Source organism: Gemmatimonadaceae bacterium, from assembly GCA_019752115.1.
Taxonomy (GTDB): Bacteria; Gemmatimonadota; Gemmatimonadetes; order Gemmatimonadales; family Gemmatimonadaceae; genus Gemmatimonas.
This window is the reverse complement of record JAIEMN010000073.1, coordinates 1-50,014: the sequence shown is the minus strand read 5'-3', so window position 1 is coordinate 50,014 and position 50,014 is coordinate 1. Positions and strand designations below refer to the sequence as shown.

Sequence of the window (50,014 nt, the reverse complement as noted above, 5' to 3'; positions counted from 1 at the left end):
CTCCGCACCCGCGAGACGGCGGTCCCGGGCACCTCGGGCGCCGTCTCGCTGGCGGGCACTGCCGGCATGCTGGCCGCTGCGGCGGCGCTCGCGACGCTGGCGGCGGCCGTGCGGCTCATTCCGTGGGCGGCGGTGCCCGTCGTGGCCTACGCCGGCGCCTGCGGCGCCCTGGCGGACACGGTGGTGGGCGCCTGGCTGCAGGCACGCCGCTGGTGTCCGACCTGCGCCCGCGCCACGGAACAGCCTGTGCATCGCTGCGGCACCAGCACGCACGCCGACGGCGGGCTCGCGTGGCTTACGAATGATCGGGTGAACCTCATCTGCACCCTCGTCGGCGCAGCGGTCGCCCTGGCCCTGCAGTAATCCCGCGCGCACCACGTGCTGGACCTTTCGCACGCCGCGGTGTGTTTTTGAGACAGACCGTGAGTGCCCTCTGGCTGGAGTGCCGTGCATGCCCCGACAACACACGCAGGTGCTGGTGGTGGGCGGCGGGCCGGCGGGGAGCAGCGCGGCATGGCACTGTGCGCAGCGGGGGCTCGAGGTCTGTGTCCTCGACAAGGCGCACTTTCCCCGCGCGAAGCCCTGCGCCGAGTACGTGAGCCCGGAGGGCTCGCGCATTCTGGCCGCCATGGGCGCGCTGGACGCCCTCGAACAGGGCGACGCCGCGCAGCTGACCGGCATGGTCGTGCACGCGCCGAACGGCGCCCAGATCCACGGCGAGTTCGTGGCCCGTCACGGCTTTCGCGGCTTCCGCGATCGCGGGTTGGGAGTGCGACGCGAGGTGCTCGATGCGCTGCTCCTCGAGCGCGCCCGCGCGGCGGGCGTGGCGGTGCGGGAAGGCGCGTCGGTGGCGCAGATCAACCAAGCGCCAGACGGCCGGGTGGAGGGCGTGACGCTGCGGGATGGCACCACGCTCTCGGCCGCGGTGGTCATCGGCGCCGATGGCTTGCGCTCGGTCGTGGCGCGTCGCCTGAATCTGGCCCACGTCGCGCGTTGGCCGCGGCGCGTGGCGCTGGTGGCGCACTACGACGGCGTGCGCGACATGGGCACGCTTGGCGAGATGCACGTGACCCGCACCGGCTACGTCGGGCTCGCGCAGGTGAGCGGTGGCCTGACCAACGTGGCGCTCGTGGTACCGGCGCACCGCGCCCGGCACTTCGCCGGCGATGCCGCCGGGGCCCTCGACGCGTGGCTCGCCGCGCAGCCGTCGCTGGCCGCACGCTTCGCGCACGCCACACGCGTCACGCCGGTGCGCGCCACCGGCCCCTTTGCCTCGCGGGCGCGACGCGCGTGGGCCCCCGGCGCCCTGTTGGTGGGCGACGCGGCCGATTTCTTCGACCCGTTCACCGGCGAGGGGATCTATGCCGCGTTGCGTGGAGGGGAGCTGGTGGCCGAGGCCGCGCAGGCAATGGTGGAGGCCCCGTCGCGCGAGGCGCTCGACGCCGCCGGCGCCGCCTATACCCGCGCCCGGCACGCCGCCTTTGCCGGTAAATGGCGCGTGGAGCGACTGATCGGCACTGCCGTGGCCATTCCGGCGTTGCTCAATCATGCGGCGCGCGTGCTCTCGCGCGACCGTGATCTCGCCGATCTGCTGATCGGGGTGACGGGCGACTTCGTGCCACCCAGTGCGGTGCTGCGCCCGCGTACGCTGCTGCGCCTGCTCTGGCCGCTGCGGCGCCCGGATTCTGCCATGCCTGCCTAACCTGATGATCGATCACGACCTCTTTCGCGCGGTCCTTGGCCGCTTTGCCAGCGGCATCACCGTCATCACCGCGGCCGCGCCCGATGGCACGCCGCACGGGATGACCGTGAGCGCCTTTTCGTCGCTCAGCCTCGAGCCACCGCTCATTCTCGCCTGCATCGCGAACGACGCGACGATGGCGCCACTGCTCAACCAGTGCGCGTCGTTCACCGTGAACATCCTGAGCAGCCAGCAGGAGGCGCTCTCGCGGCGCTTTGCCGGTCCGCTCGATGACCGCTTTGCCGGAGTGGGCTACACCACCGGTGAGCTGGGGAATCCGGTGCTCGAGGACGTGCTGGCGTGGCTCGAGTGCCGGCTCGTCGCGCGTCATCCGGCAGGCGACCACACGATCATGGTGGGTCAGGTGGAGCACGCCGGCGTCCGGGACGGCCGTCCGCTGCTCTACTACCGAGGCGGCTACGCGCAACTCGAGCGCTGAGCGCCGCGCGCACGGCGCCGATGCGGTGGCGCGGCAGCGGCCATGAGCCTGCTCACGCCCGCGCGTCGGCGTGACGCGGAGATTCTCGACGATCCGGATGCCGATCCGGCGCTCGCGCTGCGCTCGCTGCGGGATGTGGCGCTGGCCAATGCCTTCTTTGGCGGGCGGCGGGCCGTCGTGCACGAGGTGCGCACGGTCCTCGCGCCGCTGGCCCGCGGCACGACGTGCACGTTGCTTGATGTCGGCACCGGCCTGGGTGACATCCCCCGCGCGGCACAGCGGGTCGGGAACGCGCGTGGCGTGACGGTCCGCACGATTGGCGTCGAGCTTGCCGTGCCGATCGCGCGCGCGGCCGCCGCGCGCTGTAGCCATGCCGTCGCCGCCGACGCGCAGGCGCTCCCCTTCGCGACAGCGAGTATCGATGTCGTGACCTGCTCGCAGGTGCTGCATCACTTCGATGGCGACGCCGCCGAGCAGTTGCTGCGCGAGTGCACTCGCGTGGCCCGCCACGCGGTGATCATTGGCGACCTCCGCCGCAGCTGGCTCGCGATTGCCGGGCTCTGGGCCGGGTCGTACCTGCTGGGGTTTCATCCCGTGAGCCGACACGATGGTATCGTGTCGATCCGCCGCGGGTACACGGTGCAGGAACTGCGCGCGCTGGTGCAGTCTGCTACCGGCTGCACGCCGCATACGCGCGGCGGTCTGGGCTTTCGCGTGGTGGCACGCTGGACCCCACCGGCGCAGGCACCGCTTTCGTCTTCTTCGGGGACCGCTGGATGATTGAGCCATTCTCGCTTGGGCCGCCACCACCGGGCCGTCTGGTGACGACCGTCGACGAACAGATCGTGCGCGCACCGGTGGCGCGCATCTTCGAAATCGCCGCCGCGGTGGAACACTGGCCGGCGTACCTGCCGCACTATCGCTACGTGCAGTTCCGCGACCGCGCGCCCGATGGCGGGGGCGTCGTGGAGATGGCGGCGAATCGCCCGTTCGGCCTCTTCAACTGGCCGACGTGGTGGCTCTCGGAGATGGCGGTGAATACCGAGGTGCCGTGGGTGCGCTTCCGCCACATCGGCGGCGTGACCACCCGGATGGACGTGGAGTGGAGCTTCACCCCGGTCGAGGGCGGCACGCTCACACGCATCGTGCACGTGTGGGACGGCCCCTCGTGGCCACTGATCCGCGAGTTCGCGGCGACACAGGTCATCGCCCCGGTGTTCGTGCATGGCATTGCCTCGCGTACGCTGGCAGGACTCGCGCGCGTCGCGGAACAGCCGGCCCGGGGGGCCGCATGAGCCACGCCCCGAACGGCAAGCGCCGTGTCGCCATCACGGGCATCGGCTGCATCACGCCCATCGGCGTGGGGGTGGAGGGGCTGTGGCAGGGGCTCCGCGCCGAGCGGTCGGCAGTGGGGCCGGCCACGCGCTTCGACGCGTCGATCTTTCGCTCGCAGTGTGCAGCGCAGATCGAGGACTTCGACCCGACCACCTACATCGACGCGAAGCGCGTCAAACGCCTCGATCGGTTCAGTCAGTTCGCCGTTTCGAGCGCCTACCTCGCGCTGGCCGATGGTCAGCTGGATCTCGCGACGACCGATCGCGAACGCGTGGGGGCGATGATGGGCACGGCGTTGGGCGGGGTGGGCTACGCTGAAGAGCAGGCCGCCCGCTTTCTGCATGGCGGCCTGCGTGCGGTGGACGCCACGCTCGCGCTCGCGGTCTTCGGCGGATCGGCGAGCTGCAACATGGCGATCGAGTTCGGCGTCTCGGGGCCCAACTCCACGAATGCGATGAGCTGCGCGAGCGGCTCGATGGCCATTGGTGAAGCGTTCCGGCAGATCCGCGATGGCTACGCCGATGTGATGCTCGCCGGCGGCTCGGAAGCGCCACTCGCCACGCTCTGCTTTGGCGCCTTTGCGCTCATTCGCGCGATGAGCACGCGCAACGACGATCCGACGCACGCCTCCCGCCCCTTCGACAAGGACCGCGACGGGTTCGTGATGGGCGAAGGCGCGGCGGTCCTGCTGCTCGAATCCTGGGAGCATGCCACCGCCCGCGGGGCGCGCATCTACGCCGAACTCGCCGGCTACGGCACGACCAACGACGCGCACCACATGACCGCGCCGCTCCCCGACGGGGCACAGGCCGCGCGATGCATGAAGAACGCGCTGCGCGATGCGGGGGTCACCGTCGGCGATGTGGCGTACATCAACGCGCACGGGAGCAGTACGCCGCTCAACGATCCCACCGAAACGCACGCCATCAAGCAGGTGTTCGGCGATCAGGCCTACCAGGTGCCCATCTCGAGCACCAAGGGCTACTACGGCCACGCGCTGGGCGCGAGCGGCGCCTTCGAAGCCGCGATCAGCGCGCTGACGATCGCGCGCGGCTGGATCCCGCCGACGCTCGGGCTCGAGACGCCGGATCCGCTCTGCGATCTGGACTACGTACCGGGCACGGGGCGCGCCCTGCAGCCGTCGGTGGTGCTGTCGAACTCCTTCGGCTTTGGCGGCATCAACGCGGCGCTGGTGCTACGGCAGGCTCGCGAGTAGGGGCTCCAGCCAGCCGCCGAGCCAACGCTTCAGGTCTCGAACGTCTCCCGATAGCGTTCCATCGACCGGCGAATGATGTCGTAGGCTTCGACCGACGACTTCCAGCCGGTGATTTCCATGCGCTTGCCTTCGAGGTCCTTGTAGATCAGGAAGAAGTGCTCGACTTCCTTGAGGTAGTGCCCCGAGAGGTCGGCGATATCGAAGACATCGTGGTAGTACGGGTCGTCGGCCGGGACGGCGAGGATCTTGTCGTCGGGCTCGCCCTTGTCGAGCATCATGAGCACGCCGATCGGACGGGCCGTGATCTGGCAGCCCGGGAAGGTCGGCTCGTTGATCTTCACGAGGACGTCGAGCGGGTCGTTGTCCTCATGCAGCGTGCGGGGGATGAACCCGTAGTCGCCCGGGTAGTGCACCGCCGAGTAGAGCACGCGATCGAGCTTGAAGTGCCCGGTTTCCTTGTCGAGTTCGTACTTGTTGCGCGAACCGGCCGGGATCTCGATGATCGCGGTGACCTGCTCCGGCGGATTCTTGCCGGCGGGGATATCGTGCCACGGGTTGTGCAGCATGCCTCGAGGGGTATGGGTCTCAGCGGCTGCGCAGGGCAGCCGCGGCGTCGATTGCGAAGTAGGTGATGATGAGATCCGCGCCGGCGCGAGCGATGGCGATGAGCGATTCCATCATCGCTCGGTCGCCGTCGATCCACCCCTTCTCGGCGGCGGCCTTGATCATCGAGTACTCACCGCTCACCTGATACGCCGCGAGGGGCAATCCGGTGTCCTGCTTCACGGCGGCAATGATGTCGAGGTACGCCCCGGCGGGCTTCACCATCAGGATGTCCGCGCCTTCCTGGACGTCCAGCCTCACTTCCCGTAACGCTTCCCGGGCGTTCGCCGGATCCATCTGATAGCTGCGGCGATCGCCAAAGGCCGGCGTGCTCTCGGCGGCTTCGCGGAACGGCCCGTAGAACGCCGAGGCGTACTTGGCCGCGTAGCTCATGATCGGGATGTGCGAGAACCCGGCCTCGTCGAGCGCTTCGCGGATGTGCCCGACGCGATGGTCCATCATGTCGCTCGGCGCGATGATGTCGGCACCGGCGACGGCGTGCGCCAACGCTTCCTTGGCCAGCAGCCCAAGCGTCGCGTCGTTGTCCACGTCGCCGTCGGGGGTGAGCAGCCCGCAGTGGCCGTGGTCGGTGTACTCGCACATGCAGACGTCGGTGATCACCACCAGCTGCGGAAACGCGGCCTTCACCGCGCGCACCGCCTCCGCCACCGGGCCGTGCGGATCCCACGCCGAGGAGCCTTCGGCATCCTTGGTGTCGGGGATGCCGAACAGCAGGATGCCACCGAGGCCATGCGCCACGGCCTTCTCGGCATCCTTGAGCAGTTCATCGACGCTCGTCTGGTAGACGCCCGGCATCGAGCCGATCGGCTGGCGGATGCCCTGCCCCGAGCGCACGAACAGCGGCCAGATGAACTGCGCCGGATCGAGACGCGTTTCGCGCACCATGCGGCGAATGCCGTCGGTGCGACGCAGGCGACGCGGCCGGATCGGGTTGGCGGAGATCCAGCCGCCGAAGTCGCTCTGGTCGTCGGCGAGGATGTCGTCGAGTCGGGTGCCCATCAGTGTGCTCCAGGTGCGGGCGTGTCGGTGGTCGGGGCGCGCAGGTCGGCGAGAATGCCGGCGCCGCCCGCGGCATGCAGCTGCTGCGCGAGCGTCCGACCGCTTTCAGCGGGATCGTTCACATTGATCGGCAATCCGCCGCGCACGACGGTTTCGCCGTCGATGCTGGCAATGATGCCGTGCAGCATGAGTCCGTACTCCGGCTCGTCGAGCGTCGCCGCGCCGATCGGCACCTGGCAGCCGCCCTCAAGGGTCGCGAGCAACGCGCGCTCGGCGGTGATCGCCACGCGCGTCGGCGCGTGATCGAGCTGCCGCAGAATGGCGAGCATCGCCTCGTCGTTCGCGCGCGCCTGCACGGCAATGGCCCCCTGCCCCGGCGCCCCCAGCCAATCGGGTGCGTCGAGGAGCGACACGATGCGATGACCGAGCCCGAGGCGACGGAGACCGGCAGCGGCGAGCAGCGCCGCATCCACCTGCCCCTCGTCGATCTTGCGCAGGCGCGTCCCCACATTGCCGCGCAGCTCCCGCACGTCGAGATCCGGGCGCATCGCGCGCAGCTGCGCCCGACGGCGCAACGACGACGTGCCGACCTTGGCGCCTTCCGGCAGTTCGGCGAGGCTCTTGGCCGTGGTGCTCGGCCCCGTCACGAAGGCATCACGCGGATCCTCGCGCTCGAGCAGCGCCACGATGGTGAGCCCCGCGGGGTCAGCGGTGGGCAGATCCTTGAGCGAGTGCACCGCACAGTCGGTGCGACCGGCCAGCAGATCGGCCTCAAGTTCGGCGGTGAACAACCCCTTCTCACCGATCGCCGACAGCGGCTTGTCGAGAATGCGATCGCCGATCGTGGTATACGTGACGAGCTCCGACTCCACGCCAAGGGCGGCCAGCAGCGAGGCGACCTGACGGGCCTGGAACAGCGCGAGCTCCGAGCTGCGCGTGCCGATTTTCAGGGGGGCAGACATGGGGGCGAATCTAGTGGAATCGGGGCGGGTTCGGATCGGGGGGAGGCGGAGACTGGAGGTCGGAGGTCGGAGGTCGGAGGTCCGAGGTCGGACATGAGACGTGAGTAACCCCCGAGAGCTCAGGGGGCAGGACGTCAGGGGGCAGAGCTCAGGACTGCGGCGGTCCTGAGCTCTGCCCCCTGACGTTCTGCCCCCTGAGCTCTAAGGGGTTCCGCTTGTTCCCGGACTATACGCCCTGACGATCTCTCTGACCCACCCTTCCATCACCGCCGCCGTCGACTCGACCTTCACCGGAAACCCCGCCGTCCGTGCCGCCTTGGCCGTCACCGGGCCGATGCACGCCACCGGGACGCGAGCCGCGTGCTCGGGGGGAAGCGCGTCAAGGAGCGAGTCCACCGCGCTCGGGGCGGCGACGGTCACGAGGTCGAGGACCCCCGACCGTGCGAGGGCGCGGATCTGGGCCTGGCCGTCGGGATCGGGGGCGCTGCGGTACGTGGGGATGACCTCGACGTCGGCCCCGAGGGCGCGCAGCCCCTGGGGGAGGACATCGCGGGCACCGGCCGCGCACGGATAGAGCATGCGTGCGCCTTCCACGTCGCTGCGCGCGGCCATCTCGTCCAACATCCCCTCGGCCTGCGATTTCTCCGGCTGCACCGATGGCACACGCCAGCCGAGCTTCTCCACCGCCGCGGCGGTGGCCCCGCCGACCACGGCGAGGCGGCGCGTTTCCATGATCTCGTTCATCCGCGCCTCCTGCACGACACGCGCGAGATGCTCCACCGCATTGACGCTCGTCAGCAGCACCCAGTCGAACTGGCGGAGTTCGCGCACGGCCACGCGCAGCGGCGCCGGGTCGAGCGCTTCGATGCGGGTGAGAGGAATCTCGTGCACCGTGGCGCCGTGACGACGCAGGGCATCGGCCAACGGCGTGCCGCGGTCACCGGCGCGCGTGACGGCAATAACGAGTCCCGCCAACGGCTGCGGCCGCCCCGCGCTGCTGGGTCCACGAACGTTCGACATGGTCGTACATTAGCAGCAGCCCCGGGTCACAGGCGACCCGGTGTGGGTTGGCCCACACGGCTGAGCCCTGTCTCGCCTTCCTCTTCGCCACGCCGGCGCGCCGGCGACTCCCCGCCATGAGCGATATCGACGTCCTGCTGCAGGAGAACCGTTCGTTCCCGCCTCCGGCCGCATTTCAGGCCAAGGCGCACGTGCACACCACGCGACTTCAGGAAGATGCGGCGGCCGATCCCGAGGGCTTCTGGGCCCGGGAAGCCGCGTCGCTCGACTGGATCAAGAAGTGGGATCGTGTGCTCGAGTGGTCGCCGCCGCACGCGAAGTGGTTCACGGGCGGGCAGCTCAACGCGTCGGTGAACTGCGTCGATCGGCACATCACCACCGCGCGCCGCAACAAGGCCGCGATCATCTGGGAAGGCGAACCCGGCGACCGCCGCATCTTCACCTACTGGGATCTGTACCGCGAAGTGAATCTCGCGGCCAACATGCTCAAGAAGCTCGGCGTGAAGAAGGGCGATCGCGTGGCGATCTACCTGCCGATGATTCCCGAAGCCGTCATCGCCATGCTCGCCTGCGCGCGCATCGGCGCCATTCACACGGTGGTCTTCGGCGGCTTCTCGCCGGAGTCGCTGCGCGATCGCATCAACGACTGCGGCTGCAAGGTGCTCATCACCGCCGACGGCGGCTACCGCCGCGGCTCGACGGTGCCGCTCAAGCGCAATGCGGACGAAGCGCTCAAGGAGTGCCCCACCATCGAGCACGTGCTCGTCGTGATGCGGCGCCGCAGCGGCGTCGGCGACGAAACGTTCGCCGAAATGCAGGAAGGGCGCGACCACTGGTGGCACCGCATGAAGCGCGAAGTGCCCAAGTTCTGCGAGCCGGAGCCGATGGATGCCGAGGACATGCTGTTCATCCTCTACACGTCCGGCACCACCGGCAAGCCGAAGGGGATCGTGCACACCACCGGCGGCTATCTCACCGGCGCCGCCACCACGACCAAGTACGTCTTCGATCTCAAGGATGAAGACGTCTACTGGTGCACCGCCGATATCGGCTGGATCACCGGGCACTCGTATCTCGTGTACGGCCCGCTCGCGGTGGGCGCGACGTGCGTGGTGTACGAGGGCGCGCCCGATTGGCCCGACAAGGACCGCTTCTGGAGCATCTGCGAGCGCTACGGCGTCACGGTGTTCTACACGGCGCCCACGGCCATTCGCGCGTTCATGAAGTGGGGCAAGCAGTACGTCGAGAAGCATGACCTCTCGCAGCTGCGTCTGCTCGGCTCGGTCGGTGAACCGATCAACCCCGAAGCGTGGATGTGGTACCACGAGCACATCGGCAAGGAACGCTGTCCGATCGTGGACACCTGGTGGCAGACGGAGACCGGCGCGATCATGATCACGCCACTGCCGGGAGTCACCGCCACCAAGCCGGGATCCGCGACCACGCCGTTCCCCGGCATCAAGGCCACGCTGCTCGACGCCGATGCCAGCGAAGTCGGCGTGGGCGGTGGCCTGCTGGCCATCACGCACCCCTGGCCGAGCATGCTGCGCACGATCTGGGGCGACGATCAGCGCTACGTGGATACCTACTTCTCCAAGTGGCCCGGCCGCCCCGACCTCTACTTCCCGGGTGACGGCGCCAAGCGCGACGACGACGGCTACCTGTGGATCCTCGGGCGCGTGGACGACGTGCTCAACGTGGCCGGCCATCGCATCGGCACGATGGAAGTCGAAAGCGCGCTCGTGGATCACCCCGCCGTGGCCGAGGCCGCGGTGGTGGGCAAGCAGCACGACCTCAAGGGGCAAGCGATCGCCGCGTTCGTCACGCTGCGCTCCGGGTTCCATGCCAGCGGCAGCCTCCGGGACGAACTGCGCGAGCACGTGGCGCTCAAGATCGGCGCCCTCGCCCGGCCGGATGACATCCTCTTCAGCGCGGATCTTCCCAAGACGCGCTCGGGTAAAATCATGCGCCGGCTGTTGCGGGACATCGCCGAAGGGCGCGCCCTCGGGGACACGACGACACTGGCGGACCCCAGTGTCGTGGCGAGCCTCAAGGATCAGTACGAAAACCAGGAGTAGCACGCGCCCATGACACGACGTGCGCCACCCATGTGACGCACGTCGCAGTCCCGCGACCGCCGGCTTCGTACCGTTCTCGGCACGAAACCGGCGGTTGTGCTTTTTCGTCTATACTTCTGTCATGTCGATTCTCAACAAGCTCTTCCCCGAAACGCTCTTTCCGCGCAAGCTCTCGGCCGACGCCGAGCAGCGGCTGCGTCTCGCGCAGGCGCGCGCCGAGGAGTCGCTCATCCGGGCGCATGTCGAGAACGCCCTGCACTTCGTGGACACGCTTGCCACCGACGTGGGCTACGAGCGGGCGCTCGACATTTACATTCGCGAACTGAGCGTCCCGGAGCCGCTGGCGTCGGTGGTGGCGACGCGCGCACTGGTCGCGCTTGGCGAAGCGCTGCAGCCGGTGGCGGAGGCGGCCGAGATGCCAATGCCCGCGCTCCGCATTGAAGAGGCCGCTGCCCGCCGGCGCGCCTAGGCGCGCCGGCCGCTCCTCACTTACCGGCCCAGACGCGCTCCAGAAACAGGTACCGCGCGCGCGGCTCCGGCTCGGCCTTGGACGTGACGTCGATGCGCATCCGCATCGCCCGTCCGTCCGCCGGCACACCACTGGGCCACTCCGGCAGGTCCGCGCCGTTCGGGTTCCCCGTCTTGATGAAGTTCACGAAGTAGCGCTGCATGACGCGCGACACGGTGAAGTCGTCGGGTGTCCACGCGTATACGACATTCGTGCGGAGATTGCCCATCGCATACTCAATTTCCGCGGAGTGCACCGCTCCCGGCTCGGGGAGATTTGGGCGCCCCGTAGGCGGCTTTGAGAGCGCTGGGCGCGCGCGCGTGAAGAAGTAGCGATAGACTGGCTGTCCGCTGGTGCGCGCGTGCAGATCGATCCAGCGCCACGTTGAAAAGCCGATGAACTGATCGCCCGCCACGGCATTGGCGGCAGCGATCACGCCTTCAATCGCGGGATAGTGAGCCGCGGCTTCGGCGGCGTTGGCCCCAAAGACCTGCGTCAGTGCAGCGCTGAGCCCCGCGGCGGTCGTATCGCCGCGCAGCAGGCCGCGCCCGGATGCTTCCAACTCATTCCAACCGGCCAGCAGCGGTACTTTGGCCTGGGCCCCGCGTTCAAGTCGTGCCGAGGGCGATTCGGGGAAGAATCGACCGTCCACGACGGGCCCGAAGCGGGGCAGATCCGCGCGCGCAGACCAGTCGAGCAGTTGCGTCGCACCGAGCGCGCGGAGCGCCGCGAGATCGGGAGCGCCCACACCGGCCGCGAAGCGCTCGCCGTTCGTGGCCGCAACCTCAAGCGTCATCATCGCGCCGCGGCCGATCAGCGAGCCGCTTTCGCCAATCGCGCGCGCAAAGAGCCCGGTCGAGCCCGGTGCGGTCATCTGCGCGCTCACCGAGAAGGAGCCGGCGGATTCACCGGCAATCGTCACCCGCGCCGGATCCCCACCGAAGGCGGCAATGTTCGCCTGCACCCAGCGCAGCGCCGCTTGCTGATCGAGAAAGCCGTAGTTCCCCGCCGCCTTCGCCGACGACTCGGCGATCAGCCCCGGATGCACGAACGAGCCGAAGATGCCCAACCGGTAGTTCACGGTGACCGCGACGATGTCCTGCGTCGCCATGCTCTCGCCGTCGTACCGCAATTCGGATCCATCGCCTGCCGACAGGCCGCCGCCGTAGAAGTACACCAGCACCGGCAACGCACCGCGCGCAGACTTGGCGGGAGCCCACACGTTGAGGTAGAGGCAATCTTCACTGGTGCCGTCGCTCCGGAACACCATGTCGCTGAAGAGCCGTGCCTGCATGCACATCGGCGAGAAGCGATCCGCCTCGCGCACGCCGGTCCACGGCGCGGGCGGGGCGGGCGGCTGCCACCGACGCTCGCGCACAGGGGGCTTCGCGAAGGGAATCCCGCGAAACGCGCGGACGCCGCTCGGCAGCGTGACGCCGCGAAGCACGCCCTGCCGCGTCGTCACCTGCGGAGCGGACTGCCTCGTCGTCTGGCCGGAAACGACAAACGGCGACCCAAGGGTCGCCGCCGTCGCCATCAGCAGGATGGAGCGTCGCATCGCTTACTTCTTCGCGCTGTCGCCAGCCGGCGCCGCCGCCGCCGGCGCATTGACCGCCCCGGCCGTCTTGAGCGAGTCGAGGATCTTGATCATCTCGTCGACATTCGGCGTCGGCGAGTAGGCCCGATTGCCGATCACGATGGTGGGCGTGCCGTTGATGCCGAGCTTCGTGCCTTCGGCCTGGTTGGCCATGATCTGCGCCATCGGCCGCTGCTTCTCGAAGCAGTCGTTGTACTTGGCCATGTCGAGGCCGAGGCCCTTGGCGTACTCGTCGATGATCTTGCGGGGATTGCTCGTGGCCTGGCCGTTCCAGTCGAACTGGCCTTCGTAGAGCTTGTCGTGCATTTCCCAGAACTTCCCCTGCTCGTCGGCGCAGCCGGCGGCGAGGTGGGCCGTGAGCGTGTTCTGATGCGCCTGCACGAGCGGGAAGTCCATGAACTTGAAGTTCGCGAGCCCCGCCTCGATCACGCGTTTGCGGAGATCCGGCTCCTGCACCGTGGCGAACTGGCCGCACCCTGGGCACTCGAAGTCGCCGAACTCCACGATCGTGATGGGCGCGTTCGGATCGCCACGCAGATAGCCGCGGGCCGCCGGCAGCGGTGCGTCGGTCTTGAGCTCGAGCGCCTTGGTCTTGTTGCCCTGCACGGCCGAGAAGATCGCCGTGCCGCCCGCCAGAACGACGGCCAGAATGATCACGATGAAGCCGGTGTTCGACTTCTTCTTGGGGGTCACCTTTGCCACACGCACTCCTCGAAGGCGACCGGGCGGGCCGGTCGGGTTCGTGTTCGGGTCGGACCACCGGCCGCGTCCGCGACGGCGAGTCCATGCGGCGCGAAAGGTATCCGGCGGTGCGTTCCCGGCGCTATCCTGCTCGCGTGTACACCGAGCACCTGATGATTCCCGTGGGCCCCGGGCGGCTGCACGTCGCCCGCACCGGGCGCGGCGGGCCGGCGGTGGTGCTGCTCCACGACTTTGGCGCGAGCAGCTTTCAATGGCGCGCCGTCGCGCCCGCCCTCGCCAATCGCGGCGTCACCGTCGTGGCCGTGGATCTGCTGGGCTTCGGCGAATCCGACCGCCCGATTGGGACCGCGACGGGCCCGGGTGCCCAGGCGGAGTATCTGGAGCGCGCGCTGACCGCGCTCCGCCTGAGCGCCGTGCAGGTAATCGGCCACGGTCTGGGCGCGCTCGTGGCGCTGCTGCTGGCGGCGGAACACCCGCATCGGGTGCTTCGCACGGGGCTCCTCGACCCGCTGCCCCCCGATGATCTGCCTGGACCGGCCATCCGGGCCATGCAGCGGGCCAGCGGTCGGGCTGCCCTGACGGCGAACAGCCTCTTCGGCGCGCGCCCTCTGCTGGAGGTGCTGCTCGCCGACGGACTCCCCGAAAACCACCCCGAGGCCGACCGCCTGCTGGCCCGCACACTCGCTCCGTTCGTGGGGCGCAACGGCATGGCCGACCTGCTGCAATTGGCCGCGGCGGTGACGCTCAGCCCGGGAGAGCGGGAGCGCCTAGGCCAGATCACGGGCCCGGTCCACTGCTGGCTGGGGCACGGGGATGGCGCCAGGCCGGGCGCGGCTCCCGAGGCGTGGGCCGGGATTCTCCCGAGCGCCACGGTGACCGCTGGTGAGACCGGTCAGCCCGTGGGCGCGTGGGTCGGCGAGTCCGCGCCCGCCGCAGTCACGGCAGCGATTCTGGCCTGGCTGACGTATCCCGAGTGAACTGGCGCGATTCTGGGCGATCTGGCACGATCCAGCACTAGGAAGCCGGTTTCTCATCGGTTAGATTTTTCATGCTGGCCCGGAGTCGCCGGGTCATGCGGTTCGACGCACTACCCAGAGGAAATGGCCAAGCCCAAGCTTCGTCCGCGTCGTGACGCCATGGTGCCCTCGCCGTATCAAGAGGCCCGTGACGAGCTGTTCCAGCAGATCATGCAGTGCGGTGTGATCGGGTGTCATCCCGAAGACCAGAAGGAGTGGTTCGACGCCACGATGGTCTACCTGGCAGATCGCTATCCGGAGATCAAAGCTCCCGAGATGGCCGAACTGCGGACGCTCGGCGAGCGCTTTGCGCAGCCCGCGAAAAAGCAGGAACCCGCTGCCGTCTGACCCTCGCGGTTCGATATACGCAGACCCGAACGCCTCCCTGTGGAGGCGTTCGTCGTTTGCGGCTCAGCCGGTCGGCGCTTGCCCCGGATCCTGCACCCGTTCGCGCCAGAGCATCAGCGTGTAGTCCACGGTCGCGCCGACGCCCAGCACGCCCACGAGCAGGACGAGCGGCATCACCCACCCGGGCGCCAGCAGCACCGCGAGAAAGGTGAGCAGCTGCGCGCCGGTGACCAGCTTGCCAATGAGGCGGGCTTTGAAGGTGATGGGGCGCAGCCAGCTCACGCTGCGAGCCACGAACCAGCCGATCACCGACATCACGTCGCGAAAGAGAATCAGCGCCGCCTGCCACCAGCGCAGCTCGCCGCCGATGAGATAGCTGATCACGACGCCCAGCACGAAGAAGCGATCGGCGACCGGATCTACGAGCGCCCCGAGACGCGTCATCGTGCGCGTCTTGCGCGCGAGCCAGCCGTCGAGAAAGTCCGTGATCGAGGCGGCGGCGATGAGCGCCAGCCGCACCGGGACCGCATCCGACGCCACGAAGCCGATCGCGAGCGCCACGCGGGACGTGGACACGAGATTCGGGACCGTGAAGACGGTGGCGCTATCGGGAACGCGGGCCATGCGTGGAAGCTATGCGGCTCCCGAAGCGAATGCAGGTCCGTTACCGTACCCGCATGCTCCCGGGCCTCCTCACCGATCCGCTGCCGCTGGTGGTGATTGGCATCGCCGTGGCGGTGCTCGCCTGGGACGTGTCGATGGCCGGCTGGATTGCCGCCCGGCGCGAAGCGCCGCGGCTCTTCACCCAGCTCACGGTGGTGTGCGGGCTGCTGGTGGTGCCCGTGCTCGTCATCAACGTCGCGTCCGGCACCGAATCGGGGGCGCGGACGATCTCGGGGATCACCTGGCTGGTGCCGGCCGTCACCATCGCCTTTGCGCTGCAGGTGCTTTATGCGGTGCTGGGCCGACTGATCTCGCTGGTCGTTGGACTCCCCATTCTGCTTTACGACCTGCTGCTCGCCGCCACCGCGGTGGGCGACTATCTCGTGACGCAGCGCGGCGGCGCCCCGACGTATCTGCAGGCGTTGCTCGCGGCGCGCGATGCGATCGTGGGCATGGGCGTGGGGCGCGCCGCGCTCGTGTCCCCGCTCACCGCCCTCGTGCCGATGATCGCGCCCGCCTATCCCGCGCGCTGGCGACTGTCCGGCGCCGTGCGCGCCGTGCTCGTGCTCGCGGCGACCGCGCTCACCACGCTGCTCATCATCGAATGGCCGCGCGGCATCGGCGCGGTGCGCAGCTACGAGCGCGCGTACACCGAACCCATGCAGGCCCGCCCCTCCGGGGATTTTGTCCTCGGCGTGCGCCTGTATCCCACGCTCGACGGCATGCCCCCGGCGCGTGCCGTCCGCAACGACGCCGCCATCGTGGAGGCGTTCACGCCCGATGTCGTGCTGCTCGTGCTCGATGACGACGGCACGCGGAGCGCCGCGCTCGACTCCCTCGCGCGCGTACTCGGGCCGCTGCGCGATGATTCGGTGCAGATTGCCGTCGCGCTGCGCCTCGATCGCACGCCCCCGGCCGCCGACGATGCCGACCGCCAGCTCTCGATCGAGCGGGTGCTGCAGCGCCTCGAACCGGATGTGCTCTTCCCCGCACTCCCCGACCCGGTCCCCACCTGGATCGGCAGCACGGCACCGTCGGCCGCCTGGTGGCAGCGCCTCCTCCGGCGTAGCAGCTCCACCGTGCAGCGGGTGCGCCCGCGCACGGTCCTCGGATGGGCCGCGGCCCGGCTCGATGCCACCGACAGTGCGACCTATGCGTGGGCGCGGCAGCCCTCGAACGGCGTGGAGCTGGTGGGTGCGATGAGTTTTCCGTCGTTCTCGGGACTGCCGGCCGTGGATGCGCGTCTCCGCGCGTTCGAGCGATGGCACGATGCCGCCGCGCAACGCGGACTCCCCACGATGCCACACTGGCTCGTGAACGTGGGCGGTCTTCCGCGCGCCCATGGCGACGCCGCGCAGGTGGCGGCCATTCGCCACGCGCTGGCGTGGGGGTCACGCCGCCCGTGGATTGGCGCGGCGATCGTGGGGGAGCCCGCCGATTACGACGGCTGGCTCGGTCTCCGCGCCTCCAATGGACGACCGCGCGCCGCGCTGGCCGCGATCGGGGCCGCGGCGCGGCGCATGAAGGAAGTGCGCGCCGGTAACTGACGGCGCGCGGCGTTCAGCCGGTGCCGCGCACCACGCCTTCGGCCACCCGCGCCGGATCGAAGTACCGCTGCGCCACGGCGTGCACATCAGCCGGCGTCACGGCCGCGAGCTGTGACGGCACCTCGGCGATCTCGTGCAGCCCCTCGCCAAACAGCCACGCATCCACCAGCTCGCCGAGCACGGTGCCTCCCGACTGCTGGGCGATGGCATGTGATCCGATCAGATAACGCTGGGCGCGCTCGACCTCGTCGGCCGTGGGCGCGGCGTCGCGGAAGCGGGCGAACTCCCCCAGCAGTCCCGCGCGCGCTTCGTCCTCGCGCGCCGGCGAGGTGGCGATATACGCCCCGAAGGCGCCACCAGCTCGACGTTCCACGGGAAACGCGCTCACGGTGTACGCCAGCGACTGCTTGTCGCGCAGCTGCTCGAAGAACCGGCCGCCCAATCCGCTCGCGATCGCCGACAAGACCCGCGTCGCGTAACGGGCACGATCCCCGCGCGCGGGCCCCGGGAAGAGCATCGCCAGCGCGGTCTGCTGCTTCGCACGCGACTCGTGCAGCTGGCGAGACTCCTGCGGCCAGCTGGCGTCGGGGAGCGCATACCCCTCATGCCACGCCAGCCCGCCGAACAGCTGATCGATCAGCACCGCCACTTCGTCGGGGGGCACATCGCCCACCACCGCAATGACCGACGCACTGCGCCGGATGTGCCGCTCGTGGAAGTGCCGCACCGCCGCCGCGTCGAGCATCGGCAAGGAGGTCTCGTTGCCGATCGTGGAGCGCGCGTACGGGTGGTCACCATACGCCGCGATGCTCGCGAGGCGCATCGGCCAGCGATGCATGTCGTCGCGGGCGCGCTTGAGCTCCGCCAGCGCCAGCGTGCGTTCGGTGCTCACCGCGTCGTCCTGCAAGACGGGCTCCTGCACCACGTCGGCCAGCAGGGCCGAGGCGGCGGTGAGATGCCGAACCGGCACGGACAGCGACCAGCCCAGCGATTCGAGTCCGACACTCACGCCAATGGAGCCGCCGAGTTCCTCGCTCGCTTCGGCCAGCTGCGCACCAGTGCGCGTACGCGTCCCCTTGAGCATTGCCTGCGCGGTGAGGCGCGCGAGCCCTTCGTGATGGGCTTCGTCCACCGCCGCGCCGCCGCGCTGAATGACGCCGATGTTCACGAGCGGCGAACCGGGGCGCGGCATCACCAGCACCGGCACACCGTGCGCGGTGCGATAGACATGAACGCCGTGATCCACCGTGCCGGCAGCCCGCAGGTGGAGCGCCGCCGAGGCGCGCTCCGGCACGGCGGCCGTGTTGATGGGCGTCAGGAGCTGCGGCGACGCCATCACCGCGCTCCCCGCGGGCACCCCGGCCAGCATGGCCTGCAGCGCGTCCACGCTGTCGGCGAGCGGCTCGGCGCCCGTCGGGCGGTAGGACACCACGGTGACGTTGGCCGGATCGAGATGCGCCTGCATCGCCGCCTGCACGCGATCGGCGGTGAGTGTCACCACGGCATCGTAGTACTGCGCGCCGGCATCGAGCCCGCCTTCGGCTTCCCAGCTGGCGAGGTATTGCGCCTGCCCATCCATACTTTCGAGGCGGCGCAGCCAGCGCGCCTCGAGAATGCGCTGCGCGCGGGTCACTTCACTGACCCGCAGGCCATCCACGCGCGCCGCCTGCAATTCGCGCCAGGTGGCCGTGGCCGCGGTGCGCGCCGTGGCGGCGGCGGCTTCGACATGCGCCACGAAGACACCCACATCGCCCGCGGTGTAATTCCACGCCGTGACCGCCGAGGCAAGCTGCTGCTCGCGCACCGCGCGATAGAGGCGAGACGCACGTCCGCTGCCAAGCGCGACCCCGGCCAGATCGAGCGCCGGGGTGTCCGGGTGCCCGAGGGGCGGCACCCGCCACCCAAAGGCCAGATGCTGTTGCGCGATATCGCCGCTCCAGTCACGAAAGCGCACGCCCGGAGCGGCGATCTCCTGCGGGCCGCGATCACGCGCCGGGCGCCCGGCCTCGAGCGCGCCGTAGCGCGCCATCACTTCGCGGCGCACGTCGTCCACCTGCACATCGCCCACGATGGCGAGCACCGTATTGTCGGGGCGGTACCAGTGGCGATAGAAGCGCAGCAGATGCTCGCGCGTGAACGTGCGAAGTCCGTCTTCCTCACCGATGCGCCAGCGACGGATGCGGTGCCGATCGTGCAGCACGGCGTACAACGTTTCGATGGCGACCGCGTAGGCCGTGTCCTTCTTGCGCTTGGCCTCCTGAATGATGACCTCGAGCTCGCGCGCGAGCTCCTCGCCATCGATGACCGAGCGGGCGTAGGCATCGAACTGGATCTCCAATCCGGCCACGAACGACGCGCTCGGCAACACCGTGTAATAGCTGGTGTGGTCGTAGATGGTATGCGCGTTGAGGTAGCCACCGTTGGCCTTCGTCTCGCGCGCGATCTGGCCGACACCGCGCGTGGGCGTCCCCTTGAAGAACATGTGCTCGAGCACGTGCGCGATGCCGATGATGTCGTCGGTCTCGTCGAAGTACCCGGCCTTCACATGGGTGACGATCGCCACGACGGGCGCCGAGGTATCGCGACGCACGAGCAACGTGAGGCCATTGGGGAGCACCTCACGCACGGTATCATGATGCAGCGCGAGCGCATCGCTCGGTCGCGTAGACAATCCGGTCATCGGAGGGGAGCAGGAGGGAACGCGGCGGGCGCGGTCGGCACGGGCCCGATGCAGCGCTGCCAGTCACCCGCCCCGGCGCGCGTCGCCCACCGCTGTGCTTCATCATAGCGCTGCAGGCGATAGAGCGCGCACCCGAGAAAACCCTGTGCCACGCGATCGGACGGGTCGAGTTCGAGGGCGTGCACGTAGAACCGCCGGGCGATCTCCGGCTGCCCATCGGCCAGCATGGTGGACGCGAGTTCGCGCTGCGCCACGGCGCTCGTGGGCGCCACGCGCACGGCGGCGGTGAGGAAGCGGCGCGCGCGCGCCAGATCGCCCTCTTCGCGCGACATGCGCCCCAGGTAGATGAGCGGACGAGCGTCGGTCGGCTGCTTCTGCGCCAGCTCCACGAACGCATCGCGGGCTACCTCGCGCGCGCCGCGGGTGTAGGCGGCGACGCCGTCCTGATACAGACGGTCCATGCGCCCCACCGTGAACCACCAGATCGCGCCCGCCGCAGCGGCCACGACGAGCACGGCACCCGCGAGAAGGGGCAGCAGGTTGCGCCGCGCCCGCGGCGGCGGGACGAGCTCGACGACCGGGTCGGCCGATGTCGGCGGTGCGTTCGGCGATACGGAGGGCGGCGCGATCGACGGCACACCTCTCGGTGGCGGGACGGCGCCCGGCGTGCCGGCCGGTGCGGATGGCGGCGCATACGACGCCGAGGCATGCGCCGAGGCCGTTGGCGGCGCGTACGAGGCCACGCCCGGGACCACCGGTTCGAAGACGGCCGCGGGCAGCGCATGCTGCAGCGCCATCCACGCCTCGCGCACCTGAATGCGCTCGGCCTCGGTGCTGGCCGGGCCGGTGTGACGATCGGCGAGCGCCGTGAGCGCCACGAGCGCATGGGCATCGGGGAGCGACAGCTGCTGCAGGCGACGCGCTTCGCCCACCAGCGCCTGGCCCGTGAGCTCCGGGCGCTGCAGGACCAGCTGCAGGAGCGTCTGTGCGGCACGCCAGCACTCGGGCACCGGCGTGCGATCGTAGGCCCCAAAGACGGCACGCGCCGCATCGAGCGCGGCGCGAAGGGCATTCAGGTCAGGGTGAGGCGTGGCGGTCATGTCCTGGACATACCCGTGAAGGGGTCCAAGGATGCACGGCCGAGGCTGGTGTTGGACGCCGACACGATCGCCTCAGACGGACCACGGTAGCGTCAGCGCACGATGCGCAGCACACCGGCGTCCGCACTGCCGCGCAGAAACGCCTCGGGCGCGTGCGACGCGACGCGCACGCCCGTCGCGCCGTACGTGCGACGGGCTTCGAGCGCCATGTATTCATCGAGCGGGCGGCCCGCATCCCGCTGGTCCCGGAGCGCACGCACAATGTCTTCCCAGCTGCCTTCAATGGACGTCCCGTCCCGCAGCACCACCCGATGCGTACCGGCGTGCGGTTCGGGCGTGGGGAGCAGCACCTCGGTGGGCGATTCCGCCGACACCGCCTCGGCCTGCTGCCCGGCGATGCCGGACAGCAGGGTGCCAAGGGTGTCGGGCTGACCGGCGGCCTGCGCCTGCGCCGCCTGCTCGTTCTCGATGGCCGTCTGTTCGATGTCGGCGAGCAGATCGTCGATGGCGTCGGGCTCACCGGCCAGTTCGGTGAGGCGCGCTTCCCACGCGCGGAACTCCCCGTCGTCTTCCGCCAGCTTGTACACCTGCTTCTTGAGCTCCATCAGCCGCCAGATTCCGAGTTCGTCCCAGTGATCCTCCGGCGTGGTGCGCTCGAACTCCTTGAGCGCCTCGTCGAGCTCGCCCGCGTCGTAGAGCAGATTGGCGAGATAGACGCGCGCTTCGGCAAAGCTGTCGTCGAGTGCGAGCGCCTGCCGCAGCGACGTCATCGCGTCGCGATCGAGCCCGAGCCGGTGCTGCGCGTAGCCAATGCAGGCGACCGCTTCGGCGGAATCGGCCGCATGATCACGCGCCTTTTCGAAGTAGGTCAGCGCGGTCTCCACGAAGCCTTCGCGGAAGAGCGCGCGGCCGATCTGCAGCATGAGCTCGACGTCGTCGTCATAGCCGAGCTCGATCGTACGCTCAAAGGCGCGGAATCCGGCATCGACCTGCCCGAACTTGAGCAGGACTTCGCCGACGCCGGCCAGCGCGTCTTCGTGCTCCGGATCGAGCACGAGCGCCTCCTCGAAGCTCCGCCGGGCCCAGACGTACTCCTCGCGCGCCAGCCGGGCATAGCCCGCGCCGACGTGCAACTCGACCGCGCCCGGATAGAGGGCGAGCCCTTCACGCAGCAGATCGAGCGCCTCATCGTACTGCCCCTCGTTGTAGAGGGCATGAGCGCGCTCGTCGTACTCCTCAGAGCTCAGGAACGGATTCGACATGGCGACGCAGACCTCCGGATGCAGCGGGTTACCGGATAGTACCGTGCACAACGGCGTTGGTTCAACGGCTCTGCGACTACGGCCCTACGACGGAAGATCAGCCGGTGGCGTCCGGACCAGCGCAACGGCGATCTCGCCCGCCAGACGGGCGTTCGCTTCGAGCAGGGCCAGATTGGCAGTCACCGACTGTCCGTTGGTGCGCTGCTGGATGTCCGCCAGCAGGAAGGGGGTGACGGCGGCACCGCGGACGCCCGCGGCGGCAGCGGCCGCAACCGCGGCCTGGGTGGCGCGTTCCACGATCTCCACCGGGACGGCGTGCGCCGCCGGCGGCGGCTGCACGACGAGCATCGCGCTGGTGCGCCCGAGCGCCCGATGGGCGCGCCAGGCGGCAGCGATCTCCGCCGGGGTGTCGAGTCGTGCCGTGAGGCGCAGCCCGGTGGTGGTGCTGAAGAACCCGGGCAGTTCATCGGTACCGTAGCCCACGACTGGCACCCCCAGCGTTTCCAGGCGTTCGAGAGTCGCGGGCAAATCGAGGATGGACTTGGCCCCAGCGCACACCACGATGGCCGGCGTACGAGCCAGTTCCACCAGATCCGCGCTTTCGTCGAAGGGCGCATCGCGGTGCACGCCGCCGATCCCGCCGGTGGCGAATACCTCGAGCCCACCGAGTGCACACAAGGCGAGCGTACCGGCCACGGTGGTGGCCCCATCGGCGCCCTGCGCGATGGCGATCCCGAGATCACGCGCAGACACTTTGCGGACGCCGTCACGCCGGAGGAACCGCTCGAGGGCATCGGTGTCGAGGCCGAAACTCGCGACACCGCGCACGATGGCGGTGATGACGGGTGTCGCGCCGGCCTGCGCCGCGGCGCGCATCATGCGCTCGGCCGCCTCGCGATTGAACGGCGGCAACAGCCCTTGGGCGAGTACGGAACTTTCAAGGGCGACGACAGCGCCGCCGCGGTGCAACGCGGCAGAAACCTCTTCAGTGCTGCGTGGACGCAGGAGACGCTGAGTCACAATCCGATTGTAGTGCGCGGTGCACACGGGGGCAATACGATGGCGCCCCCGAAACGCACAACGGCCGCGAAGAACACGGAGGTTCTTCGCGGCCGTCGGCACCGCGCGACGCCGTCGCGCGGTGCGGTCTGCAGGCGTTACGCGTCGTCGAACGCGTCGGCCTTGCGGTTCTCGAGGAGTTCCCACTCGCTCGACGTGGGGTCGTTCACGGCCAGCAGCTTGATGGTCTCACCCGAGTAGCAGTCAAACTCCTTGCCCTCGTTCTGGTAGACCTTGATCTGATGGCCATTCTCGAACTTGAGGACAACCAGCGGATGGGAAGGGTTGCTGTACTTCTTGCGCAGCTTCTTCGGCGGATGGAGGGTCATCAGTCTCGGGGTCGGAAGGGGCCAAGGGAACGAGCGGAAGTTGCGCGATCGGACGCCGGGGCGCCAGCGGCGCGCGGTCAGCGCGGCCTGCGGCGGCTCGATGTCCCCAAGGCATGAACGTTGCCCCATGGGAAAGCGTTCACCCCGCCGCCGCCGGCGGCGACCCGTCCACGCGCCATCCGGCGCCGTTGCTGGAGAGTCCCATGTTGCGTTCTCCCGTCCTTGTTCTGGGCCTGCTCCTGGGCTCCCTCGCACTCCCGGTTGCCGGTCAGGCGCAGTTTGCCGCGCCGAACAGCCCTGTGGCCGCCGACACCGTGGCCGCCCCGGCGGCCCCGACCACCGTCGCGCCCGCCGCCGCCCTGCCTCGCCCCGCTGGCCTCACGCGCCAGACCGACGCCGCCACCCTGCCGGCGCCCAAGGTCCCACGCGCCAGTTCCCGCACCAACACCGCCATGATGGTCACCGGCCTTGCCGCCGTCCTGGTGGGCGCGCTCGTGAACGACAACGACGCCGGGACCGTGCTCATCGTGGGCGGCGCGGTCGTGGGGCTTATTGGCTTGTATCGGTTCCTGCAGTAACGCGCACGCTCGTCACACCGTCGCATTGAGAGCACGAAGGGCTGGACGGACACGACGTGCTGCGTCGTGACCATCCAGCCCTTCGTGCCGTTGATTCAGCGGTGGTGGACCCGCCACGGGCTCACGCCGGCACGGGCACCGGAGTCGCCGCCGGCGCGTGCGCCTTGTGCGGCCGGCGCGCCTCAAGCCAGGCGTAGAGCACGGGCAGCAGGAACAGCGTCAGCACGGTAGAGGTGATCAGCCCGCCGATCACCACACTCGCCAGCGGGCGTTGCACCTCGCTGCCGGGGCTGGTGGACAGCGCCATCGGCACAAACCCGAGGCTCGCCACCAGCGCCGTCATGAGGACCGGGCGCAGCCGGTCGGCGGCGCCACGGCGCACACGCCCCAGCACCGTGGCATCATCGAGATGGTCGCTGTGCCGCAGATGATTGAGATGCTCCACCATCACGACGCCGTTGAGCACGGCAATGCCGAAGAGCGCAATGAAGCCGATGCTCGCCGACAGGTTGAGATTGAGCCCGCGCAGCCAGAGCGCGGCGATGCCCCCCACCAGGGCGAACGGCACGTTCGACAGGACCAGCACCGCCTGGGGAATGGAGCGGAACGACAGGTAGAGCAACCCGAAGATCAGCAGCAGCGCTGCGGGCACGACGATCGCGAGCCGGGACATCGCCCGCTGCTGGTTCTCATACTGCCCACCCCACTCGAGAAAGACGCCCGGCGGTAGTGTGACGTCCGCTGCGACCCGCGTTCGCACTTCCTGCACGAAGCTGCCGAGGTCCCGCCCACGCACGTTGCTGAGCACCAGCGAACGGCGCTGCGCATCCTCATGCCCGATCAGCTCCGGGCCCGTCGTGCTCTGGATCTCCGCGACCGCCGACAGCGGCACAAGCTCGCCACCCGGTGCGCGCAGCGTCAGGCGGCCGATCGCCGCCGCGTCCACGCGAAACGGCTCGGGGAGCGTCACCACGATGCTTACGCGGCGGAAGCCATCGATCAGCTCGGCGGCCGTCTGCGATCCCATCGCGAGATCGATCGCATCGCGTACATCGGCCACCGACACGCCGTACTGTGCCAGCGCCTCGCGTCGGATCTGCATCCGCACCTGACCGGTGCCGTCCGCGATCTCCACGCCCACGTCAGCCGAGCCACTCACGCCCGCAATGATCCGCCGAATGCGCTCGGCGATCGCCTGGTTCTGCTCGATGCTCGGGCCGACCACCTTCACCCCGAGATCGGTCTTGATGCCGCTCTCGGCTTCATCCAATCGCATCGCGAGTGGCTGCGTGAACGACACCTCGAGCCCCGGCACCACGGCCAGCGCCGAATCGAAGGCGGCCACGAGCCCCTCGCGGTCGTGCGCGGTCTTCCACTCGCTGCGGTCCTTGAGGATCACGTACATGTCGCCTTCGAAGAGCCCCATCGCCTCGGTCGCGAGATCCGGGCGCCCTTCCTTGGTGACCACCGTGACGACTTCCGGGAACGTGCGCAGAATGCGCTCGGCCGCCGTGGAGAGGCGCGTGGCGTCGGCCAGATCGATGCTCGGCATGCGCCGCGTCGTGATCAGAATCGATCCTTCATCGAGCTTGGGCATGAACTCGGTACCGATGCGCGTCAGCGAGAACACGGAGACCACCACGACCACGGCCGCCGTGACGACAATGGGCAGCGGCCGCGCCAGCACGCGATCGAGCAGCCGCCGATAGCGAGCCGTGAGCCGCTCCAGCCACGGCGCTGGCTCCGCTTCCCCATCGCGCAGGGCCCATGCCGACACCGCCGGCACATACGTCAGCGCGAGCAGCAGCGACCCGAGCACGGCGCAGACGACCGTGAAGGCCATCGGCTTGAACATGCGCCCTTCCATCCCGTCGAGTGTGAAAATCGGGATGTACACCGCCACGATGATCGCAATGCCGAAAAGGATCGGGCGCCCCACCTCCACCGCGGCTCGCTCAAAGAGCCCCAGTCGGTGCATGTCCCGATGCGCCTCGATGCGGCGGATGAAGCTTTCAATCATGACGACCGACGCGTCCACAATGAGGCCGAAGTCCAGCGCGCCCAGACTCATGAGGTTGGCGGAGTAGCCAAAGAGCGCCATGCCGATGAAGGCAATGAGCATTGAGATCGGGATCACCGACGCCACGATCAGCGCCGCCCGCACGTTGCGCAGGAAGAGGAAGAGCACCGCGATCACGAGCAGGCCGCCCTCGATCAGGTTCTTCACGATCGTCCGCGAGGTTCGCGCCACCAGCTCGGTCTGATCGTAGAACGGGGTCACCGTCACATGCTTCGGGAGGCTCTTCTTGATCTCCTCCATGCGCGCGCGGACATCGGCAATGACCTGGCGGGAGTCGGCGCCCTTCAGCTTGAGCACCATGCCGCTGACCACTTCGCCGGCACCATCCTTCGTCACCGCCCCGTTGCGCGGCAGGGCTCCCAGCTTCACGCGTGCCACATCGCCCACCCGAACCGGCGCGCCGAGATACGAGCCGACCACCACGCGCTCCACCTCGGCCACATTCTCCACGCGCCCCAGGCCGCGCAGCGTGTAGCGTTCGCCCCCCTGCTCCAGATAGCTGCCCCCGAAGGCGAGCGTATTGTTGGCCAGCGCACGCTGGACATCGGTGAGGCTCAGCCGGCGCGCGGCAAGCCGGACCGGATCGACCTCGACATCCACGCGCTCGGTGAGGCCGCCCCACGAGTTCACCTCGGAGACGCCGGGCACGGTGCGCAGGCGGGGCCGCACGACATAGTCATGCAGGGTCTTGAGCTCGGTGAGCGACAGCGAGTCGCTCGTCAGCACATACTGATACAACTCACCCATCGGCGTCGAGACCGGCCCGAGCGCCGGTTCCACGCCGGCTGGAAGCGCGCCCTTGGCGTCGTTCAGGCGTTGCTGGACCAGTTGCCGGGCGAAGTACACGTCCATCTTGTCGGGGAACGGCACCGTGACGAGCGACAGTCCGAACTTGGACACCGAGCGCACCCCTTCGGCGCCGGGGACGCCCATCAGTGTGCTTTCGATGGGATACGTGACCAGCCGCTCGACTTCCTCGGGGGCCATCCCGGGAGCGACGGTGATGACTTCAACCCGGGTGCCGGTGAGATCCGGAAAGGCGTCGAACGGCACGTGCTGCAGCGCATAGAGGCCGGCCGCCATCAGGCCGAGCGTCAGCCCAACGATGACGCCTTTGCGCTTGAGCGCAAAGTGGATGAGCGTGCGCATCGCTTACTCTCCGCCGCCGGCGGCGCGCCGCTTGAGTAACTCCGCCTTCGCGATGGCGGCGCCCTTCACGACGACCGCCGTGCCTTCAGCGACGCCCGCCGCCAGTTCCACCCGCTGCGTGCTGCGCCGGCCGACCCGCACCGGCATCGCCTTCACGAACAAGCCGGCACCGCGCGGCTCGGCGGCAAAGACCACCGTGTCCCCGTCGAGCGCCTGCACCGCGGCCGCCGGCACCACCAGCGACGGCGTACCATGCTGCCCCAGAATCTCGGCCTGCACGAACGACTCGGCGCGCCCTTTGCTCTTGCCCTTCGGCTGGGCGATCACCTCGATCGTGCGGGTGAGCGTATCCACCGTGGGCGCCACACGGGTCACCACCGCCTCGCCCACCTCCGTGGGGTCCTCGGTCAACGTGAATCGCACCGTGCTTCCCGCCGCCACGCCCACCGCCGCGGATTCCGCCAGGTGCATCTGCAACTGCAAGCGGTCGGTGCTGCCCACCGTGACCAGCGGCGTACCCGGCAGCACCACGGTACCCGGCTGCGCCTCACGAGCGGTGACGATGCCGGCGATCGGGGTGCGAATGAGCACGTCATGCTCATCGGCTTCGGCCGGCATCGGCCCGCTGCCCACGAGATGCTCGATGAGCGATTCATACCGCTGCCGTTCGGCGGTGGCCTGATCGTAGCCCGACAGCGCGACGCGTCGGGCGACATCGGCGCGCTCCACCTCCGCGCGCGACATGGCCTTCGCGTCAAACAGGCGATGGGCACGATCAGCTGCCGAGATGGCGAGATCGCGCTCCGCTTCCGCAGCCGCGACGGCGGCCTTGGCACGCGCGAGGCCGCTTCGGGCGTCCATGATCTCGTGGCTGTGAATGAGCACGAGGACCTGGCCGGGCTTCACCACATCACCCACGCGCACCAGCGTATGCGTGATGCGCCCCTCCACAATGGAGCCGATCGTTTCGAGCGACTGCGGGTCGAGCATCAGGCGGCCCGGCACGGTGACGGTGGTCTGCCACGGGAGTGTACGCGCCGTGTCGACCGTCAATCCGGCGATACGCACGGCTTCAGCGGAGAAGGTGGTGGTGTCGGTCAGCGCAGGGGCAGCTCCGGTAGCGGCACCCGCTGCGACCGCGGGTTGATCAGCACTCTTGCCGCAGGCGGTGCCCAGCGTGAGGAGCACCGCGGCGCGCGCCAGGGGGGCGAAGGAAGACGTGAATCGCATGATCAGAAGCCCGGCGCGGTCGCGGTGGAGAGCAAAGGAAGGTCCAACGGGGCATCGGCGTCGAGCCGTGCGCCGATGGCGCGTTCAAGTTCAAGGCGCGCGAGCCAGGCGTCGGCCGCCCAGCGCAGATGCGCCTGCATCGCGTCGAAGGCCGCGCGTTCGGCGTCGAGCAGTTCCGTGAGTGTCACATGGCCTTCGCGATAGGCCACGCGCGCAATGCGCGAGACCTCGCGACCGCGGGCATCGAACGTCGCCGCATCGCGGGCCACCGCGCGCACGTCCATGTAGGTGCGCCAGGCGGCACTCACCGCACCGCTCACGGCGCGCTCGACATCGGCGCGTAGAATGCGCGCTTCCATCGCTTCGCCACCGGCGCGCTGGCGGGCGCCGCCGTTGCGATTGAAGAACGGCATCGGCATGCCGAATCCGATCTGCCCGGTCTGAAAGCCGCCGGTCTGCTTGGTTCCACCCTGCAGCTGCAGATCCCCGAAGAGACCGCGCCGCTCGGCGGCGAGCCGCCGCTGGGTTTCCTGCACGGCCGCATCGCGCGCCTGCACTTCCGGGCGGAGCCGCAGCGCCGCGCGTCGCACCAGCAGCGAATCAGGTGGTGCCGGCAACGTCGGCGCGATCAGCGGCGCCAGCGTACTGATGGAATCGTCGCGGACTCCCATCAGGCGCGCGAGTTCGGCGCGAGCGCGCGATGCTTCGGCGTTCGCCGAGACCACCGCGACGCGCGCCCGGTCGGCTTCGAGCGACGTGCGCAGCCCGACTGCTTCTGCCACGAGCCCTTCGCGCAACCGCTGCGCATCGACATCGGCGATCTCGCGCAGCGCGTCATACTGCCGTTGCACCAGCGCGCGGAGCCCGTCGGCGACGGCAGCGCGCAACCAGGCGCGGGCCACCTCGATCTCGGCGTTCCGACGCTCCGCTTCGGCATCGGCCGTTGCGCGGAGCGTGCCCGCGCCAACGGACTGGCGCAGCGCCAGCCGCCGCCCGGTGATATCGAGGGGGATATAGGCGGTGGCGAAGATGTCTGGCGCGAGCGGGCTCGCGAGGTTCTCGCGCCGCCATTCGAGCGTCGGGTTGGGCCATTGCGCCGTCTCACGGACGCGGCCCACCGCCACATCACGCCGCGCCGACACGAGGGCCGCCAGCGGGCCGGACCGCCGAGCGGTCGCGAGGGCGCTGGCCAGATCGAGCGCCGCCGGGTCCATCGTTGGGGTGGCGCGTGGCGTACCGGACGGCGCACGGGACTGCGCCTTCGCACCGGAGGCCGTCAGGAGGACGGCCAGCAGGACGCCCGGCAGCCAGCGCGGAGTACCGACCCGCCGGGTGAAGTGCACTGAATGGGGGTTCATGCTCGCAGCCTATCACCGGATCATGAATCAAACGTGAACCCCCGGGGCCGGGGACGGGACGTTTCGCGCGCGGCGCGCCCGTCACTTCCGCACGCTCCGTGCGCTTTGTCACGTCGAAGTCGAGGCAAATATTCAAGTTGCGAGAATCCCGAGCCGATCTCCCTAGACGAGGCGCGGAAGCTCAGCGCCATTCAGGTGACCTCAGCTCCACCCGCCGTGCCCGTACCGACGCCTGTCTTTACTCCAGTGGTGATCGACGCCGATCGCCCGTCGAGCGACCCTCTCGCCCGGCTGGTGCGGGCGTACGATCGCGCCATCAACGCCTGCGAGGCCTTCGACCAGCGGGGCGCGCGCGAAGCGATCAGCGTGCTGCGCTGTGCGCTCGATCTCGACTCCGCCGCCTCGCGCAGCTTCGATGCGCTCTATGCATGGTGCGAAGAATCGGTGGATGTGCACGATTTCGTGGCCGCGGCGCAGTGCCTGCGCACGCTCCGCGACGCGTGGCGCCGCGCGATGCAGCCGCAGCCGAGTGCGCGGTCATACTTCGTGCCCCGACGCGACCTGCCGGTCTGCTGAGCGCAGCGGGAGGTGCACGGTAAACCGTGCGCCCCCGAGCGGGCTCTCGCCCACGGCCACGCGGCCCCCATGCCGCCGCACGATCCAGCTCGCGATCGCGAGCCCCAACCCACTGCCATCGGCGCGCTTGGCGCGCGCCTCGGCGCCGCGGAAGAACCGATCAAAGATGCGCGGACGCTCGGCGGGGGGCACGCCCATCCCATCGTCGTCCACATCGAGTCGGGCAAAGCGCCCCTCGGGGTGCACGCGCAGTTGAACGTGCCCGCCGGCAGCCGTGTAGCGCAGGGCGTTGTCGAGCAGTACGCCCAGCAGGCGACGCAGCAGCGTGTCATCGCCCACGATCGGCGTTTCCTCGAGGTCATCGAACGCGAGCGTGATGCCCAGATGCGCGGCCTGCGGCTGCCAGCGCGGCGTTTCATCGGCCACCAGATCGTCGAGGTAGCAGGGGGCGAGTTCCACGGTGCCCTCATCACCCGCCGCATCCGCGCGCGCCAGCTGGAGCAGCTGCTCCACCTGCTGCGACACCGAGCGCAGCTCGTCGTCGAGCGCGGCGAGCGTGGCGAGGCGCTGCGGATCGATGTCCGCCCCACCAGCGCGCGCTTGCTGCAACTGGAGCTGTGACACCTCTACCCGCGCGCGAATCCGCGCGATCGGCGTGCGCAGTTCGTGCGCCGCGTCCGCGAGAAACTGTCGCTGCTGCGTGAGCGCGCCGTCGAGCCGGTCGAGCAGCGCATTGAAGCGCGCGCCGAGCCGCCCCAGTTCGTCGTCGGCATTGTCGATGGGGAGCCGCGCGCCGCTGGCCGGCGCGATGCGCGCCGCGGCGTCGGCCATGGCGCCCACCGGTCGCAGCGTCCGTCCGGTCAACCACCAGCCGGCGATGGCGGCGGTCAGCACGAAGAGCGGGATACCAATCCCCAGCCACTGATCGATGCGATGCTGCAGCGCGTGGGTGCTGGACAGATTGGCATCGATCTCCACCTTCCACCCCGGCGCCAGCGCTTCGTCGAGGGGGAAGCGGACCGACCGGATCTCCCCCAGGTCGAGATGCGGGCGCGGCCGTGCTGCGCGACCACCGCGGAAGATGCGGCCGTCGGGTTGAATGATGCGGATGGCCCGATCTTCGAAGACCAGCTCACTCATAATGTGGGCGAGCGTCGCCTCGGTGGTGCGATACTCGGCCACTTCCGTCCGGAAGAATTGACTGACCAGCCCGGCCGAACTGCGCACGGAGTTCTCGAACTCCTGCTCGAGCGTGCGGCGAATGGCAAAGCGGGCGATCAGCGCGGCCGACAGCAGCACCACCAGCAGCGTCGCCGCATAGAGCGCGGTGAAGCGCAGGCGGATGCGCGGCCGGCTGACCTCAGCACGAGCGGTTGGGCTCATCGCCCGCTCACCGCAGGATCCGGCGCGACGGCGGCGGACCGAGACGATAGCCCGCTCCTCGCACCGTGGCGATAAGCGGCTCTTCGCCGGCGGCGTCGACCTTCTTCCGCAGCCGCGCCATGTACACGTCGATGACGTTGCTCCCGGGGTCGAAGTTGTCGTCCCAGGCGTGTTCGCCGATAAACTCGCGGGTCAGTACGCGTCCCGGGGCGCGCATGAGCACCACGAGCACGGCGAACTCCTTGGTCGTCAGCGGGATGAGCCGGTCGCCCCGCCGCGCCTCCCGCGTGGCCGGGTCGAGCAGGAGGTCCTCGACCTGCAGCAGCACCGGCGCCGCATGATCCGGGCGTCGCAGCAGCGCCCGCACACGCGCGACCAGCTCCCCCAGCGCGTACGGCTTTACCAAGTAGTCATCGGCGCCGATATCCAATCCAGTGATGCGGTCCTCCACCGCATCACGCGCGGTGGCCATCAGGATGCGCGGCGCCGGGACCCGGGCCCGAAACGCGGTGCAGAGGGTATATCCATCCGCGTCGGGCAGGCCGATGTCGAGCACCACGGCGTCGTACGGACTGACGGCCGCGAGTTCGCGTGCCATCTTGCCGGTGGCCGCCGGATCCACGGCAAATCCGGCGGCCCGGAGGAACGCCGTGGCGCTTTCGCGCAACGTGTCATCATCTTCGACCAGCAGTACGCGCATGACGGGGAATCTACTGACCGAGATGACAGCCGCATGAACGGCACGCATGGGCCCCGGATCGGGGTCGTGTTGGGCGGGGGCGCCCTGAAGGGGATGGCCCACGTGGGCGCCTTGCGCGCCCTGCATGAGGCGGGGATCCGACCGGCGCTGTACGCGGGTACGAGCATCGGTGCCATGATCGCCGCCGCCGCGGCCTCCGGGCGCGGGCTCGACGAGATGACCGAACGCGCCCGCCGCTTTCGGCGCCGCGACCTCTTCCGCATCAATCACATGGGGATGCTGATGGAGCGCATGCTGTCGCGCTCCATCTACCTCGAGGCCCCGCTGCGCGCGCTGGCCGATGAACTGGTGCAGCCGGGCACCTTCGAGGATCTGCCCACGCCGCTGCTGGTGACCGCCGTCGATCTCGAGCGCGGCACGCCGCTAGTCTTCGGCACGCCGGGGCTGACGGCGGTCTCGGTACGTGATGCCATCTACGCGAGCTGCGCGCTCCCCGGCTTCTTTCCGCCCGGCGTGGTGGGCGATCGCGTGTGCATCGACGGCGGCACCACCGACAATCTCCCCATCGCCATTGCCGGCCTGTCGGTGGACGCGCTCGTGGCCATCGATGTCGGCATCGCCGATGTCCCGGTGGCCCGCGGAGTGGCTGAGCAGGGCTTTGCCTCGATTTTCATGCGGGCGGCGACCATGATGATGCACCATCAGCAGCAGGCCGCGCTCGAGCGCTGGTCCACTCCACCGCTCCTGCTGGTCCGCCCCAAGGTGGCGCACATCGGCTGGTTCTCCTTCGCGCATGTCGATGAACTGCTCGAAGTGGGATACACCGCCACCCGCGACGCGCTGCGCCACCTGCCCGAAGTCCTCGCGGCCCCGGATGGCATCTTCCCGCGCGAGGAGATGGCCATCCAGATCGATCGCCAGCGCTGCACCGGCTGCGCGCTGTGCGTGGCGCGCCATCCGGACCTCGTGCGCCTCGATCGCGATGGGAAGGCCGAACCGCTGGTACCCAGACAGGAGCTTTCCCCCCGCGAACAGGCGCTCGCCCGCTGCTGCCCCACTGAGGCGATCGTGGTGGGGCCGGTGTGTGCGCGCGATGTGGTCGCGGAGCGACTCGACGCGAGTGCGTAGTGTGGGGCGGGGGCGTATGTTGGTCCCCCTGCCCTCTACGTTGAGGTTTTTTTCGTGGCCAAGCCGGTCTTTCTTGCGGTTGACGACGATCTGGCGGTGCTGTCGGCGATCGAGCGCGACCTGCGCCAGCAGTACCGCGCGGACTATCGCATTGTGAAGGCGGGAACCCCCGCCGAAGGGCTGGAAGCGGCCCGCGCCTTCGCCACCCGCAACACGCCCATCGCGCTCTTCCTGGTCGACCAGCGCATGCCGGAAATGACGGGCATCGAGTTTCTGGCCGAGGTGCGCGCCATCCATCCGCAGTCCAAGCGCGTGCTGCTGACCGCCTACGCCGATACCGACGTGGCGATCGCCGGCATCAACAGCGTCGGGCTCGATCACTACCTCATGAAGCCGTGGGATCCGCCGGAGGAGCGCCTCTTCCCCGTGCTCAACGATCTGCTCGCCGAATGGCGGGCGCAGGTCACCCCGGCGTTCGAAGGCATTCGCATTCTGGGCTCGCAGTGGTCGCCGCAGTCGTTCGAAGCCAAGGAGTTTCTATCTCGCAATCGCGTCGCGTACGAGTGGGTCGATCTCGATCAGGACGCGGTCGCACGCGCCCTCGCGACGCAGTTGGCCGGTGACCTCACGCGCCTGCCGTTGATCCTCTTCCCCGATGGCTCGCATCTCGTCGCGCCCTCGTCGGTGGAGCTCGCGGCCAAGGCCGGGATGCAGACCGAAGCCGCCCGGCCACTCTATGACGTGGTCGTGGTTGGAGGCGGCCCCGCCGGGCTCGCCAACGCGGTCTATGCCGCCTCGGAAGGGCTGCGCACCGTGGTCATCGAGGGGCAGGCGCCGGGCGGCCAGGCGGGAACGAGCTCCATGATCGAGAACTACCTCGGCTTCCCCGCTGGCGTGACCGGTGCCGATCTCGCCCAGCGCGCGAGTGCGCAGGCACGACGCTTCGGCGCCGAGCTCCTCACGGGGCAGGAAGTGGTGGGGCTCCGCCGAGAGGACCCGTATCGCGTCGTGACCCTCGCCGACGGCACTGAGCTCACGACGTACACCGTGGTCATCACCACCGGGATGAGTGCGCGGCGGCTGCCTACGCCGGGGCTCGAGGCGTTCCATGGCGTGGGTGTCTACTATGGCGCGGCCATGACCGAAGCGGCGCGGTACAAGGGACGCGACATCTGCGTGATCGGTGGTGCCAACTCCGCCGGACAGGGCGCGCTGTTCTTCTCCCGCTATGCGCGGAAAGTCACCGTGGTGCTACGCGCTCCGGATCTCGCCCCCATGATGTCGCAGTATCTCGTCGATCGCATTCGCGCGACGCCGAACATCGACGTGATCGCGGAAGTCGAAGTGTCGGCCGTGACCGGGACCGGCGCCCTCGAGGGGATCGAGCTCACCCACGTGAAGACCGGCGCCGTGACTCCGCTCGCTGTGGAAGGGATGTTCATCTTCATCGGCGTGAAGCCGCACACCGAGGCGTTCACCGGTACGCTCGTCTGCGACGACTCGGGCTTCATTGCCACCGGCGCCGATCTGCCGCGGGAGTTCGGCAAGCCAAAGGCGTGGCCGCTGCCACGCGAGCCGTATGCGTTCGAAACCAGCATGCCCGGGGTGTTTGCGGCCGGCGACGTCCGTTCAGGCGCCAATCGCCGCGTAGCCGCCGCCGTGGGCGAAGGCTCTGCGGCCGTGTATTCAGTGCACCGCTATCTGCGGACGGTCTGAGCCCATGACGCCCGAATCCATCGCCTCCGATCTCGACGAACAGCTCGCCGCGCATCGTGCCACCGGCGCCTTGCCCCCCAGCGAGCGCGCCTGGCTGGCGGCCCACGGGGTGCGCGAAGCGCACGCGTTGGGCGATGTCATCACCCGGAAGGGCGAACAAGCCATCCGGATGTTCGTGCTCTTTCGCGGCCACCTCGTCATTCGCGTGGACCGCGGCGCCGGCATGCACAAGGTGTTCGAGTGGCAGGCGGGCGAGATCGGGGGCACGATGCCCTACTCGCGCGGGGCCACGCCGCCCAACGATGTGGTGGTGGAGGCCGAGGCCGACATGCTCACCATCGATCGCGCCCTGTTCCCCGAGCTCACGCGCGAATGCCCCGAGCTGACCGCGTTCTGCGTGCACTCCATGGTGGACCGCGCCCGGCAGTTCACGCAGGCCGACCTGCGCGATGACAAGCTCATCTCCCTCGGCAAGCTGGCGGCGGGGCTCGCGCATGAGCTCAACAATCCCGCGTCAGCGGTGGTGCGCGGTGCCAAGTTGCTCACCGAGAGCATCGCGGTGAGTGAAGAGGCGGCGCGCAAACTGGGCGCGGCCGGCCTCACGCCGGCGCAGCTGGCGCGCATTAATGAGATACGCGCGATGTGCCTGCGCGCGGCGCCCACCATGATGCGTTCGGCACTCGGCCGCTCGGACCGCGAGGACGAACTCGCCGACTGGCTCGCCGACCATGATGCCGATGAGCGCTGTGCGGGGCCGCTCTCCGAAACGGCCGTGACGATCGAGGCACTCGACGCGCTTGCGGCCGTTGCGCCGGGCGACGTGCTCAACGTCGTGCTCAAGTGGATGGCCGCCGGCTGCAACGTGCGCATGCTCTCCGGCGACATCGAGACGGCCGCCACCCGCATCCACGGGCTCGTGGGCGCGGTGAAGGGCTTCACCTTCATGGACCACGCCCCGCGCCCCGAGCCGGTGGATATCCGGCAGGGCGTCTACGACACGCTGGTCATGCTGGCCGCCAAGACGCGGGCCCGCCAGGCGCAGGTCGAGGTCCACATGCCCGACGACCTGCCCCGCGCGCACGCCGTGGGCGCCGAGCTCAATCAGGTGTGGATGAACCTCATCGACAACGCGCTCGACGCGGTGCCGATGGGAGGCCGGGTGACGGTGTCCGCCAGTGGCGAGCCCACCGCCCTGGTGGTGCGGGTGGTGGACAACGGCGCCGGCATCCCGCCCGAGGTCCAGCGGCGCATGTTCGACCCGTTCTTCACCACCAAGGGGGTCGGCCAGGGGTCAGGGCTCGGCCTCGATATCGTGCGCCGCCTCATCAAGCAGCACGACGGGGAGATCGCCGTGACCTCGGAGCCCGGTCGGACCGAGTTCACGGTGCGGTTGCCGCTGGCGCGCTGAGGGCGTCGGGGGCCTCGGCCCCCACGGGGGGACAGCCCTTTCGGCCAGATCCTTACAGCCGGATACCGCCCAGCAGCGAATTTCGGTGCACCCGCCGATATTACCCGGTAGCCTCGTCGGTACCGGGCGCTCCCGCGGGGGGCGCCACGGCGCGATGAGTGGCTCCGCACCGAACGCGCGTGGCCGCCCGAGGGGTGGGCGCGCGCAGGACACTCCCCCCGCATGTCGCATCCCAATTCGTTCGGCAGCCGCTCCACCCTGAAGGTGGGCGACCGTCAGTATGCGTACTTCCGTCTCGACGCCCTCGATGGCCTCGCGGGCTCCACGGCGAAGTCGCTCCCCTTCTCCCTCCGCGTTCTCCTCGAGAACCTGCTCCGCGGTGAGGACAATGCCTTCGTGAAGAAGGCCGACGTCGAGGCCCTCGCGCGCTGGAACGTGAAGGCGCCGGTCGACCAGGAAATTGCCTTCCGCACCGCCCGCGTCCTCCTGCAGGACTTCACCGGCGTCCCCTGCGTGGTGGACCTGGCCGCGATGCGCGACGCCATGGTGGCGCTCGGCGGCGACCCGACGAAGATCAATCCGCTCCAGCCGGTCGACCTCGTAATCGACCACTCGGTGCAGGTGGATGAATACGGCAGCGAAGCCGCCCTGCTGCTCAACACCGAACTGGAGTTCGAGCGCAACGGCGAGCGCTACCAGTTCCTCAAGTGGGGCCAGACGGCGCTCCGCAACTTCCGCGCAGTCCCGCCGGGCACCGGCATCTGCCATCAGGTGAATCTCGAGTACCTGGCGCAGGTGGTGTTCACGGCGCAGGACGGCAGCGAGACGCTCGCCTACTGCGATTCGCTCGTGGGTACGGACTCGCACACCACGATGATCAACGGCCTCGGCGTGCTGGGCTGGGGTGTCGGTGGTATCGAAGCCGAAGCCGCCATGCTCGGCCAGCCGGTGAGCATGCTCATCCCCGAAGTCATCGGCTTCAAGCTGCACGGCAAGCTCCCCGCGGGCGCCACCGCCACGGACTTGGTGCTCACCTGCACCGAGATGCTCCGCAAGAAGAAGGTCGTCGGCAAGTTCGTCGAGTTCTACGGCCCGGGGCTCTCGAGCCTCGCGCTCGCCGACCGCGCCACGATCGCCAACATGGCGCCCGAGTACGGTGCCACGATGGGCTTCTTCCCGGTCGATGCCGAAACGCTCAAGTACCTGCGCCTCTCCGGCCGCAGCGACGAGCAGGTCGCGCTGGTGGAAGCCTACTGCAAGGCGCAGGGGCTCTTCCGCACCGACGACACGCCGGACCCGGTCTTCACCGACACGCTCGAACTCGACCTGAGCACGGTGGTGCCGAGCCTCGCCGGCCCCAAGCGCCCGCAGGATCGCGTGGCGCTCTCGGAGAGCAAGGCCAAGTACGCCGAAGCCGTGGCCGCGCAGCATGCGGCGACGGGCGTGGGCACGGCGCAGAACGTGACCTACAAGGGGCAGCACTTCGAGCTGCATGATGGCGCGGTGGTCATCGCCGCCATCACGAGCTGCACGAACACCAGCAACCCGAGCGTGATGCTCGCGGCTGGCCTCCTGGCGAAGAAGGCGGTCGCCAAGGGGCTCACCACCAAGCCCTGGGTGAAGACCTCGCTGGCACCGGGCTCCAAGGTTGCCACCGAGTACTTCCACAAGGCCGGGCTCATGAGCTCCCTCGATGCACTCGGCTTCAACGTGGTCGGCTACGGCTGCACGACGTGCATCGGCAACTCGGGTCCGCTCCCCACCGAGATCAGCGAAGCGATCGACACGGGCAAGCTCAACGTGGCGGCGGTCCTCTCGGGCAATCGCAACTTCGAGGGGCGCGTGAACCCGCAGACGCGCTTCAACTACCTCGCGAGCCCGCCGCTCGTGGTGGCGTACGCGCTGGCTGGTCGCATGGACATCGACCTCGCCACCGAGCCGCTCGGCATGGGCACGGATGGCCCCGTGTTCCTCAAGGACATCTGGCCAAGTCCGAAGGAAGTCGAGGACACCATTCTCGAAAGCGTGAAGCGTGAGCAGTTCACCACGCAGTACGCCGACGTCTTCAAGGGCGACAAGTACTGGCAGGAGATCGCGGCGCCCACCGGCAATCAGTACGCGTGGGATGGCCACAGCACCTACGTGAAGAACCCGCCGTACTTCGACGGCATGACCATGACGCCGCCGGGCATTCGCCCGATCGCCGGCGCCAAGGTGCTGGGTATGTTCGGTGACTCGATCACCACCGACCACATTTCCCCCGCCGGCTCCATCGCGGCGGCGAGCCCGGCCGGGAAGTATCTCAACAGCCTCGGCGTCGAGAAGAAGGACTTCAACTCGTACGGCGCGCGGCGCGGCAACCACGAGGTGATGATGCGCGGCACGTTCGCGAACATCCGCCTCAAGAACGAACTCACCGGCGGCAAGGAAGGCTGGTGGACGGCCACCGCGCCCGGCGCCGAGCCGGAAGCGATCTACGATGTGTCGATGGCCCGTCAGGCCGCCGGCGTGCCGCAGATCGTCATCGCCGGCAAGGAGTACGGCACGGGCTCGAGCCGTGACTGGGCGGCCAAGGGCACGATGCGGCTCGGCGTGCGCGCGGTGATCGCCGAAAGCTTCGAGCGCATTCACCGCTCGAACCTGGTGGGCATGGGCGTGCTGCCGCTCGAGTTCGTGAACGGCGAAACGCGGCAGAGCCTCGGTCTCACGGGCTTCGAGACCTACGACATCGAGGGGTTGAGCGAGAGCCTGACGCCACGCGCCACGCTCACGGTGAAGGCCACGGCGTCGGATGGCTCGGTGAAGCAGTTCAGCGCGCGGTGCCGCATCGACACGCCGGAAGAGATGCAGTACTACAAGAACGGCGGCATCCTGCCGTACGTGCTGCGGAGTCTGGTCGCGAAGTAATCGAGCCGCGCAGCACAGCCCCACACGATACGGGGGCGTAACGGCATCCCTGCCGCTACGCCCCCGTATTGCGTCCGTCATGCCCCTCCGCACTTCGGACGCCCTGCTCCCCCGGTTGGTCCGCTCACCCGTGGGCCCTGCGTGCGGTCACCCCGCCACGTCGTCGCGCACTTCGGCGATGCCGGCGGGCCAGTCGCCCTGCGCCGCTTCGGTGAGGAAGCGGCGGAGCGGCTGCGTTTCAAAGCGCTTCTGCGCGAGGGCGCGCAGCCCGCGGCGCAGCACATCGGTCTTGGTCAGGCCGGTCTCGATGGCCAGCCGTTCGAGCAGCGCGGCATCCTCGGCGGAGAGGTAGACGCGAATCGTTTCGTGAAACGCCTGCTCGCGAGACACGGTCAGTCTTCCTTGCCGTCGCGGTTCTTGTCGCGGAAGGCACGGAAGGCCGAGCGAATGGCGTTCTGCACCTTGGCGCGCACGCTGCCCGACACGTTCGCGTCGGCCGGGTTGTACAGCCCCCCCGCCGGATTCACGAACCACGGCGCGAGATCGAGTGTGACCGTCACGTTGTCGCCGCCGGCCTTGATGCTGAGCGGCGCCGTGAGCGGCACGTTGAGCTTGGCCTCGACGTCATTCACAAAGGTGAACGGCGTGCCGTTGTACGTGCCGACCAGGCGCACGCTGATGTCGCGGAAGTCGGGGTTGGCCTTCTGGAAGGCCAGATCCGCCGAGTCGCTGCTGGTGACCTTGTGAATCGTGAGACGGACCTTGGAGTACGTCCCTTCGGGGACCGCGACGCTCACTCGCCCCGCGTCGGCGCCGGAGACCGGCATGTCCACGAGGAATGGCCCGACGCGAATCGTCGGGCAATCATCGTCGTCATCGGACGAACTCTTGCTGCTCTTGTCGCTGCTGCTGCCGCTGCTGCTCTTGCTGGCGGCCACATCGCTGCTGCTGTCGTCGTCATCCACGCAGGTGGCCACGGCGGTCTTGAGCTTGACGTCGCGCACCACCAGCTGGGCCTTGGTCACGACGATCTTGTCGGTGCCGCGCTCGATCGTCAGTCCGGCGTCGGTCGCGTTCACCGTCACACCGGTCGTGGTCGACACGCCGGCGGACGCGCTCAGCGCGGCCGCCGAGAGCGAGTTGGTGGCCAACTGGAAGCCCACGCCCACCTGACCGGAGGCATTGGGCGCGGTGCCGTCACCGCAGGCCGCGAGGATCGCCAGCGTGGCGGTGGCGAGCGCTGCGCGCGTGGACGGCGCAGTCTTGGTCGTCATCGTCATGAGTGTCTCCCGATCAAGTCATCGCGGGCGGGCGGCACCGGCATCGGAGCACGCTGGCGCCTGCCGCCGCGTCGCTGAGTAAGTTGATGAAGCCGCCGTCCGGTGTCCGTGACCCAGCGCACCGGTCGGCGCGATTTCCCTCACCGCTCCGGTGCCCAGTGTCACAGGGTGCGACCGTTCGCCCCGCCCGCCCCTCTCTCTGAACGCGTGATCACCCTGCTCGTGAATCCGGCCGCGGGCCAAGGCCGCGCCGCGCATCGTGCGAACGAGGTCGAGCGTGCCCTCGGCGCCTACGGAACGGTGCGTCGCGTGGAAACGGCCCGCGCCGGTGACGAACGGCGCCTTGCGCGCGAGGCCGCGCAGCTCGGCGCCCGCGTGCTCGCGGTGGTCGGGGGCGACGGGTCCGTGCATCACGCGGCGCATGGTCTCCTCGACGCGCGTTCGGAGTCGGCCCACGCGGAAGCGGCGCTCGCGGTGTTCTCGGCGGGCACCGGCAACGACTTCGTCAAAACGCTCGGGACACCCGCCCACGACGTGAGCGCGATGGCCGCCCGCGTCGGGCGGGGGGCCACGAAGGTGATCGATGTCGGATATATCGACGATGTGCCGTTCGTGAATGCGGCCGGCTTTGGCTTTGACGTGGAGGTGCTGCGTCGGATGCAGCAGCCGTCCCGGCTCAGCGGCACCGCGGCGTACGTACTCACCGCGCTTGGCGCGCTCTTTGGCTATCGCGGCTTTCGCGCGGCACTCGCCATCGGCACCACCGCCGAGCGGACGATCACGCAGCGGCGCCTCATGACCGTCGTGGCGAATGGCCGGTGGTTCGGTGGCGCCTTCCACATTGCGCCCGATGCATCGGTGAACGACGGGGCCCTGGATATCATCGACATCGGCGATGTGGCGGCGCTCGCCCGGCTGCCCCTCTTTGCCGGCGCGACCCGCGGGACCCACGTGCGCTCGCGGCACGTGAGCGTGCAGCGCGGAACGGCCTTCACGCTGGAGTTCGATGCGCCACCCATCTTCGAGGCCGATGGAGAACTCTGCCAGGCGGTGGGCCCGGTCGTGAGCGTGCGCGTGCGGCCGGCAGCGTTGCGCGTCGTGATCTAGCCACACGATCGGCCGGGGTGGATACACCACGACCCGGTCGTCTCATGCCGAATCACGAGACGCCGGGTCGCAATGTTGCCCACGCCCCCTCCACGAAGCGTGTCCGTCACCTGCACCAACTCTTCACCCGACGATCCTTCAGACACCAACCTGCTTGGAAGGTTCATGTCTGTGTCTAACAGCGGCGTAACAGCCGCTTCCCCACCGTGCTACGTCCGCGTTATTGCGGCGTGCGTACCTGGTGGCCGATGAGGCCACCGAGCACCGCCCCACCGAGGGCCCCGACGGCAGCCCCCTTCGCCTTGTCGCGCGACGAGATCACCCCGATGGCGGCACCGGTCGCCGCGCCGATCACCGCGCCCTTCTGCGTATTGGTGCGCCCCGCGCCCCCGCTGCCGGTGCCGTAGCCACCGCTGCCGCTCCCACTGCCCGACCCACCGCCACTCGACGTGCGGACGGTGCTCGTGCGCTGCGGCACGTACACCACCTGCGGACGCGGCGCCGGATAGGGCTGCGGATACCCGGCCTGCGGATACGGCGGCGGGTACCCCTGCGGATACGGATAGGGCTGCGGATACCCCGCCGACGGCGCGGGGGCATAGCCATTCGGCATGGGCGCATACCCCGGCGGATACCCGAGTTCCGCCGGACTTGCGAACTGGGCGCGGTTGGCGGGGGCCTGCGACGCCGCGAGCAGATCGGCCTTGAGCTGCTCATCGACCGACGACCGCCCGCACGCGGTCAGCACGCCGAACGCGAGCGGGACGAGCACGACCGCCGCCCAGCGGGCCGAAATCGGCGGGGCGTGCGGGAACAAACGACGGGTGTTCATGGTCTGCTCCTCAGTGACGGAGATGCCGTCCGGGCGGGCTGAATGCGCCGCCGTCAGGCCCCATCAAGGGCAGGGGTCGTGCCAGCGTCTCAAACGCTCGTGCGAGTCGGTTTTCGAGAGGAGGATCACGGAAACCGCCCGGTGGCGTCGCCCCGTTGTCCTCCGGCGAGGTCACCCCCCGTCCGGTAGCGGCGACAGCCTCCGTCCAGTAGCGTTCTCGCGGTTCCCTCCCATTCGAACTCCTTCAGGAGTCCTGCATGCTGATGTCGAAGTCGCTGGTTCGTGCCGCGGTGGCCGCGGCCACGTTGGTTCTTGCTCCGTCGTTCGCGGCCGCGCAGGGCACGCCGGCCCCGGCGCCGTCCCCGCTCAAGGTCGGCGACGCCGCGCCCGACTTCACCGTGCCCTGGGTCACCTCGGCCGGTCTCGAGAAGAAGCCGTTCAAGCTCTCCGAGCATAAGGGCGAAACGATCATCCTCGCCTTCTTCCCGAAGGCCCGCACCAGCGGCTGCACCATGCAGATGGAGAACTACCGCGACAAGTACGCGGATGTGTTCAAGGGCGGGAAGAAGGTGACGCTCGTGGGCGTGAGCGTCGATCCCGACAGCGCGCTGACGTCGTGGGCGGTGGACGCCAAGTTCCCGTTCCACTTCGCCGCCGATGTCGATCGCAAGGTGGGCGTGGCCTACGGCGCGAGCGCCGGCACGGGATACCACAAGCGCTTCCTGTACGTGATCGATCCGGCCGGCAAGATCGCGTATGTCGCGACGCCGTTCCTGCAGATGTCGCAGGATGCGTACGCGGAACTCGGCACGGCGATCACGAAGGCCGCCGGCACGAAGTAAGTCCGCGATCGTTCGCGGACGTTCGAGATGTCGAGTACGCTGAAGGACACCCGCGCCCTGCTCGCCGCGTTGTACGACGCGGCGGTGCAGGGCGCGGCGCCGTTTCCCTGCACGCGGGACGCGGTCGCGCGCTGGTGCCGCGCGCACCACGTCGCCGCCGGGACGCGCGTGCATGTCATCGCGACGGGCAAGGCCTCGCCCGCCATGACCGCCGGCGCTCTCGCGGCGCTGGGCGAGACGGGCGTCACGATCGTGGGCGGCGTGGTTGTGGCGGCACATGATCCGGGGCCGGCCGATTGGTTCGGCGTGACCAAGCCGACCAGCCTGCGCGTGCTGCGCGGCGATCATCCGGTACCCGGCCCGGCCTCACTGGATGCGGCCGATGCGATCGATGACGCCCTGCTCGACATCGAGCCCGGCGATCTGGCAGTCGTGCTCATCTCCGGCGGAACGACGGCGCTGTGCGCGGCGCCGATTGCGCCGCTCGCGCAGCGGGTGGGCGACGCCGATCGCGCACAGACCGTCGTGGCAAACCTCGCGAGCACCTTGCTGGGCAGTGGGCTCGCCATCCACGAAATGAACGCCATCCGCCGGCGCCTGCTGCGCTTTGGCGCCGGTCGCCTCGCGGTCCAACTCGCGCATCGCGGCGTGGCGCACATCGGCGCGTTCGCGATCAGCGATGTCATCGGCGACGATCCGGCCGTGATCGGCTCCGGCCCCTGCTCTTCCGATCCCTTCGATGACGCGACGTTCCTGGCGCTCATCGATGCGCACGGGCTGCGCGATCAGCTGTCGCGCGAGGAAGCCGAGGCGCTGGGCGTGTACGGGACCACCGCGCCGCCCGCGGTACCGGCGCCGACGCACGACGCGTTCGCGCGCGTGCAGTACGAGGTGGTCTCGGGGAATCGGGCCGCGACCGCGGCCATGGCGCGCGCCGCCACCCAGCTCGGCATCGAGACGGTGCTGGTGGACGAGCAGCCGATCGAAGGCGAAGCGGACGCCGTGGGGCTCGCGCTGACGCAGCGGGCGCTCGCGCTGGCGCCCTCACTCCCCAAGGGGCATCGCGCGCTGCTGGTCAGTGGCGGCGAGCCGGTCGTGCATCTGCTCGCCCTCGAGCACGCGTCGATGGAGCGCGCCTACGAAGCGCAGCTGTTGGTGGACGTGCTCGAGGAGCCGCCACCCCCCGTGGCGATGTCGGATCCGATGCGCGGCGGTCGCATGCAGGTGGTGGCGCTGTCGGCCGCGCTGCAACTCGAAGCCGCCGCCGCGAAGGGCGATCCGTTCGGCTGGCAGATCACCGTGCTCGCCGCCGGTACCGACGGCCGCGACGGCCCCACGGATGCCGCCGGCGCGATCGTGGACGCCGCTGTCCCCGCCCTCGCGCGACGCCACGGCCGCTCCCCCGACGACGACCTGCTCAACGGCCGCTCGTGGTACGCCCTCGAGGCCGCCGAAGCGCTGCTCAAGCCCGGGCCCACGGGGACGAATGTGATGGACGTGGTGGGCGTGCTGATCCGGGGGTAACCCGTTCACCCCAAACCCGAAGACCCCGAACCCCAAACTGATCAGTTGGGAGTTCGGGGTCTTCGGGTTTGGGGTCTTCGGGTTTTAGTAGCGGCAGTCCGTGCTGTACGCATCCTTCGCGAACCCCGCCGCTTCGGCGTCCTTCACCGACGCGAAGCCGACGCGATCGGCCGGCTTGATGAGCTTCACGGTGCTGCAGGCCGCCGGGTAGAACTTCTTCGACTTGGCCGAGGCGACGAACGGCGCGTTGAGCGCGTCGATGGCGTTCGTGATGGACGTCTGGGCGGCCGTCGGGACGGCGTTCTGGGCGCCCACGGCCGGCTTGGCGGCGGAGGCGCAGGCGGCGAGGACGACCGCCGTGGTGGCGGCCGCGAGGAAGCGCAGGGAACGAGGCATCGGCGGAGAGACTCGGATGAGGGTCGGGTTCGGAGTCGCACAAATGCGACGCCATCGTCATAACCTAACAGAGCGTCATGACCTAACACCGTTCAATCTTGACGGTAGCGTCACATTGTCAAGTGGCGGTCGTCACCCTATCCTCCCCCCATGCCTCCCCGCCGACCGGCCGCCGCGCCGATCCCGCCCGACGCCGCCCCAACCCCGGCCGAGCCAACCGGCGCGCCCGCCGCCGAACCGGCCGCCGACTCGCCCGACGCCTTCCGTCGCCGCCCCCGGCAGAGCCGCGGCCAGAAGCGTGTCGAGCTGCTGCTCGATGCGGCCGCGGCGGTCATCGCCGAGCACGGCCTGGAGGGCGCCACGGCCGAAGCGATCGCCCAGCAGGCGCGGACGGCGAAGGGATCGCTCTACCAGTTCTTCCCCAACCGCGACGCCGTGATCGCCGGCCTCGCGCTGCGCTACGCCGATGAGATGCGCGCCATTCACGAGCGCGCCTTTCCGCTCGATGCGCACGAGCTGCCGCTGGAGCAGCTCATCGATCGCATCGTGCGTCCGCTCGCCGAATTTCACGACCGCAACCCGGCATTCCGCCGCGTCTTCGCGAGCCATGAAGGCCCCACCGACGACACCCGATCGGCTCCGTCGCGCCTGCGCTCGCAGCTCTTCGAAAGCTTCGTCGATCGCCTCGACGTGCTCTTCGCCGCGCGCAATCCGCAGCTCGCCAATCGCGACCGCCGCCGCGCCGCGCTCGTGGCCGCCACGATCGGCCAGGGCCTCCTCCGCGCCCGCGCGCTCGTGAGCGACAAGAAGGGGATGCTGGATGAACTGCGACGCGTACTGGTGGGATACCTGGGGCCGTTGCTGGAGGCAGCGCCCGAGACGGCACCGCGCCGTCGCAGGAACCCGAAACCCACGACCTAAAACCCGAAACCCAGAACGGATCAGTTCTGGGTTTCGGGTTTTAGGTGTTGGGTTATGGGTTGCTTATCTTTCCCCCATGTCCCCCATCGTCAAAATCGGTATCGTCCAGGACACCGCGTCCGACGACCTCGAGGCCAACGTCACCCGGGCCGTGGCGCGCGTGCGCAGTGCCGCCAGCCAGGGCGCCAAGGTCATCTGTCTGCAGGAACTCTTCAACGCGCCGTACTTCTGCAAGACCGTGAAGCCGGAGCGCTTTGATATCGCGCAGCCGGCCAACGGGCCCATCGTGCAGACCTTTCAGGCGCTCGCGAAGGAACTCGACGTCGTGATCGTCGTGCCCTACTACGAGCGCGAGGCGCCGGGGCTGTACCGCAACTCGGCGACGGTGATCGACGCCGATGGGTCGGTGCTGGGGACCTATCGCAAGATGCACATCCCGCACGATCCGCTCTTCGAGGAGAAGTACTACTTCGCCCCGGGCGACGTCACGGGCGATCAGCGGCAGGACCGGCATCCGGGATACAACGGCTTCCGCGTCTGGAAGACCAAGTACGCCACGATCGGCGTGCTGATCTGCTGGGATCAGTGGTACCCCGAGGGTGCGCGCATCACCGCGCTGCTCGGCGCGCAGATCCTGTTCGACCCCACGGCGATCGGCTGGCATCCGGCCGAGAAGGCGACGTTCGGCGAGGCGCAGGTGGATGCGTGGCGCACGGCGCAGCGCGCGCATGCGATCGCCAACGGCGTGTTCGTGGCGTCGCCCAATCGCGTGGGCTTTGAACCGGAACCGGGCACCGATGGTCTGGAGTTTTTCGGACAGTCGTTCATCTGCGATCCGTTCGGCCGCTACCTCGCGCAGGCGGGCACCGAGCCGGCGATTCTCACGGCCGATTGCGATCTCGCGCTGATCGAGGAGACGCGGCGCAACTGGCCGTTCCTTCGTGACCGGCGCATCGACGCGTACGGGCCGATCCTGAATCGCTGGTTGGGGTCGTGATGAGTTCCCCCGACCCAACCGGCGGCCAGGCGCAACTGCTCGCGGCGGCCGCTGGATGGGTTCACTCGCTTTGGAAGGATATGCACGCGACAGGGCAGGCACCGGCGGTCCGTTGGCCCGCGGAGTGGGAAGCGCAGGACGCCGTCTGGATCGGCTGGCCGCATCATGAGCCGGATTGGCCCGGCAAGTTCGGGCCGATCCCGTGGGTGTATGCGGAGATCGTGCGCGCGCTCGCCCCGTATCAGCGCGTCGAGATTCTCTGTCACTCCGACGCGGTGATGGCCGAGGCGCGCGAGTGCCTCACGCTGCACGGCGTGGACGAGGCGCGCTACCGCCTGCATCTCGAACCCACCGATCGCGTCTGGTTGCGCGACTCGGGCGCCACGGCCGTGCAGCGCGCCGATGGCTCGGTGGCGCTCGTGCAGTGGGGCTTCAACGCGTGGGCGAAGTACGACAACTACGCGCTCGACGCGAACGTCCCCGCCCGCATGGCACAGGTCACCGGCCTGCCGCTCGTGCGCGCGGTGCGTCACGACACCGGCGAACCGCTCATTCTCGAAGGCGGCGGCATCGAGACCGATGGCCTCGGCACGATGCTCGTCACGGAGGAGTGGCTGCTGAGCGACGTGCAGGTCCGCAATCCGGGCTACACGCGCGCCGATTATGAACGGGCGTTTCACGACTACCTCGGCATCACCAAGACCATCTGGCTCGGTGAAGGGTGCGTGGGCGATGACACGCACGGCCACGTGGACGACATCGCGCGCTTTGTGGCGCCTGGCGTGGTCGTGCTGGCGCATGAAGCAGACCCCGCCGACGAGAATCACGCGCGCTCGCTCGACAACCTGCATCGCTTGCAGGCGGCGACCGACGCGCGCGGTGAACGCCTGCGGGTCGTGACGCTGCCCTATCCGCGCGCGGTGATCATGGACGGCATGCGCCTGCCGGCGAGCTACGCGAACTTCTACCTCGGCAACGGCGTGTGCCTCGTGCCAACGTTCAACGACCGCAACGATCGCGTGGCCTTGAACATCCTGGCGGAGCTGCTCCCGCACCACGCGGTCATCGGCATCAACGCCGTGGATCTCGTGTGGGGGCTGGGCACCCTGCACTGCCTGTCCCAGCAGCAGCCGGCCGCGCGCACGGGGGCGTCCGCATGACGTCGCTCCCACCGGATCACGATCCCGCCCGCGACCGCGACGCCGAGCCCCGGGAACAAGCGGAGCCCTCCACCCCGTCTCCTGAGCCGGAACTCCCGCGCTGGGCGCGCCGGGCGCAGCAGCAGGCCTCCGGTTCGCCCATCACCGAAGCCCGACTGGCGGCGTACGTCGGGGCCAAGTGGGAGTCCACGTACCGGCGCAAGCTCGCGCCGTTCCTCGAGGACCCCACGTTCGTGCCCACTTGGAACTGGAGTGCCGCGGTCGTGCAGATCATGCTGCCGTCGGCGTGGTTCCTGTATCGCAAGCTGTACTTCCCGTTTGCGATCTTCTTCCTGGTGCCCAGCATCGCCCTGCGGCTGCTGACGGACGCGACCGTGCCCAATACCATGGCCGATCTGCTCAAGCCCGAGAACCAGTGGCTGCTCACCATGATGGGGGCGGTGAACCTGTCGTCGGCGATCGCCGCTGGTGGGACGGCGAACTGGTTCCTGTTCCGTCGGGCCCGGGCAGCGACGGTGTTCGTGGCCCATCAGGATCTCGAGCCCGCCGAAGACGCGGCGCTCATGCAGCGGCTGGGGGGCGTGAACCGGATGGCCACGGCGCTGTTCGTCACGATGACCCTGCTGCTGACCCTCGGCAGCCTTGGCGCCTGAGCGTCGGCTAACCGCCGCCGGGTCCGATACCGATCGGACCGCCCGGCCCATGTGGGGCGTCCCGTGCGGGAATCCGTTACCAGCGGTTCAGGTGACGGATTGCCTGTTTCCGCTGTTGTTTCATCGATGACCGACGCGGAACTGGTCGCCCGGACCCGTGCCGGAGAGCCGGACGCCTTCGGAACGCTGGTCGCGCGGTATTACGACGCGTGCTGGCGGTTCGCCTACCACATGCTCGGAGAACGCGCGGATGCGGAAGACGTGGTGCAGGACACGTTCCTGCGGGCCTATCTCGCGATCGGCCGGTACGACGAACGTGACCAGTTCCGCGGCTGGCTGTTCCGCATCCTGACGAACCAGTGTCGAAACGCGCAGACCTCTCGCGGTCGTCGGACCCGGCGCTTTGTGCAGGACGACACGGCGCTCGATACGGCGCCGGCGCCGCCCCCGGGGGTGTCGGCGGGCGTGGAGGATGCGGCGCTGATCAAGGCGCTCGCGCAGTTGGATCCCCAACAGCGCGAGGCGTTGCTGCTGAAGTACGCCGAAGGGCTCGAGTACTCGGAGATGTCGGCGATGACCGGGGCCGGCGAATCGGCGTTGAAAATGCGCGTGAAACGCGGCAGCGAACGCTTGCGGGCGCTGCTGGGCACGTTGCCGGATCTTTTGGAGGAGCGATGAGCGTCGCACCCGCGACGACGTGGCTCCTCGTGGAGTCGAGTCATGTCTGAGTCCCGGGAACTGCCGTTCCCGTCTTCCCACGACGAGGCGGCCGACGCGGCGCTCGCCGAGCGCGTGGCGCGCAGCTATGCCGCGCTGCCACCGGTCGCGCCGGCGCAGGTCGACGCGTGCGTCGCGGCCGTGCTC

General features: G+C 69.2%; 46 protein-coding genes. 25 read left to right on the top strand and 21 right to left on the bottom strand.

Annotation, left to right across the window (positions count from 1 at the left end; translation table 11 throughout):
- The 6 genes from K2R93_21270 to fabF form a co-directional block, all read left to right on the top strand.
- A partial coding sequence (locus tag K2R93_21270) for a DUF92 domain-containing protein (GenBank protein ID MBY0492383.1) occupies positions 1-363 on the top strand: 363 nt, incomplete at its 5' end.
- Positions 364-451: 88 nt separating this feature from the next.
- On the top strand, positions 452-1,702 hold the full coding sequence (locus K2R93_21265) for an NAD(P)/FAD-dependent oxidoreductase (GenBank protein MBY0492382.1): 1,251 nt from the start codon (positions 452-454) through the stop codon (positions 1,700-1,702).
- Between the two features lie 4 nt (positions 1,703-1,706).
- Positions 1,707-2,180: a flavin reductase family protein gene (locus K2R93_21260; protein ID MBY0492381.1), complete on the top strand. Its 474-nt coding sequence runs from the start codon at positions 1,707-1,709 to the stop codon at positions 2,178-2,180.
- 42 nt (positions 2,181-2,222) lie between these two features.
- Positions 2,223-2,960, top strand: a complete 738-nt coding sequence (locus K2R93_21255) for a methyltransferase domain-containing protein (GenBank protein ID MBY0492380.1) — start codon at positions 2,223-2,225, stop codon at positions 2,958-2,960.
- Positions 2,957-3,475 carry an SRPBCC family protein gene (locus K2R93_21250; protein ID MBY0492379.1) on the top strand — a complete coding sequence of 173 codons (519 nt, stop codon included), beginning with the start codon at positions 2,957-2,959 and terminating at the stop codon, positions 3,473-3,475. Before K2R93_21255 ends, K2R93_21250 begins: the two co-directional genes overlap by 4 nt.
- Positions 3,472-4,731: a beta-ketoacyl-ACP synthase II gene (fabF, locus tag K2R93_21245; protein ID MBY0492378.1), complete on the top strand. Its 1,260-nt coding sequence runs from the start codon at positions 3,472-3,474 to the stop codon at positions 4,729-4,731. Before K2R93_21250 ends, fabF begins: the two co-directional genes overlap by 4 nt.
- A gap of 29 nt (positions 4,732-4,760) precedes the next feature.
- Here the strand turns inward: fabF and K2R93_21240 are convergent, their stop codons facing one another.
- The 4 genes from K2R93_21240 to K2R93_21225 all read right to left on the bottom strand — a co-directional run bounded on the left by K2R93_21240 (position 4,761) and on the right by K2R93_21225 (position 8,336).
- Positions 4,761-5,234, bottom strand: a complete 474-nt coding sequence (locus tag K2R93_21240) for an inorganic diphosphatase (protein MBY0492377.1) — start codon at positions 5,232-5,234, stop codon at positions 4,761-4,763.
- Between the two features lie 82 nt (positions 5,235-5,316).
- Entirely contained in the window at positions 5,317-6,354 is a 1,038-nt protein-coding gene (hemB, locus tag K2R93_21235) for a porphobilinogen synthase (GenBank protein ID MBY0492376.1), read from the bottom strand.
- Entirely contained in the window at positions 6,354-7,316 is a 963-nt protein-coding gene (hemC, locus tag K2R93_21230) for a hydroxymethylbilane synthase (GenBank protein ID MBY0492375.1), read from the bottom strand. Before hemC ends, hemB begins: the two co-directional genes overlap by 1 nt.
- A 201-nt stretch (positions 7,317-7,517) precedes the next feature.
- Complete coding sequence (locus K2R93_21225) at positions 7,518-8,336, bottom strand: uroporphyrinogen-III synthase (protein MBY0492374.1); 819 nt, start codon at positions 8,334-8,336, stop codon at positions 7,518-7,520.
- 116 nt (positions 8,337-8,452) lie between these two features.
- On the opposite strand from K2R93_21225, the gene acs reads away from it, so the two are divergent.
- Positions 8,453-10,414, top strand: coding sequence for an acetate--CoA ligase (acs, locus tag K2R93_21220; protein ID MBY0492373.1), 1,962 nt, complete (start codon positions 8,453-8,455; stop codon positions 10,412-10,414).
- A 121-nt stretch (positions 10,415-10,535) separates the two neighbouring features.
- Positions 10,536-10,883, top strand: coding sequence for a hypothetical protein (locus K2R93_21215; protein ID MBY0492372.1), 348 nt, complete (start codon positions 10,536-10,538; stop codon positions 10,881-10,883).
- Positions 10,884-10,899: 16 nt separating this feature from the next.
- Here the strand turns inward: K2R93_21215 and K2R93_21210 are convergent, their stop codons facing one another.
- Together K2R93_21210 and K2R93_21205 are read right to left on the bottom strand one after the other, a co-directional pair.
- On the bottom strand, positions 10,900-12,480 hold the full coding sequence (locus K2R93_21210) for a carboxylesterase family protein (GenBank protein ID MBY0492371.1): 1,581 nt from the start codon (positions 12,478-12,480) through the stop codon (positions 10,900-10,902).
- Positions 12,481-12,483: 3 nt separating this feature from the next.
- The gene (locus tag K2R93_21205; protein MBY0492370.1) at positions 12,484-13,221 is read right to left on the bottom strand and encodes a DsbA family protein; all 738 of its coding nucleotides are present in this window, start codon (positions 13,219-13,221) and stop codon (positions 12,484-12,486) included.
- Positions 13,222-13,355: 134 nt separating this feature from the next.
- Between K2R93_21205 and K2R93_21200 the strand changes: the two genes are divergently transcribed.
- Positions 13,356-14,198, top strand: coding sequence for an alpha/beta hydrolase (locus tag K2R93_21200; protein ID MBY0492369.1), 843 nt, complete (start codon positions 13,356-13,358; stop codon positions 14,196-14,198).
- Positions 14,199-14,321: 123 nt separating this feature from the next.
- A complete protein-coding gene (locus K2R93_21195) occupies positions 14,322-14,585 on the top strand; it encodes a hypothetical protein (protein MBY0492368.1) in 264 nt (87 codons plus the stop codon).
- A 63-nt stretch (positions 14,586-14,648) separates the two neighbouring features.
- Here K2R93_21195 and K2R93_21190 read toward each other — a convergent pair whose 3' ends face one another.
- Positions 14,649-15,209 (bottom strand): CDP-alcohol phosphatidyltransferase family protein, encoded by a 561-nt coding sequence (locus K2R93_21190; GenBank protein ID MBY0492367.1) that lies wholly within the window; start codon positions 15,207-15,209, stop codon positions 14,649-14,651.
- Between the two features lie 53 nt (positions 15,210-15,262).
- Between K2R93_21190 and K2R93_21185 the strand changes: the two genes are divergently transcribed.
- On the top strand, positions 15,263-16,795 hold the full coding sequence (locus K2R93_21185) for a hypothetical protein (protein MBY0492366.1): 1,533 nt from the start codon (positions 15,263-15,265) through the stop codon (positions 16,793-16,795).
- 13 nt (positions 16,796-16,808) lie between these two features.
- Here the strand turns inward: K2R93_21185 and K2R93_21180 are convergent, their stop codons facing one another.
- The 5 genes from K2R93_21180 to K2R93_21160 all read right to left on the bottom strand — a co-directional run bounded on the left by K2R93_21180 (position 16,809) and on the right by K2R93_21160 (position 23,225).
- Positions 16,809-19,475 carry an insulinase family protein gene (locus K2R93_21180; GenBank protein ID MBY0492365.1) on the bottom strand — a complete coding sequence of 889 codons (2,667 nt, stop codon included), beginning with the start codon at positions 19,473-19,475 and terminating at the stop codon, positions 16,809-16,811.
- Positions 19,472-20,575, bottom strand: coding sequence for a hypothetical protein (locus tag K2R93_21175; GenBank protein MBY0492364.1), 1,104 nt, complete (start codon positions 20,573-20,575; stop codon positions 19,472-19,474). The genes K2R93_21180 and K2R93_21175 overlap by 4 nt, the downstream gene beginning before the upstream one ends.
- Before the next feature lie 92 nt (positions 20,576-20,667).
- Positions 20,668-21,837 carry a tetratricopeptide repeat protein gene (locus tag K2R93_21170; GenBank protein MBY0492363.1) on the bottom strand — a complete coding sequence of 390 codons (1,170 nt, stop codon included), beginning with the start codon at positions 21,835-21,837 and terminating at the stop codon, positions 20,668-20,670.
- Positions 21,838-21,921: 84 nt separating this feature from the next.
- Positions 21,922-22,857: a pseudouridine-5'-phosphate glycosidase gene (locus K2R93_21165; GenBank protein MBY0492362.1), complete on the bottom strand. Its 936-nt coding sequence runs from the start codon at positions 22,855-22,857 to the stop codon at positions 21,922-21,924.
- A 137-nt stretch (positions 22,858-22,994) separates the two neighbouring features.
- Entirely contained in the window at positions 22,995-23,225 is a 231-nt protein-coding gene (locus K2R93_21160) for a hypothetical protein (GenBank protein ID MBY0492361.1), read from the bottom strand.
- A gap of 203 nt (positions 23,226-23,428) precedes the next feature.
- On the opposite strand from K2R93_21160, the gene K2R93_21155 reads away from it, so the two are divergent.
- Positions 23,429-23,803, top strand: coding sequence for a hypothetical protein (locus K2R93_21155; GenBank protein MBY0492360.1), 375 nt, complete (start codon positions 23,429-23,431; stop codon positions 23,801-23,803).
- Between the two features lie 121 nt (positions 23,804-23,924).
- On the opposite strand, the gene K2R93_21150 is transcribed toward K2R93_21155, so the two are convergent.
- From K2R93_21150 to K2R93_21140, 3 genes are read right to left on the bottom strand one after another with little or no spacing between them, the layout of a single operon-like run.
- Complete coding sequence (locus K2R93_21150; GenBank protein MBY0492359.1) at positions 23,925-27,032, bottom strand: CusA/CzcA family heavy metal efflux RND transporter; 3,108 nt, start codon at positions 27,030-27,032, stop codon at positions 23,925-23,927.
- A 3-nt stretch (positions 27,033-27,035) separates the two neighbouring features.
- Positions 27,036-28,262 (bottom strand): efflux RND transporter periplasmic adaptor subunit, encoded by a 1,227-nt coding sequence (locus K2R93_21145; GenBank protein ID MBY0492358.1) that lies wholly within the window; start codon positions 28,260-28,262, stop codon positions 27,036-27,038.
- Between the two features lie 2 nt (positions 28,263-28,264).
- Entirely contained in the window at positions 28,265-29,620 is a 1,356-nt protein-coding gene (locus K2R93_21140; protein MBY0492357.1) for a TolC family protein, read from the bottom strand.
- A gap of 249 nt (positions 29,621-29,869) precedes the next feature.
- Here K2R93_21140 and K2R93_21135 point away from each other — a divergent pair, with 249 nt between their 5' ends.
- The gene (locus K2R93_21135; protein ID MBY0492356.1) at positions 29,870-30,196 is read left to right on the top strand and encodes a flagellar protein FliS; all 327 of its coding nucleotides are present in this window, start codon (positions 29,870-29,872) and stop codon (positions 30,194-30,196) included.
- Here K2R93_21135 and K2R93_21130 read toward each other — a convergent pair.
- Positions 30,158-31,579, bottom strand: coding sequence for a HAMP domain-containing histidine kinase (locus K2R93_21130; protein MBY0492355.1), 1,422 nt, complete (start codon positions 31,577-31,579; stop codon positions 30,158-30,160). The two genes, K2R93_21135 and K2R93_21130, sit on opposite strands and share 39 nt — an antisense overlap.
- A 7-nt stretch (positions 31,580-31,586) precedes the next feature.
- Positions 31,587-32,279, bottom strand: coding sequence for a response regulator transcription factor (locus tag K2R93_21125; protein MBY0492354.1), 693 nt, complete (start codon positions 32,277-32,279; stop codon positions 31,587-31,589).
- Between the two features lie 33 nt (positions 32,280-32,312).
- Between K2R93_21125 and K2R93_21120 the strand changes: the two genes are divergently transcribed.
- The 4 genes from K2R93_21120 (at position 32,313) to acnA (ending at position 39,438) form a co-directional block, all read left to right on the top strand.
- Entirely contained in the window at positions 32,313-33,407 is a 1,095-nt protein-coding gene (locus K2R93_21120; GenBank protein ID MBY0492353.1) for a patatin-like phospholipase family protein, read from the top strand.
- Between the two features lie 54 nt (positions 33,408-33,461).
- Positions 33,462-35,123 (top strand): FAD-dependent oxidoreductase, encoded by a 1,662-nt coding sequence (locus K2R93_21115; protein ID MBY0492352.1) that lies wholly within the window; start codon positions 33,462-33,464, stop codon positions 35,121-35,123.
- 4 nt (positions 35,124-35,127) lie between these two features.
- Entirely contained in the window at positions 35,128-36,531 is a 1,404-nt protein-coding gene (locus tag K2R93_21110) for a hypothetical protein (protein ID MBY0492351.1), read from the top strand.
- A 222-nt stretch (positions 36,532-36,753) separates the two neighbouring features.
- On the top strand, positions 36,754-39,438 hold the full coding sequence (acnA, locus tag K2R93_21105; protein MBY0492350.1) for an aconitate hydratase AcnA: 2,685 nt from the start codon (positions 36,754-36,756) through the stop codon (positions 39,436-39,438).
- Positions 39,439-39,585: 147 nt separating this feature from the next.
- Here acnA and K2R93_21100 read toward each other — a convergent pair whose 3' ends face one another.
- Positions 39,586-39,828, bottom strand: a complete 243-nt coding sequence (locus K2R93_21100) for a ribbon-helix-helix protein, CopG family (protein ID MBY0492349.1) — start codon at positions 39,826-39,828, stop codon at positions 39,586-39,588.
- 2 nt (positions 39,829-39,830) lie between these two features.
- Complete coding sequence (locus K2R93_21095; protein ID MBY0492348.1) at positions 39,831-40,712, bottom strand: hypothetical protein; 882 nt, start codon at positions 40,710-40,712, stop codon at positions 39,831-39,833.
- A 213-nt stretch (positions 40,713-40,925) separates the two neighbouring features.
- Between K2R93_21095 and K2R93_21090 the strand changes: the two genes are divergently transcribed.
- Positions 40,926-41,825 carry a hypothetical protein gene (locus K2R93_21090; GenBank protein MBY0492347.1) on the top strand — a complete coding sequence of 300 codons (900 nt, stop codon included), beginning with the start codon at positions 40,926-40,928 and terminating at the stop codon, positions 41,823-41,825.
- A 220-nt stretch (positions 41,826-42,045) separates the two neighbouring features.
- Here K2R93_21090 and K2R93_21085 read toward each other — a convergent pair whose 3' ends face one another.
- Positions 42,046-42,438, bottom strand: a complete 393-nt coding sequence (locus K2R93_21085; GenBank protein MBY0492346.1) for a hypothetical protein — start codon at positions 42,436-42,438, stop codon at positions 42,046-42,048.
- 476 nt (positions 42,439-42,914) lie between these two features.
- On the opposite strand from K2R93_21085, the gene K2R93_21080 reads away from it, so the two are divergent.
- Together K2R93_21080 and K2R93_21075 are read left to right on the top strand one after the other, a co-directional pair.
- Positions 42,915-43,499 carry a peroxiredoxin family protein gene (locus K2R93_21080; GenBank protein MBY0492345.1) on the top strand — a complete coding sequence of 195 codons (585 nt, stop codon included), beginning with the start codon at positions 42,915-42,917 and terminating at the stop codon, positions 43,497-43,499.
- A gap of 27 nt (positions 43,500-43,526) precedes the next feature.
- Positions 43,527-45,023 carry a DUF4147 domain-containing protein gene (locus K2R93_21075; GenBank protein ID MBY0492344.1) on the top strand — a complete coding sequence of 499 codons (1,497 nt, stop codon included), beginning with the start codon at positions 43,527-43,529 and terminating at the stop codon, positions 45,021-45,023.
- An 84-nt stretch (positions 45,024-45,107) separates the two neighbouring features.
- Here K2R93_21075 and K2R93_21070 read toward each other — a convergent pair whose 3' ends face one another.
- The gene (locus K2R93_21070) at positions 45,108-45,419 is read right to left on the bottom strand and encodes a hypothetical protein (GenBank protein ID MBY0492343.1); all 312 of its coding nucleotides are present in this window, start codon (positions 45,417-45,419) and stop codon (positions 45,108-45,110) included.
- Between the two features lie 150 nt (positions 45,420-45,569).
- On the opposite strand from K2R93_21070, the gene K2R93_21065 reads away from it, so the two are divergent.
- The 5 genes from K2R93_21065 (at position 45,570) to K2R93_21045 (ending at position 49,828) form a co-directional block, all read left to right on the top strand.
- Complete coding sequence (locus tag K2R93_21065) at positions 45,570-46,340, top strand: TetR/AcrR family transcriptional regulator (protein MBY0492342.1); 771 nt, start codon at positions 45,570-45,572, stop codon at positions 46,338-46,340.
- Between the two features lie 76 nt (positions 46,341-46,416).
- A complete protein-coding gene (locus tag K2R93_21060) occupies positions 46,417-47,337 on the top strand; it encodes a carbon-nitrogen hydrolase (protein MBY0492341.1) in 921 nt (306 codons plus the stop codon).
- A gap of 80 nt (positions 47,338-47,417) precedes the next feature.
- Positions 47,418-48,497: an agmatine deiminase family protein gene (locus K2R93_21055; protein ID MBY0492340.1), complete on the top strand. Its 1,080-nt coding sequence runs from the start codon at positions 47,418-47,420 to the stop codon at positions 48,495-48,497.
- Positions 48,494-49,150 (top strand): hypothetical protein, encoded by a 657-nt coding sequence (locus K2R93_21050; protein MBY0492339.1) that lies wholly within the window; start codon positions 48,494-48,496, stop codon positions 49,148-49,150. Before K2R93_21055 ends, K2R93_21050 begins: the two co-directional genes overlap by 4 nt.
- Positions 49,151-49,276: 126 nt before the next feature.
- The gene (locus K2R93_21045) at positions 49,277-49,828 is read left to right on the top strand and encodes an RNA polymerase sigma factor (protein MBY0492338.1); all 552 of its coding nucleotides are present in this window, start codon (positions 49,277-49,279) and stop codon (positions 49,826-49,828) included.
- The last annotated feature ends 186 nt before the right edge of the window (positions 49,829-50,014 follow it).

Bases quoted from the DNA above. Each gene is read 5' to 3' on its own strand.
- K2R93_21070 (MBY0492343.1), bottom strand. From the start codon at position 45,419: ATGCCTCGTTCCCTGCGCTTCCTCGCGGCCGCCACCACGGCGGTCGTC.
- K2R93_21075 (MBY0492344.1), top strand. From the start codon at position 43,527: ATGTCGAGTACGCTGAAGGACACCCGCGCCCTGCTCGCCGCGTTGTAC.
- K2R93_21185 (MBY0492366.1), top strand. From the start codon at position 15,263: ATGCTCCCGGGCCTCCTCACCGATCCGCTGCCGCTGGTGGTGATTGGC.
- K2R93_21085 (MBY0492346.1), bottom strand. From the start codon at position 42,438: ATGCCGAATGGCTATGCCCCCGCGCCGTCGGCGGGGTATCCGCAGCCC.
- K2R93_21170 (MBY0492363.1), bottom strand. From the start codon at position 21,837: ATGTCGAATCCGTTCCTGAGCTCTGAGGAGTACGACGAGCGCGCTCAT.
- hemC (MBY0492375.1), bottom strand. From the start codon at position 7,316: ATGTCTGCCCCCCTGAAAATCGGCACGCGCAGCTCGGAGCTCGCGCTG.
- K2R93_21095 (MBY0492348.1), bottom strand. From the start codon at position 40,712: ATGACGACCAAGACTGCGCCGTCCACGCGCGCAGCGCTCGCCACCGCC.
- K2R93_21120 (MBY0492353.1), top strand. From the start codon at position 32,313: ATGAACGGCACGCATGGGCCCCGGATCGGGGTCGTGTTGGGCGGGGGC.
- K2R93_21065 (MBY0492342.1), top strand. From the start codon at position 45,570: ATGCCTCCCCGCCGACCGGCCGCCGCGCCGATCCCGCCCGACGCCGCC.
- K2R93_21045 (MBY0492338.1), top strand. From the start codon at position 49,277: ATGACCGACGCGGAACTGGTCGCCCGGACCCGTGCCGGAGAGCCGGAC.
- K2R93_21055 (MBY0492340.1), top strand. From the start codon at position 47,418: ATGCACGCGACAGGGCAGGCACCGGCGGTCCGTTGGCCCGCGGAGTGG.
- K2R93_21260 (MBY0492381.1), top strand. From the start codon at position 1,707: ATGATCGATCACGACCTCTTTCGCGCGGTCCTTGGCCGCTTTGCCAGC.
- fabF (MBY0492378.1), top strand. From the start codon at position 3,472: ATGAGCCACGCCCCGAACGGCAAGCGCCGTGTCGCCATCACGGGCATC.
- K2R93_21250 (MBY0492379.1), top strand. From the start codon at position 2,957: ATGATTGAGCCATTCTCGCTTGGGCCGCCACCACCGGGCCGTCTGGTG.
- K2R93_21215 (MBY0492372.1), top strand. From the start codon at position 10,536: ATGTCGATTCTCAACAAGCTCTTCCCCGAAACGCTCTTTCCGCGCAAG.
- K2R93_21190 (MBY0492367.1), bottom strand. From the start codon at position 15,209: ATGGCCCGCGTTCCCGATAGCGCCACCGTCTTCACGGTCCCGAATCTC.
- K2R93_21125 (MBY0492354.1), bottom strand. From the start codon at position 32,279: ATGCGCGTACTGCTGGTCGAAGATGATGACACGTTGCGCGAAAGCGCC.
- K2R93_21130 (MBY0492355.1), bottom strand. From the start codon at position 31,579: ATGAGCCCAACCGCTCGTGCTGAGGTCAGCCGGCCGCGCATCCGCCTG.
- K2R93_21195 (MBY0492368.1), top strand. From the start codon at position 14,322: ATGGCCAAGCCCAAGCTTCGTCCGCGTCGTGACGCCATGGTGCCCTCG.
- K2R93_21140 (MBY0492357.1), bottom strand. From the start codon at position 29,620: ATGAACCCCCATTCAGTGCACTTCACCCGGCGGGTCGGTACTCCGCGC.
- K2R93_21145 (MBY0492358.1), bottom strand. From the start codon at position 28,262: ATGCGATTCACGTCTTCCTTCGCCCCCCTGGCGCGCGCCGCGGTGCTC.
- K2R93_21225 (MBY0492374.1), bottom strand. From the start codon at position 8,336: ATGTCGAACGTTCGTGGACCCAGCAGCGCGGGGCGGCCGCAGCCGTTG.
- K2R93_21060 (MBY0492341.1), top strand. From the start codon at position 46,417: ATGTCCCCCATCGTCAAAATCGGTATCGTCCAGGACACCGCGTCCGAC.
- K2R93_21160 (MBY0492361.1), bottom strand. From the start codon at position 23,225: ATGACCCTCCATCCGCCGAAGAAGCTGCGCAAGAAGTACAGCAACCCT.
- acs (MBY0492373.1), top strand. From the start codon at position 8,453: ATGAGCGATATCGACGTCCTGCTGCAGGAGAACCGTTCGTTCCCGCCT.
- K2R93_21265 (MBY0492382.1), top strand. From the start codon at position 452: ATGCCCCGACAACACACGCAGGTGCTGGTGGTGGGCGGCGGGCCGGCG.
- K2R93_21180 (MBY0492365.1), bottom strand. From the start codon at position 19,475: ATGACCGGATTGTCTACGCGACCGAGCGATGCGCTCGCGCTGCATCAT.
- K2R93_21150 (MBY0492359.1), bottom strand. From the start codon at position 27,032: ATGCGCACGCTCATCCACTTTGCGCTCAAGCGCAAAGGCGTCATCGTT.
- hemB (MBY0492376.1), bottom strand. From the start codon at position 6,354: ATGGGCACCCGACTCGACGACATCCTCGCCGACGACCAGAGCGACTTC.
- K2R93_21210 (MBY0492371.1), bottom strand. From the start codon at position 12,480: ATGCGACGCTCCATCCTGCTGATGGCGACGGCGGCGACCCTTGGGTCG.
- K2R93_21080 (MBY0492345.1), top strand. From the start codon at position 42,915: ATGCTGATGTCGAAGTCGCTGGTTCGTGCCGCGGTGGCCGCGGCCACG.
- K2R93_21155 (MBY0492360.1), top strand. From the start codon at position 23,429: ATGTTGCGTTCTCCCGTCCTTGTTCTGGGCCTGCTCCTGGGCTCCCTC.
- K2R93_21175 (MBY0492364.1), bottom strand. From the start codon at position 20,575: ATGACCGCCACGCCTCACCCTGACCTGAATGCCCTTCGCGCCGCGCTC.
- K2R93_21255 (MBY0492380.1), top strand. From the start codon at position 2,223: ATGAGCCTGCTCACGCCCGCGCGTCGGCGTGACGCGGAGATTCTCGAC.
- acnA (MBY0492350.1), top strand. From the start codon at position 36,754: ATGTCGCATCCCAATTCGTTCGGCAGCCGCTCCACCCTGAAGGTGGGC.
- K2R93_21110 (MBY0492351.1), top strand. From the start codon at position 35,128: ATGACGCCCGAATCCATCGCCTCCGATCTCGACGAACAGCTCGCCGCG.
- K2R93_21050 (MBY0492339.1), top strand. From the start codon at position 48,494: ATGACGTCGCTCCCACCGGATCACGATCCCGCCCGCGACCGCGACGCC.